The following is a 41,092-nucleotide window of genomic DNA, read 5'->3' as shown; positions in this document are numbered from 1 at the left end:
AGAGTAGGACACCGCCGGACAACCATTCGAAGAGCCCCGACCACAGGTCGGGGCTCTTCACCTTTAACACCCACACAACAAACACCTATCCCACGCAGTCCACCACAGCTTCCACCACATGGCTGCGCTGATTGTCCTTGCGATACACCAGATACTCCGTGATGGGCTGGACTGCGTCGGCGAAGTCGAGGAGGACCAGCCGCGGATCGTCGTTGAATTCATCCTCTGCGATGACGCCGATCCCAAGGCCGGCAATGACGGCAGCATGGACCGCTTCGCGGCTGTCCGTCTCCAGGACCTCGGCCGGCTGCAACTGTGCCTGGGTGAGGGCTTCCTCAATGCTTCTGCGCGTCACTGAACCGATCTCACGAATGACCAGTGGGTGGGTTACCAGCTCCTTGAGGCCGATGACCTTGGCCCGGGCAAGTGCATGGTCATGCCGCACGAATGCCACAAGGTCTTGTGTAGCGAGCTTTCGCGCCGTGAGGTCGGGGTGAGGTGTCTCGTCCGCGATGATTCCCACGTCCACTGTCCCGGCCAGCACCCGATTCCGGATCTCTGCTGAGTTCCCACTGACCAGTTGAATGCTCACTCCTGGATTTCGCCTACGGAACGCGCTGAGGACACCCACAGCGTTGATAGGGGCGTCAGTGCCGAAGCGTAGTTCTCCCTGCATCACGTGGCGTGCTTTGGCGAGGACTGCCTCGGCTTCAAGTTCGGCCGCGAACAGCTTGGACGTCACCGCAAACAGCTTGCGTCCCAACGGCGTGAGTTCGACGGACCGGCCTGAGCGCTGCAGCAGCTTGATCCCGTGGTGTCGCTCCAACTGACGGACCTGTTCCGAAAGGGTTGGTTGGCTGACATGCGCTGCAGCAGCCGCCGACACATAGCTTCCATAGGTGGCCACCTGATGGAAGGCCCGCAGGTGAATGAGATTCATAGGCATGACCTAAGTCTTCTATAGATACGAATGACTGTCCCTATGAGTTGCCAGCCGACCCAAGTACGGTCAACGTTGTGAAGAAATCACCCCACATCCTGATTGTTGGCATCGACGGCGTCCGTTATGACTCGCTGCTGTCCACTCCCACTCGCGCCATGGACAGAGTCGCCGCGACTGGCTTCCTTTTGCCAGTCCGTGTCCACCAAAGGAATGCCACCATCTCTGGTCCGGTGTGGGCCACTGTTGCCACCGGCGTTTATGCCGACCGCCACATGGTGACGGGCAACAGCCATCACCCAGCAGAGCTGGACGCATTGCCGGATTTCACGGAGGTTCTTCGCTCGGCCCACCCGGAGCTGCAGACCATGATCGCGGCCAGCTGGTATCCGCTGGCAACCCCCACACATTGCGGCCCCATCTTCTCCTCCCGCGGTTGGGTGCCAACGCCGGACCCTGAAGAAACGAACGACGCCGCCAGTTGGGTTTGTGCCGACGACGCTGTGGCTGACTACGCGGCCAACCGTTTGGAGAACGAGGATCTCGCTGCTTCTTTTGTGTACTTCGGTGAGGCGGATGTTGAAGCACATAACCACGGAACCGGCTCCGGCTACGTGGCCGCGATCCAGCGCTGTGACGCACGCCTGGGCACCCTGTTGGACGCCATTCAGGCAAGGCCGGACCGGGCTGAAGAAGACTGGACCGTAGTGGTGGTAACGGACCATGGCCACCTGGACGCGGGCGGCCATGGCGGCGAGAGCGACGCTGAGCGTACGGCGTGGATCGCAGCCGGCGGTGCAAGCCTGCCCCGCAGGGTATCAGCGGTGGACCACGCAGATATCTTCGCCCAAGTACTCGCGACCTTTGGCGTCAACACAGCGGATTCCGAGGGAGTCCCGTTCGGCGGTCGGCAGAAAGCCCGGCAAGACCCTCGGCTGGACACGCCCTTGGGCAGGCGGCAAGCGGCGGGGCGGCGTTGACGTTCACTGTCACGGCCGCCGTTCTGTTGGCGGCTGTCCTGCACAGCGCCTGGAATGCCTTGGCCAAGTCCATCCCGGACCGGCTTGCCTCCTCCACCATGATTGCCATCGCTTATCTTGTCTCAGGCGTTGTGGGCGCAGCGGTTTTCGGCCTTCCCCTGCAGCAATCGTGGCCGTTCGTCCTTGCCTCGGCGGCACTCCAGACCTGCTACCTCATCCTGCTCACCACGTCGTACAAACATGGCGACTTCTCGCAGGTCTACCCTCTGGCCCGGGGGCTGGCCGTTCTCCTCGTCACGGCAGTGGCCACGACGTTCCTGGCAGAGAAGCTGAGCCCTTGGCAGTTGACTGGAGTGGCCGTCGTCGCGGGTTCATTGCTCAGCCTGGCCCTCACCGGCAAGGGCGCGGCACGAGCGGGGCCCACCAATCGCAAAGGCACGCTCTTCGCAGTACTGACCGGCGCCTCGATTGCGGCCTACACCCTGGTGGACGGTACAGGGGTACGCGTGTCAGGGGACCCCATGGCGTATATCTCGTGGCTGTTCCTGCTCCAGGGTTTGCTGATTCCTTTGGTCTGCTGGCGCTTGGCCGCAGATCGCCGCTCCTTCGCCAAACGCGTGGCGCGGTATTGGAAGCCGGGGTTCGCTGGGGGACTGGTGTCCATGCTGGCCTACGGGATTGTGGTCTGGGCCCAGAGCCTGGCGCCTCTGGCCTTGGTATCGGCTCTCCGGGAAACGAGCGTGCTGCTGGCAGGGCTCATCGGAGCGCTTTTCTTCAACGAGCGGTTCAGTCGCGTGCGGCTGGCACTCACCGTGACCGCTGTGGCCGGTATCGCCGCCATTCAGCTGGGCTGATTGCCGCGCAACGAGACTAACCCGAGAAGAACTCCGACAACTCAGAGATCAGCTTTTCAGGAGCCTTGATGGGGCCGTCATGGCCGAAGCCGGGCAGGATGGTGTAGCTTGAGCCGGACAGGACGTCGTGGATCTGGCCGCAGGCAACACCAAAGTAGGCTGGGCTCTTTTCGCCCACCACGATTAGGGTCTCCAACGGTAGCTCCAGGAAGGGTTCAGCCGGCATGTCGGCGGCAATCACTGCCTTGATCTCGCGAACACCACAGGTCATCAACTCACGCATTTGCCGACCCATCGGCGTGCCGGCGGTGAGCTTGTTCGCCAATGTCAGCATGGACAGTGGCATGCGAGCGAAGGCGCCACCGGTCTCGACTCCCTTGATCAGAACGGCGAGACCGCGATCGTAGTCTCCCGCCGCCGTCGCGCGTTCATACTCAGGCGCCCATTCGGCCTTGACGCTGTGGTTGACGGAGACTGCGGGGTCGTAGACGGCGAGGCGTTCCACCGGGAGCGTCCGTGCCGCATGCAAGGCCACTGCGCCGCCGAAGCTGTGACCAAACACGTCAGTGCTGGACGTATGCTTCATGACGGCCTCAAGGTCCCGGATATCGGCTTCAAGGGTGTAGTCCTCGGCCTGCGGCGAGGAATCACCACGTCCACGACGGTTGAAGGTGTGGACGGGGCGGCCCAGAGCCTCACTCAGTTTTTGGGCGAAACGCGTGTAATCGGAGGCGGTCACCATGGAGGCAGGAACGACGACGACGCCGGAACCTGCCGCTGCAAGCTCACCACCTGTGGTGAGAACTTCGAGGTGTCCGCCGTCGGTTGAGATGATGATGTCGCGCGTCATGTCTTGAGCCTAACCGAGCCACCTGACAGCAGGCAGCATGCGGCCACGTATGTGGAAAACCAGTCAGCGTTTGAAGTACTCCGAAATGTCGGACACGAGCTCGCTGACGGCCGCGGGAACCGACCCGTGAAATCCCTTCGGAGAGACCTCCAGCGTGCTGCCCGGGACGGCCCTGTTCAGGCGCGCGGCGGCGACCTTATAGAACTGGGGACTCTTCTTTCCCACCATGAAGTGCGTGGTGGGTGGCAGAACAGAGAAGTCACGAGGTGTATCGGAGGTTTCGAACGCTGCCTTCAGCTCACCCACGCCGGACGGCATAAGCTCACGAAATAACTTGTTCACCTTGGTCCGCGACACCACGGCCATGAGCCCCACCAACACCGGCTCCGGGACCCGCGCGAGGGCCGTTCCCGGATGCATTCCCCGCCGCATCCGTGCCATTGCCCGATTGATATGGCCCTTGTTGACCGAGTCCGCGAACCCGGCAAGCCAGTCCGTGTCCATGCTTCCGTCAATATTCACCGCGGCGTCGTACACCGCGAGTTTGTCCGGCTGGTGGTGCGTGCCGGCGAAGGCCTGGGCTGCGTTCAAGGCCACGGATCCGCCCAGGCTGTGGCCCAGGATGTTCCGTGCTCCGGTAGCGTCCAAAATGGTGCGGACGTCGGCAATCTCCGTAGCCATGGAGTAGTCGTGCGGCTGTTCCGTGGATTTGCCCCGGCCGCGGCGGTCATACACGTCCACGGCCCAGCCCTCACCCAGGCCCTTTGACAGGGCGACGGAGAAGGGCCGATATATGAGCGCTGTGAGGAACGCCCCTCCGATGAGCACCACGCGGCGTTCGCCGGGCGCGTCTTCGGTGCCGTAGCTGTACAAGGCGAGCTTGCCGCCGTCGTGCGTCCTTATCTCGCGTTCCCTCACCGGAACATCCTAGGCGGCGTTGGCAGGTTCTCCTGGTAGGTGGCTCCCCGAAAGGAACCGGGCAATGCGTGCCGCGAGGCGCCGGCCGGGGCGCAGCGGACCTTCATGGAACTGCAGCGGCACAATCGCAAATTCGATGGCCGGCACAGCTCCGGCGAGGATCCGGCCAGTCTCTGCGAAATACGACGGACTCCACCCGCCGCTGAGCATCAGGGTGGGGGTAGAGAGTTTCATGAAGTCGTGAAGGTGCGCGTCGGCATCCAGTACCGCCCTCATTTCGGTGACCGCGGTGGGCAGCAGGGAACGCATCTCCAAGCCCAGCCGGGTCCGGGCCGAGAGGACACTCAGCGTCCGCAGCGCACCCATGGGCAGGTAGGAAATGGGCCCAGCGGTCCCCAACCCCTGCACCAGGTGTGCCCATGCGTGGTCCAGCTTGCCCGCAGTGACTGCTTCCTCAAGCTCCGGGCGCCACCTGCTGCTGAGGTTGCCGGACAGCGACACCGCGGCGTCGTAGGTGACAAGTCTGTTGATCTTGGCGCGGCGGGCGGCCTGCAGCGCCACGAATCCGCCATAACTGTGCGCCACAACATCCGTGGAACCGCTTTTTTCCATGACTGCTTGAAGGTCCGCGATCTCCGTGTCCACGGAATAGCCCGGCGGTTGGGGCGCGGAATGCCCACGGCCGCGTCGGTTATAGCTGTGAACCGGTCGGCCCAACATAACGCTGAGGGTCCGTGCGAATGGCCAGTACAGGGAATCGGTCACCAACGTGCCATGGACAAGCACGACGCCGGCCGGTTCAGCAGGTGCCTTCGACCCCGGAATCGACGCACCCGAGGCAGGCCGGAAGGTGTGCACCTCAAGCTGGCCGCCGCCGTCGTCCGTTTCAACCGTCCATGTCTCCACAATCCCGAGTCTAGGCGTTCGCCTGATCTTGGGGCCCGGAAGTAAAGGCCCGTAATCACCGGTAAACTTAAGGACTGTGACTTCCGCAAACACCCCAGCCCCGAACACCTCCGCAGAGCCCGTCGACGCCAGCGAGCAAATGCGCATCCGTATGGAGAAGCGCGCCAAGCTGATCGAACGCGGCACAGAGGCTTATCCGGTGGGTGTTGAGCGGACCCACTCGCTGAGTGAAATCCGCGAGAAATACGCGCACCTGGAAGCTGACGAGACCACGGGCGACACCGTGGGCGTCACGGGCCGTGTGGTGTTCGTGCGCAACACCGGAAAGCTGTGCTTCGCAACCCTCCAGGAGGGCGGCGTGGACGGCAAGGGCGTACGCCTGCAGGCCATGCTGAGCCTGGCCAACGTCGGCGAGGAAGCCCTCGCCGACTGGAAAGCGCTGGTGGACCTCGGCGACCACGTGTTCATCAAGGGCGAGGTCATCTCGTCCCGGCGCGGCGAGCTGTCCGTGATGGCCGACTCCTGGTCCATGGCGTCCAAGGCTCTCCGCCCGCTCCCGGTCCTGCACGCCGAGCTGAACGAGGAAACCCGGGTGCGCCAACGGTACGTGGACCTCATGGTCCGCGACGAAGCCCGCGAGATGGTCTATAAGCGCGCCGCCATCACCCGCTCCGTCCGGGACACCCTGGACCGCCACGGCTACGTCGAAGTGGAAACCCCCATCCTGCAGCTGGTCCACGGCGGCGCTACAGCCCGCCCGTTCGAGACGCACATGAACGCCTTCGACCAGAAGATGACCCTTCGCATCGCCACCGAGCTTTTCCTGAAGCGTGCCGTTGTTGGTGGCATTGACCGTGTTTACGACATGGGCCGGGTGTTCCGCAACGAAGGCGTCGACTCCACACACAGCCCCGAGTTCACCACCTTGGAATGTTACGAAGCGTGGGCGGACCAATTCGTCATGGCCGAACGCATGAAGGAAATTATCCTGAATGTGGCCGACGTTGTTGGAACCCGCACCATCCAAACGGATGCCGGCGAAATCAATCTCGACGGCGAATGGGCTTGGGTTGCGGTGTACCCGGGTCTTTCCGAAGCAGTGGGTGTGGAGATCACTCCGGACACTACTGTTGAGGAACTGTTGGCGCTCGCTGCCAAGCACGAGGTCAAGGTTGACCCCAAGTGGGACGCCGAGAAGATCGTGGTTGAGCTGTTTGGCGAGATCGTGGAGCCCACACTGCTGAACCCCACGTTCGTCTACGACTACCCGCCCTCGGCCCAGCCGCTGGCCCGCCCGCACCGCGAGGACGGCCGCCTGATCGAAGCGTGGGACCTGATCATCGGCGGCATGGAGCGCGGTACTGCATTCTCCGAGCTCATTGACCCTGTGATCCAGCGGGACCGCCTCACGGAGCAGTCACGCCGCTCTGCTGCGGGCGATGAGGAAGCCATGCAGCTGGACGAGGACTTCCTCCGTGCCCTCGAATACGGTGCGCCGCCCATGGGTGGCATCGGACTTGGCATCGACCGCCTGGTGATGCTGTTCACCGGCGCGGGTATCCGCGAAACCATCCTGTTCCCCTTGCTGAAGCCCGAAGGACACTGATCATGGAGTACATCGCAGTCCTGGCGCCATCGGTAGTGGTGGGATTGATCTTCTGGTTTGCCATGAAGTCGATCTTCAATGCTGACAAATCCGAGCGCCAGGCCGAAGCCCGCGCCCAGGCCGAAGCGAATTCGAAAAATTCCGGCCCAGCCACTGATGGTCCAGTCGCTAAATAGGCCCTGCAATTGGGTTGTGGTTACCGTCGAATCCAATTGTGCTTTGACGCGCGTGCTTGCCGTGACAGATAATCAATAAAGAAACCCGGGGAATTTCTGATTATCCATCCCTCCCAATGAGAGGCAACTCATGGCACAGAAAGTAAAAATCATCCTCGTCGATGACCTGGATGAAGGGGCTGCGGACGAAACTGTCCGTTTTGGCCTGGACGGTGTGAGCTACGAGATGGACCTGTCCACGGCCAACGCAGCTTCGCTTCGGAACGCCCTGGAGCCATTCGTCGCTAAGGCCAGGAAGACTTCCTCTGGTCGCGCCACGCGGGGACGTGCAACAGCTGCCCGCAGCCAGGACTCCGCACAGATTCGCCAGTGGGCACGTGACAATGGCTACACGGTTAACAGCCGCGGACGTATTCAGGCCGAAATTCAGGAAGCCTACCAAAAGGCCAATTCCTGATTCACCACTTCAATGCCCCGGCAGTCACTGCCGGGGCATTGGTAGTTTAACCGCCCGGTTTGTTGGGCTCCAGGTTCCTCGAAGGCTAGGAATATTCGGTGAATCGCCTCAGCCTCTGGTGGCCCTGAATAGCGGCGCTATTGGGCGGTCGCAATGCTTCCGGATCTACGATGCCCACTAAGATCTACGATGCCCAGTAATACGCCAGTCGGTCCCTTTGCTGACGGTGGGAGGTAGCGGCCGGCCGTCGAGGACACAGGGTGCCACTACGTGTCTCCACGGTCAAGGGTGCGAACCGGATTTATTCCGTGGCCGCGTCATGTTTCCCCTGTGGCGAACACGCTCCAAAAGTCTTGCTCCGGCACGTAGCATCAAAGTACGTCGTAGCTAGGAGTGTGGCGAAATGTTTGAGAGATTTACGGACCGTGCCCGTCGCGTGGTCGTCCTTGCCCAAGAAGAGGCACGGATGCTCAACCACAATTACATCGGTACCGAGCACATCCTCTTGGGTCTGATCCACGAGGGTGAAGGCGTTGCCGCCAAGGCGCTCGAGTCCCTGAGCATTTCGCTCGATGGCGTTCGCGAGCAGGTGCAGGAGATTATCGGTCAGGGCCAGCAGGCTCCATCCGGTCACATCCCCTTCACGCCGCGCGCCAAGAAGGTGCTTGAGCTTTCGCTCCGCGAGGCACTGCAGCTCGGCCACAACTACATCGGTACTGAGCACATCCTGCTCGGCCTCATTCGCGAGGGCGAAGGCGTGGCCGCCCAGGTACTGGTCAAGCTTGGTGCGGACCTCAACCGGGTCCGCCAGCAGGTCATCCAGCTGCTCTCGGGTTACCAGGGCAAGGAGACCGCAGGCAGCGGCTCTGGCCAGGGCCAGCCGGAAGGTACACCTGCCGGCTCGGTAGTGCTGGACCAGTTCGGCCGCAACCTCACCCAGGCTGCACGCGAAAACAAGCTCGATCCTGTGATCGGCCGCGAGCAGGAGATGGAACGCGTCATGCAGGTCCTCTCCCGCCGCACCAAGAACAATCCCGTGCTGATTGGTGAGCCCGGCGTCGGTAAGACTGCCGTCGTCGAAGGTCTCGCCCAAGCGATCGTCCGCGGCGATGTCCCGGAGACCATCAAGGATAAGCAGCTCTACACGCTTGACCTCGGCTCACTGGTTGCCGGCTCGCGCTACCGCGGTGACTTCGAAGAGCGCCTGAAGAAGGTCCTCAAGGAAATCCGCACCCGCGGGGACATCATCCTCTTCATCGACGAGATCCACACCCTGGTTGGTGCAGGTGCCGCCGAAGGTGCGATCGATGCTGCGTCCATCCTGAAGCCCATGCTGGCCCGTGGTGAACTCCAGACCATTGGTGCCACCACGCTGGACGAGTACCGCAAGCACATCGAAAAGGATGCCGCTCTTGAGCGCCGCTTCCAGCCGATCCAGGTCAAGGAACCCTCTGTTGCGCACGCAATCGAGATCCTGAAGGGCCTTCGCGACCGTTACGAGGCACACCACCGCGTCACGATTACCGACGGCGCCCTCGCCTCCGCAGCGCAGCTGGCCGAACGCTACATCTCGGACCGCTTCCTGCCGGACAAGGCGATCGACCTCATTGACGAAGCCGGCGCACGCCTGCGCATCCGTCGCATGACCGCTCCGCCGGAGCTCAAGGCCATGGATGAGCGGATCGCCGAGGTGAAGATGGAGAAGGAATCCGCCATCGACGCCCAGGACTTTGAGGGTGCTGCCTCGCTGCGCGACAAGGAGCAGAAGCTCATTGCCGAACGCGCGGAGAAGGAACGCAACTGGAAGTCCGGCGGCATGGACGACATCTCCGAGGTAGACGAAGACCTGATTGCTGAAGTTCTGGCGAACTCCACAGGCATTCCGGTCTTCAAGCTCACCGAGGAAGAGTCCTCGCGCCTGCTCAAGATGGAAGACGAACTGCACAAGCGGGTCGTCGGCCAGGACGAGGCCATCAAGGCCCTGTCGCAGGCCATTCGCCGTACCCGTGCAGGCCTGAAGGACCCCAAGCGTCCCGGTGGCTCGTTCATCTTCGCCGGCCCCACCGGCGTCGGCAAGACCGAGCTCGCCAAGGCGCTTGCCGAGTTCCTGTTCGGTGAAGAGGACGCCCTCATCACGCTGGACATGTCCGAATACTCCGAGAAGCACACGGTTTCGCGTCTCTTCGGTGCACCTCCGGGCTACGTCGGCTACGAAGAAGGCGGCCAGCTGACCGAGAAGGTCCGCAGGCGTCCGTTCTCCGTTGTCCTGTTCGACGAAGTTGAGAAGGCCCACGCGGACCTCTTCAACTCCCTGCTGCAGATTCTGGAAGACGGCCGCCTGACCGACTCCCAGGGCCGCGTGGTGGACTTCAAGAACACCGTGATCATCATGACCACCAACCTTGGTACCCGCGATATCTCCAAGAGCGTGGCCACGGGCTTCCAGTCCGGCACGGACACCCAGACCGGCTACAACCGCATGCGGGCCCGGGTCACCGAAGAGCTCAAGCAGCACTTCCGCCCCGAGTTCCTTAACCGTGTTGACGACGTCGTGGTGTTCCCGCAGCTGACGCAGGACGAGATCATCGAGATCGTGGACCTGTTCGTGACCCGTTTGGAGCGTCGCCTCAAGGACAAGGACATGGGCATCGAGCTCACCACGGCTGCCAAGGTTCTCCTGGCCACGCGTGGTTACGATCCCGCGATGGGTGCCCGGCCTCTGCGCCGCACCATTCAGCGCGAGATCGAGGACCAGCTGTCCGAGAAGATCCTGTTCGGCGAGCTGCACTCCGGTGACATCGTTGTGGTGGACGTGGATGGCGAAGGTGACGACGCCAAGTTCACGTTCGAAGGTAACGCCAAGCCGCGCATCCCGGAGATCGCTCCGACCGCGTAAGGCACGTTGCTTGACGGCAGGAAGCCCCGCTCATTCCGCAAGGAGTGGGCGGGGCTTTCGCTTTAATCCGGCGGCTGGGAGGGGATTCCTGCACCGGTCAGGTAATTCGTGACGATGCTGGTGAAATGCTCGTCCGGGTGACCCTCGTCGGAGTGTCCTGTCAGCGCGGCAGTCAGGTGCGGGTAGTCCCCGGCCTTGAGGGCTTCCGCGAGGTACTGCCCGCGGTTTGTTGCGGCACCCTTCGGTCCAGGCGGACGCGCCGTGGCCATCTCGTTTTGCACGAATGCCGAAGTGATGGCTGACAGCATGGCCACGGTCTGCAGCTTGGCGGGGCCGGGAAGGTCCACGGATTCCAAGGTGGTCAGGGCGGCTTCCAGGTAACGGAGTGAGTTGGGCCCCATGGACGGCCGGGTCAACAGCAGCGGAGCCAGCCACGGGTGCCGTTGCATGATGCCCCGGCCCTGGTGTGCCAGATCCAGCAGTTGCTCCAGTGGCCCGCCGGTCCCCGGCTCGAGGTGGTACTCGCCGCTGACTGTGTCCATCATGAGTTCAACAAGTTCATCGTGGGATTTCACATACCGGTACAGGGAGGCTGCGCCCGCTCCCACGCTGGCGGCAACCCGTCGGATGGAGACCGCAGCCAGTCCTTCCTGATCGGCGATCCGGAGTGCCGCCGTCGCGATTCCGCTCCGGGAGTGTTCAGGTTTTGGCCCGACCGCCGAGCGCTCAGGGCGGCGCCAGAGGTCGGTGGGATCCAAAGCAGGCAATCCAGTACCGCCTTTCCCGGGGTAGATGAGGTTTGGTCCTGGTCCCATTTGACTATATTCTTAATTGCGAACGGTGATCGCAATTATGGGCGAGGAGAAGCAATGCGGGTTCTTATGGTGACTCCGGGCACGCGCGGAGACGTTGCGCCCATGGCTGGGCTCGGTTCCCGCCTGCAGGGCATGGGGTACGAGGTGGCCATTGCGGCAAACCCCGCCTACGCACCCTTGGTTGTTGAGTCGGGATGCGAGTTCCGGCCGCTCCCTGGTGACCTGACCGAACTGATTCGGCAGCCTGCGCCCGGCGCGAAGGCTGCGGGAGGAAGTGTGCTCTCCTTCTGGCGAAAGCTCAGCGAATACATGGAGAACGCAGCTACCGGAACCCTGGCGGCAGCCGAGGCGGGCGCCGATGTTATTCTGGCCAATTCGGTGGCACCCTATGCCTTCGACGTTGCTGAGGCTTTCGGCATTCCGGCCATTGGCGCCCACCTGCAGCCCACGGAACCCAGTGCAGCGTATCCTCCTGTGCTGATGAATTCGGCTCGAAGCCTTGGCCCTCTGGGGAACAGAATCATTGGTGAGCGCGCATCCGCTGGCCCGGCACCCTATGACGCTCCCAGTGCACGCCTTCGAAAGGCGCTGGGGCTGAAAAAGGAAACCCGTGCAGCCGGTGAGCGGCGTCGGAGGAGGGCGAAGGCTCCCATCCTTCACGGCATTAGCCCCACAGTGCTGCCCAAACCGACTGATTGGCACTCCGGCCTCGTTATGGCGGGGTATTGGTGGCCGGTGTTGAAGCCGGACTGGCAGCCGTCCGCGGATCTTGTGGATTTCCTTGCCGATGGTCCGCAGCCGGTCTTCGTCGGCTTTGGAAGCAGCGCCCACATCGACCCCGATTTCATTCTTGAGTCCACGCGCCGGGCTGGCGTGAGGGCGGTGGTGCAGGGTGTGGAGGGAGTCCTGGGCGACGACGCAATCGGCATTGGGAGCGTTCCGCACGAGTGGCTGTTCCCGCAGATGGGCGCTGTGGTTCATCACGCCGGGGCGGGGACTACTGCGGCGGGGCTGCGTGCCGGCGTGCCCACTGTGGGTGTCCCGGTGTACACAGACCAGCCGCTCTGGGCTTCCCGGGTTGCCGCCCTTGGTGCTGGGCCCGCGCCGATCCCGTACAAGAAGCTGACTCCGGAGCGCCTCGGTGACGCTGTCAAGCAAGCCGTCAATACGCCGTCGTATGCATTGCGGGCAGCGGAGCTGGGGGGTGCCATCGCGAAAGAAGATGGCACCGTGGCTGTTGTTGAGGCCCTGCGGAGCCTCTGACGCTTCGAAGAATATCTGAAAGTACTGTTTCACTGTGAGTGAACCACTCTGTGATCGGCGGCACATTCCGTGTTGAATCGGATCATGGACTCTGCTGACACTCACAATCAGGGCGAGCAGCCCGAAACTCCTTTTCACGATATCGACCACTATCTCTCCATCCCGCGGGTAGGTGGCCTCACACTGAGCCCGGATGGCAAGCGACTGGTGACCGCCGTGACGACGCTGAACGGCAAGGGAACCGAATTCGCCACGGCCCTGTGGGAACTCGATCCCACCGGTCGGAACCACGCACGCCGGATCACGCGCAGCGCCAAAGGCGAGGCCGGCGCCGTCTTCGCCGCCAATGGCGACCTGTACTTCACTTCCGCACGTCCTGACCCCGACAGCCCCGAGGCCGATCCCGTCAACGCGCTGTGGCTGCTGCCTGCTGATGGGGGAGAAGCGCGCGTAGTGCACTCCCGCGCCGGCGGCATCAGTTCCGTCCTGGCCGCTAAAGATGCCGACGCAACCTTCATCAACGCCGAAGTCCTTGCCGGATCCGCAGATGAGGATAACGACGAAGAGCGCCGCAAGGCACGCAAAGACAACAAGGTCTCAGCCATCCTGCACAGCGGCTATCCTGTCCGATATTGGGATGCGGACCTCGGCCCAGCCGAGCCACGTCTCTTTGCAGTGGAACGGGGCGAAGACAAGGAGCCTGGCAAGCCGTCCACTGTTGACGCCGCACCGCCGCTCAAGCTGCGCAACCTGACGCCCGGCATCGGCAGTTCGCTCCGCGAGGCAAAAACCGTGGTGAGCCCGGACGGTAAAACCATCTACACGAGCATGACCAGGGCCCTGGCAAAGGCCGACAGCCGCGAAGTACTCGCCGCCGTCGATGTCGCCACTGGCAACGTCAAGGTACTGCTGGACCACGAGGGCATGAGCTATTTCCCTGGTCCCGTCAGCCCGGACAACAGCACGTTGGTAGTGGAGAGCGAAAGTGACACCACTCCCACCGAGGCTCCCCAAGTGAAGCTGCACCTGCTCAACGTCTCCGGCGGAGAGACCACGGACCTGGAGCCGCTCGCGCACCAGTGGGACCGATGGGCCAACGCGCTCGCGTGGCTTCCGGATGGCAGCGCCATTCTGGCGAAAGCGGACGACGACGGCGCGTCGCCGGTTTTCCGGATTGACGTCGCCGATGGTGGCGTCACGAGGGTGACGAAGGATGCCGCCGCCTATTCCGACGTCGTGGTTTCCCCTGACGGAACCACGGCGTACGCGCTGCGAAGCTCGTACGAGTACCCCGCCGAGGCCGTACGGATCGACCTCGCTACAGGAGAAACAGTCCGGCTGCAGGCGCCCGCGGAGCGACCCGCCTACAAGGGTCGCCTGGAGCGCGTGGAGACGACGGCGGAGGACGGCTCGCGTGTTCCCGCGTACCTTGCGCTTCCGGACAGCGCGTCTCCCGACAGCCCTGCGCCGCTGCTTTTGTGGATCCATGGCGGACCGCTGAGCTCGTGGAACGCGTGGACGTGGCGCTGGAACCCGTGGCTGCTGGTGGCCAAGGGCTACGCCGTGCTCCTGCCCGATCCCGCCCTCTCTACAGGCTACGGTCAGGAGTTCATCCAGCGCGGATGGGGCGAGTGGGGCAAGAAGCCCTTCACCGACCTCATGGCCATCACGGATGCGGTAGTGGCGCGGCCGGACATTGACGAATCCCGGACCGCGGCCATGGGCGGGTCGTTCGGCGGCTACATGGCCAACTGGGTGGCCGGCCAGACCGATCGCTTCAAGGCGATCGTCACCCACGCCAGCCTGTGGGCGCTGGACCAGTTCGGCCCCACCACGGACGCGGCCCAGTACTGGCTGAAGGAAATGACTGTGGAGATGGCGATGGAGAACTCGCCGCACCGGAACGTCGGCAACATCAAGACGCCCATGCTGGTGATCCACGGCGACAAGGACTATCGCGTCCCCATTGGTGAAGGCCTGCGCCTTTGGTACGAACTCCTGTCCTCCTCACAGCTGCCCGCGGATGAGAATGGCCAGAGCCCGCACCGCTTCCTCTACTTCCCGGACGAGAACCACTGGGTGCTGCAGCCGCAGCATGCCAAGGTCTGGTACGGCGTAGTTGAGCACTTCCTGGCCAAGCAGGTGCTGGGCCAGGAGCAGGACCTCCCGGAGGAGCTGGGGCTGTAAGAGGGCCGGTCAGAGCGCGGACATGCGGCGTATCCCGGCGGCGTAGTCGTCGAGGACTTCGAAGATGCCCCGGTGCTGCCATACGCGATTGCGGCCGCGGCCTGACGTTTCAGTCAGAACGCCGAGGTCCGCCAAGGCATCGAGTGCGCGCAGCGCCGCCATCTCACCAAGTCCAAGTTCGTTCATGAGGTACTTCGTGTTGACCGCGGGCTGGCCGATCAGTGCGGGCAATACCTTCCATGCTGTGGCGTCCGCCCGCAGCCGCGCCATCTTCGCACGGGACTCCTCCAGCTGTGCGATGAGGTCGTCGACCAGCCGCGATCCGGTGGTCGCGGCGATCCGGGCCGCTCTGGCGAACTCGCGGACGATTGGGCCGGCATTGCCTTGGCGAAATGCGCCCAGTGCCGCGAAGTAGCGCGACGTGTCCACGAGGAGGCCTGCTGAGATCGGCGCCGCGGTTGAGCCCACGAGGCCCTTGTTGCGGAGAATCGACTGTGCCAGCGCACGACCGGTCCGGCCGTTCCCGTCGGGGAAGGGGTGGATCGTTTCGAACTGTGCATGGCTGACCGCGACTTGAACGAGTACGGAGACGTCTTGGCGGTCGATGAACTTAACAAGGTCCATGATCGCGCCACGAACACGGTCATGATGGGGAGCGACGAACTCGGCCATCAGCGGTCCGGCCTGGCCAGGGCCGATCCAGACCTGCTCGTCCCGCCACCGGCCGGCGCCGGAAGGATCGAAGCCGGGCTGGTGGAGCATCAGTGCTTTGTGCATCGCGAGGATGGAGTCCTCGCTGATGTCATCGGCCAACTGGATGGCGGCCTCCATGGCCCGGACGTTGCCTAAGACGGTTAGCGCGTTGGCTTTGTCGCCCTCGTTGATCTCGGCGAGGGCGAGCTGCTTGGCCGACGTCGTCAATTGTTCGATCTGCGAACTGGAGGCCGACTCGGTGCGCAGCAGGATGGCCGTCATCGGTCCGAGGGCGGGGTTATCCGTGCCAAGCGCCCGCTGGGCTTGCTTGTCGAACTCCACCAATTGGCGAGTCGCATCCTCGATGTCGGCGGCATCTTCGCCGGAGATCTCGGGAGTCCAGTGTGCGATCGGTGCTGTAACGGCCGCCTGGTAGGAGCCGGTCTGGCGCGCAACCTCTGCACGTGAGTACATCCCTGGCGCGCGGGGCTTCCAGGCGAAGGTCTCGAACGAGACCGGATCGACTGGAAGGTGCGGTTGCGGAGATGTGGGCATGCTCCTAACATACCAACACTTAGGAATATAAATGTTGAAAATGTCCTCATATACCAACACTTAATGCGATAAGTGTTGGTATATGCCAGGGGCGGCCACGCTTGTGGTCACGAAGCCGCCACTCCGCGCACCTCGCTAGGATGGGGGAGTGAATTCGACCTTCAGCCTCCGCCCTGCCCGCACCAGCGACGTGGCGGCTATCAAGAGGCTGGTGGCGCCTTTGGCCGAGGAGCGGATCCTCATGGCCAAGGAGACTGTGGCCTATTACGAGAGCCTCCAGGAGTTCCGGATCGCGGAGTCCGGCGATGGCGAAGTGATCGGCTGCGGTGCCCTGCACGTCATGTGGGAAGACTTGGCGGAGATCCGCACCCTTGCTGCAGCTGACTCCTGGCGTGGCCGGGGTGTGGGGCACGTCCTGGTGGAGAACCTGTTGGAGGAAGCACGGGCACTTGGAGTGAGCCGCGTCTTCTGCTTGACGTTTGAGGTGGACTTCTTCAAGCGCCACGGCTTTGAGGTGATGGCGGACCAGTCGGCCGTGGACCCGCAGGTGTATTCGGAGCTGCTGCGCTCGCATGACGAGGGCGTGGCTGAGTTCCTGGACCTCGCTCGCGTGAAGCCGAATACCCTGGGCAACACCCGGATGATCAAGCAGCTCTAAGGCTGCGCCCAAGGCCTCATTTGCCATGCGCCACGGCGCGTTCTTCAAGCTGCCCGATTATGGGTGATTTAATACCTCTTCTCTTATATCCAGTTGATGGATAAACTGATCAAGGCTTGCTGGGGAAGCTTCCACCACATCGGTCAATTGAGAGAAGATCATGCAGTCCCACGCGTCCTTTTCAGATGTTTCAGAACTCCAACTCAGCGTGCGCGGTCCAGTGTTCACGCCTGCCGATTCCGGCTTCGCCGCCGAAGTAGCGGCCTTCAATTTGTCCACGCAGCACCAGCCCGACCTCGCCTTCGGAGCCCTCGACGCAGAGGACGTTTCGGCGGCCGTTCGTTGGGCCTCTGAACGGGGCATGTCCGTCTCCGTTCAATCCACCGGTCACGGTGCCACCAATGCCATCGAAGGCGGCTTGCTCATCAGCACCCGCCGCATGCTTGAGCTCAGCATCGATCCCCTTGAGAAAACAGCCCGCGTGGGTGCGGGCGTCCGCTGGAAGGCCGTGGTTGAGCTCGCCGCGACGTTCGGTTTGATGGGGCTCTGCGGTTCCACCACTGATGTGGGCGTGGTGGGTTACACGCTCGGCGGCGGCTTACCGATCCTGGGCAGGAAGTACGGCTTCGCTTCGGACCACGTCATTGCCTTCGAGCTTGTCACCGCTGACGGTACGCAGCGCCGGGTGACCAAGGACGAGAATGCTGAACTCTTTTACCTCCTGCGCGGAGGCAAGGGCAACCTTGGCATCGTCACGGCCATGGAATTCCATCTGTTCCCGGCGGCCGATCTCTACGCCGGTGGGGTGTACTTCGACGGCGAGCATGCCCCGGAAGTCCTGGGGGCATTCAGGGAATGGGTGCCATCGCTGCCGGTGGAGGCGTCGGCGTCCTTGGCGTTCCTCCGCCTTCCGGACATGGAGATGATTCCGGAACCGCTGCGGGGAAAGTTCGTCATTCATCTCCGCTACGCCTTCCAGGGTGATCTGGAAACCGCGGCGGAAGTCCTGGAGCCCATGCGTCACTGTGCACCGTTCATGATGGACGCCACAGGTCCCTTGGACTCCACCCAGTTCGACACGATCCACCAGGACCCGGACCAGCCTGTACCGGTGCGGGAGCACGGCTTCCTGCTGGATAGGTTGGACGACCAGGCCGCAGAGACTTTGCTGCGGCACTTTGGCCCCGGCGTCGAAAGCCCAGTGTTGCTGGCAGAACTTCGTCTCTTGGGCGGCGCCTTGGCGCAAAGCGCTGAGGGTGAGGACATAGTGGGCGGGCGTGACGCAGCGTTCAGCTTCTTCATGGGCGCAATTGCTGTCCCGCCGGTTTTGGACATCCTGCCGGCAGTCTTCAACTCTGTTCATGAAGATCTCCGTCCTGCCGCAAACGCGGGGACGTTCGTGAACCTTCATGGCCACTTTGTGGATGCCGAGGACAGGGAGCGGCCCTGGTTGCCCGGTGCGCGGGAGCGGCTCCGTAAGGCGAAGGCCGAGGTGGACCCAAAAAACATGTTCAGCTTCGGGCACGTAGTGGGGCTTCCGGTGATCGATCAGACCGTATTGATCGAAGATGTCGTGACCACTGGCGGCGACGCCGTGCTCAACAACTAAGGGGATGCGGACAATGAATAATCGCGTGACGTTCCCCGATTTCTCCGCCTTCCAGATCGACATCCCGCACGGATCATGGCCGCACGAAGCGTCGTGGACCGGGGACCGCCATTCCGATCCTGACCTGTACTCAGCCTTCTGGCCCGAGTTTCACGCCAGGAGCGAGTCGGAGGAAGAGCCGGCTCATCAGAGGGGATCCGCGTCCGCGCCTTGAGCCGGGGACTAACGCATTTCCGTCCGGGAGTGCAGGCGGAAGGGACAGTCATTGGGGGCTGTCCCTTCCGTTATTTAAGTATCCTTCCACCGCTTCAAGGCCTACCGTGGCCCGGGCCGCCGGTAGTAGGGTCAGAGCACCAGCCACAGCACGCCCAGGAGCATCCCATGAAAAAGCTCATCAATGATCCACGCGCCGTGGTGGACGAGTCCGTCGAAGGCTTCGGCATGGCCCATGCCGATATCGTGGACGTCCATCCCGAGCCCAAGTTCGTCGTCCGGAAGGGCGCGCCAGTAGCGGGCAAAGTCGCCCTGGTATCCGGTGGAGGCAGCGGCCACGAGCCACTGCACGCCGGTTTCGTAGGGCTCGGCATGCTGGACGCCGCCGTCCCCGGGGCAGTGTTCACCTCGCCCACGCCCGACCAGATCATCCCGGCGACCGTCGCCGTGGACTCAGGTGCCGGCGTCGTGCATATCGTGAAGAACTACACCGGCGACGTCCTGAACTTCGAGACCGCAGCCGAGATGGCGCAGGCCGAAGGCGTGCATGTTCGTTCGGTACTGGTGAATGACGACGTCGCGGTGGAGGATTCGCTGTACACGGCGGGCCGCCGCGGGGTTGGCGGAACCGTCCTCGTGGAGAAGATCGCGGGCGCCTCTGCCCAACGAGGCGACGACCTTGATACGGTCACAGCCATTGCAGAGCGGGTGGTGGCCAACGTGCGGACCATGGGCGTAGCTCTGTCCGGTTGCACGGTGCCGCACGCGGGCACGCCGAGCTTCGAGCTCGCAGAGGATGAAATCGAGATCGGGATCGGCATCCACGGCGAACCAGGCCGGCACAAGATTGCGATGGAAAGCGCTGACGCCATCACGGACCGCCTGCTGGAGCCAGTGCTCGAAGACCTCGCCCTGGCATCAGGGGACAAGGTGCTGCTGTTCGTCAACGGCATGGGGGGTACCCCACAGAGTGAGCTGTACATCGTGTACCGGCGGGCGGCGCAGGTCCTGGCCGAGCGCGGTGCCACCGTGGAGCGGTCGCTGGTGGGGAACTACGTCACGTCCCTGGAAATGCAGGGTTGCTCCGTGTCCGTGCTGCGTCTGGACGACGAACTGACCAGGCTCTGGGACGCACCCGTCCACACCGCCGCGTTGCGGTGGGGAGCCTAAGCATGGGGCTGGACGTCGGCTGGGCAGTGGACTGGCTGAAGCTCTCCGCCAAAGCCATGGCCGAACATCGCGTGGAACTCATAGAACTCGACCGACCCATCGGCGACTCGGACCACGGCGAGAACATGGACCGCGGCTTCCAGGCCGTACTCCAAAAGCTCGACGAGTCCCCACCGGAAACTCCCGGGGCAGCGCTGAAGGCCGCAGCGATGGCGCTTATGTCCAAAGTGGGTGGAGCAGCCGGGCCGTTGTATGGCACCGCCTATCTCCGCGCAGCTACGTCATGGGGCGCTGCTACGGACGTGGATGCGGAGGCGCTGGTAGCTGCCTTGGAGGCCGCCCGTGATGGTGTGGTGGCCCGAGGCAAAGCCGAACTCGGCGACAAGACCATGGTTGATGCGTGGACCCCTGCCGTGGAAGCTGCACGGAAAGCTGCCGAGAGCGGTGCGGATCCTGTGGGTGTCCTTGAAGCGGCCGCTGAGGCCGCAGAGACTGGCGCCGCGGCCACAGACCCGCTGGTGGCACGCAAGGGAAGGGCCAGTTACGTGGGAGAGCGCAGCGCCGGGCACCGTGATCCCGGAGCGGCATCCACGGCCCTGCTCCTTCGTGCGGCCGCGGCTGCCGCTGTGGGCTCCACCGGTGACCAGGGAGCCGACGCCGTATGACAGTGGGGATCGTGGTGGTTTCGCACAGCAGCAAGATCGCTGAGGGCGCGGTGGAACTCGCCGCGCAGATGGCGCCCGACGTCGACCTCGTCGCCGCCGGGGGCACGGACGACGACCGGATCGGGACAAGCCTCGAAAAGGTGCTGGCCGCCGTCGAGCAGTCATTGGTTGATTCCGGCGGCGACGGCGTTGTGGTGCTGACGGACCTGGGATCGGCGGTGATGACGGCTGAGTCCGCCATGGAGTTCGCCAGTGAGCCTGATGCCATCCTGCTGGCCGATGCTCCCTTGGTGGAGGGCCTCGTGGCCGCAGCCGTCGCTGCCCAGGGAGGCGCCGGCGTCGAGGACGTTCGCAGCGCGGCTGAGGCCGTGGGTTCCAAGGCCGTGGAAGCGACTGAGTCGCCTGGCGTGGCCGAACCTGACGCAAGTGCTGAGTTTGAGCTGATCAACCCCCTGGGCATGCATGCGCGTCCTGCTGCAAAGATCGCCGGAGGCCTGTCCGGTCTGGACGCGGAGGTGACCGTTAACGGCGTCGACGGCATGTCGATCATGGCGCTGATGGCGCTCGCCGCAGGCAAGGGTTCCACGCTCCGCGTCGAAGCTCGGGGCAAGGATTCGCTGAAGGCCGTTGAATATGTGGGGCGGCTGGTGGAGGAAGGGTTCGGCGAGCTCTAGTTTCAGCGGATCTGCTCCAAGATATTGCTAAGTATGCTGATTAGTGATGTTGTAGAGGTACAAGGTTCCTACGACGAAAGAGGTGCGACATGGGTGCTGACGACAAGATGGAGAATGCCGGCGAGAAGCTTGGTGGCAAGGCCAAGGAAGCCGCCGGCAAGCTGACCGACGACAAGGGCCTCGAAGCTGAAGGCAAAGGCGACCAGGTCAAGGCAGACCTCAAGGGCGCCGGCGAGAAGCTGAAGGACGCCTTCAAGAAGGACTAGGAATGTGGACAGGGCCGCTGCGGTTGCAGCGGCCCTGTCTTGTTGTGCAGCGCTTGTTGAGTGCAGCGCCGTTCGTGGCGCGCGCTAACTGATGGAGGATGAAATCGTGAACATATTGGTAAAGCTCTTTGGCCTGGCCGTAAGCCTCGGCGCCGGTGCTCTGGCAAATAAGACGCTGGAGGGCCTGTGGCAGAAGAAGACCGGCAAGCCCGCTCCCAAGGACGGCACTGATCTCAATGACTCCTTGCCCGGCGTCCTGGTCTTCGCGGTAGTTTCCGCGGGTGTTGGCGCAGTGGTTCACGTTCTCACGCAAAGGGGCACCAAGAGCGCCCTTGCCCGCATGAAAAAGACGGCTGACGAGGTTTAGAACATGGCTATCGCTAAATTCCCGAGTGTTGTCATCGATTGTCCCGACGCGGCTGCATTAGCCGCCTTCTACGGCGAGCTGTTCGGTTGGGAAGTTGAGGACAAGGGCGACTGGTTCGATATCCGCCCCAGTGACGGCAGCAACTGCATCTCCTTCCAGCAGGTGGAGGTGTATCAGGCGCCGGTGTGGCCTGGACAGACGATCCCGCAGCAAATGCACCTGGACATGGTGGTGGAGGATTTGGACAAGGGCGAGGAAGTCGCCCTCGCCCTCGGTGCGAGCAAGGCCGACCACCAGCCGGGCGAAACATTCAGGGTGTTCCTGGATCCGGCCGGGCACCCGTTCTGCCTTTGCCTTAGCTAGGGCTAGGGCTAAGGCTTGGCCACGGGCTAGGGCTGGCCCTGCTGCGCCGGGTCCTGCTGAGCGGCCCATTCCTCCACGCGGCGGTTGCTCTCTTCTTCCGACAGGTCCTCGACACGCGTCATGATGGACCAGCGAACTCCGAAGGGATCGCGGATACTCGCGTAGCGGTCACCTGAAACGAACGTGGACAGTGGTTCCCGGATGGTGGCGCCAGCTTGCTCCGCGCGTTGAACCAGCCCGTCGGCGTCGGCGCAGTACAGGCCCATCGAGTAGCAGTCGTTTTCTCCCTCCGTTGCCGGGACCAGGTGGTACTCGGGATTGGGCTCGCCCAGCTGGAGGTGGCCGTTTCCGAAGTCCAGTTCCGCGTGGACCACCATCCCGCCCATCTCGGTCTCACCCACTACCCGGGCTCCGAACACCTCCCTATAGAAGGCGATGGCCTCCTTGGCATTGGGAACGGCGAGGAACGGCGTGAGGCTGGTCAGGCCTTTCGGGATGCCGTGCGTCGTGTGTTCGCCGTGGGCGGCAGTGGTTGATGCTGTGCTTGTAGTATCGGTCATGCGTATGACGCTACGTGCCCGGTCCAGGCCGGCGCTTGGAAATTCGCGACAGGTTCAACGCCGAACGGAGGTCCTATGGAAAGCTCCTTCAAAGGCATCCTCTATCCGGCGCGGCTGCCCACCTTCCATCGTTTTCCTGCCCCTGCCGCCGTCGCTGACTTGGTGCAGTGGTTCTGGATCCCGGAATGGGACATAGAGCCGGGCCGCACCTCCCGGCAACACGTCATTGCCTACCCTGCCTCCAACCTGGTGGTTCAAGGTGATGGGGTGGAAGTCTCCGGTCCCACAACCCGCGCCGCGTACCGGGATCTGACAGGCAAGGGATGGGCGGTTGGTGCCCTCCTCCGCCCGGCGGCAGTGCCCCTGTTCGCCGATGACCCAGGAGCCTTGCGCGACAAAGAAGTTGCTCTGGCCTTGGAGGCTCTGCGCCGTCCGGTCGAGGCCGCCATGACGATGCCTTCCGGCGAAACAGCGTCCGACGGCGGCGCTCGCCGTGAGCTGGCAGTGGCCGCCTTTGTGGCGTGGCTGGTGTCGTTGGAGTGTGTTCCGTCTGAGGAGGCGTTGCTCGCGAACAGCATGGTGGACCTCATCGCCTCCGACCCCGCAGTGGTCCTGATTGAGGACGCGGCATCACGTCTTGCGGTGTCGCCGAGGACCCTGCAGAGAATCGCGAAGAAGTACGTTGGCCTCAGTCCGTCCGCACTGATTCGCCGCCGAAGATTGCAGGACGCCGCAGAGCGTGCCCGGTCCAGTCCAACAGCGGACCTTGCGGCGATCGCCGTCGAACTTGGTTACGCAGACCACGCGCACCTCACGAACGACTTCCGGAAGTACCTGGGCTTTACCCCGAGTACGTATCGGAGGTCAGCTGGGGAGACTTGAGTGCCGGGGCCGACGGTTCGGCTGCTTCCTCGACGTCCGGCGTCCTGGGCTCCCCGCGGAAGGCGGCCAGCATTGCGTCGCGATCAAACTGTCCCTCCCATTTGGACACCACAAACGTAGCGACGCAGTTGCCCAACAGATTGACCACAACGCGCATGGAATCCATCAGGCGGTCCGCTCCCAGCAGGAGTGCCACACCCGCCACCGGGAAGATTCCCAAGGCTCCAGCTGTCGCGGAGAGGGCAAGGAAGGCCGAGCCTGGAACCCCTGCCATACCCTTGGACGTCAGCATCAGGATGCCCAAAGCGGCCAGTTGCTGGCCCAGATCCAGGTTGTGACCGAAGGCCTGGGCCAGGAAAAGGAGGGAGATGGAAAGGTAGAGCGCGGCCCCGTCCAGATTGAAGGAATACCCGGTGGGGATCACCAGGCCTGTGGTTGCCCGCGAGCACCCGGCGTTGGTCAGTTTGGTCATGATGCGGGGGAGTACTGATTCCGTAGAGGCTGTTCCCAGGGCCAGCATGAACTCCTCGCGGGAGTACTTGATGAACTGCCACAGTGGGACGCGCGGATAGACCCAGGCCACGATGAACAGCAAGCCGATGAACACCAGGGCGGAGCCGTAGCAGGCGGCCACCAAGAGCGCGTACGTGCTGAGTGAGCTGAGGCCGTACTGGCCGATGATGAACGCCATGGCTCCGAAAGCGCCAACCGGTGCCACCCGCATGACCCAGGCCATGATCTTGAAGAAGAGTTCCAGCGTGGTCTCCATGAGATCAATGACGGGCTTGCACTTCTCGCGGCCCACCACCACGATGGCGGCGCCGAAGAAGATGGCGAAGCAGAGGACCTGAAGCAAAGAGTTGGAGGCGAACGCCCCCACGACACTGGTGGGTATGACACCGAGCAGGAACTGGCCGATGTCCTTGGGCGGAGCTGTGGTGGTCTTGGCGTTTACCGCGTCCTCAGACAACGATGCGGGGTCAATATTGAGGCCGACTCCGGGCTGGACAACGTTGGCCACGACCAGTCCAAAGGCCAGCGCGAAAAGTGTGGCGGCGGTGAAGTAGATGAGGGCCTTGACGCCCACCCTTCCGACGGACTTCACGTCGCCCACGGCCGAGATTCCCGTGACAATGACCAGGAAGATCAGCGGGGCGATGATCATTTTGATGAGCTGGATGAAGCCGTCGCCCAGTGGGCGGAGGGCGGACCCGACCTGCGGCCAGAAGTACCCAATGGCGATCCCCAGCACCACGGCCATGAGGATCTGGAAGAACAAGGATTTGTACAGGGGCTTCTTTGCCGCCGGGCTCACTTCGGGTACGGGTGCGGGGATCTTCAAGAGGGCGCCTATCTGTGCTGGGGCCGTGCAGGGTCACGGCCTGGGATCACACAAGACGCTATGAGGGGCTTGTTTCGGAATTGCTAATTCCAGAGTCCCCTTGTGTTTAATATCGGAATGAAGATTTCATAATGCGGAAATTCGGCTACGGTTGTAGCGGCAGGCAGGCGTCTGCCAGTACTTCTTCGGGCTTGCGGATCGGCTTGCGTGCAGCATCGAGATACAGCCTGTAGGACACCACATTCTCACTTGCGGCACCAGTGGCACACCCGCATCGGTAGGCGTGCAGCATCCACTGGCCGCCCAGGAGTGCCTGCAGCCAGGCATCGCATTCCGTCAGCGGGAGGGACGTTTGGATCCCTGTGTCCTTCTGGTGCGCTGCGATGGACACGGTGAGGCACATTCCAGCCGGGGCTGGGCCAACGGTGAACCACCCCAGCTCCACCGACTCAGCCACCATAGTGAGTTGGACGCTTGCGTCCTCGAAGGACTGCAGGGGCCCCAGCCGGTGTTGGCGACGGCCGAGGTGACGTGGCTCCCCACGCCGTGGAGCTTCGGTCATGGCCGTGCGGAGCTCGTTGAGTTCCGCCGCATGCTTGTTGTGGATCCTCGCGCTGAAGTCCACGGCCCATGACCGTTCAGCTGCGGTAACTCCTTGATTGTCAGCGCTCACTGCATCTCCAAAGATCCACCATCCGGGCATGGTGGCAAGAGAATACCCGGCGAAAAATCAAATCGCCAGAGAGATCAGCTGAAAAACCCACACTGCCATTATTGAGTCAGCTTCGCCTGCCGATTGCTGGTGTCCGAGGTGGGCGTGAGTCCCGGCGCCCCGGCTTCCCCTGCCCTAAGCGCAGCTACCGCTGCTTCAGCCCCTCAGCGTCCAGCACCACACCGGCCGAGACGACGCGGCCGCACTGTTCGCCGTACGGGTACTCGCCCGTCGGCGTGAAGGTCAACGCCCGGGCCTGCAAGGCCGTTCCGGCCGGGCTGGTACCCGTCACCGTCGCATCTAGCGGAGTCTCCGAGAGCGCCGGCATTTCCAGGAAACCTTGCAGGGTCCCGTCGGGCGACGACGTCGCCGAACAGACGCCATCCGGCGAGCACCCTTGGTCCACAGCCACTGACCCCGGATGCAGCACCAGCTCTTTGTCCGTGCACGTACCGTCTTGGCACGCCTTCAGTCGAAGCGATCCAACGTCATCTGCGTAGTTGGCCGACACCGTCACGGAGACTCCCGCAACATGTCCGATAGCCGGGCAAGCCACCGCTTCAGGAAAGCATCCCGGAAGCAACGCTGCAGTTCCCACGAGCGTCAAAGCCAGTCCGATTCTGCCCATGGCTTCAGGGTAGGACTACACGCCGGTGGAAGCTACGCCGGAAGCCGCAACCCGCCGTCGTGCATCTCCGCCAAGCCGTCACTCAACAAACCGTCCAATGCGCGCTCAAGCTGCTCAGGTGCCGAATTCAGCCTGTGCAGTGCGGCGAGCGGAATGCCAACTCCGGAGGGAGCGAAGCCAAGGTCGGCCGGTGAACGCTCGAACATTTCCCGCGGGACAGGGTAGGCGGCTTCGCGGAGGACGGCCATCACGGCGCCGCGGACCTGACGGTCGGTGCCGTGCCATGACTGGCCCTTGGGGGTGTACGACGGCGGCGGCTCACCGGCCGCAAGCCAAGCGCAACTCGAGCGGACGGGACAGTCAGCGCACTTGGGACTGCGGGCTGTGCAGACCATGGCGCCGAGCTCCATGACGGAAGCATTCCAACGCACGGACAACGCCTGCTCGACTGGGAGGAGTGCTTGGGCAAGGCGCATTTCCCCGGCGGTCAAGGCCGGAGCGGGCAGGGCAGTTCCGGACACCAGCCGTGCGTGGACGCGCCGGATGTTCGTATCCACCACGGTCTCGCGCCGACCGAAGGCAAACGCGGCGACGGCGGCTGCCGTGTAGCTGCCGACACCCGGCAGTTCCAGGAGCTCGGGATACGTGTCGGGAACCTTGCCGTCGTTCTGCTCGCAGATGGCGACAGCGGCCGCATGCAACCGCAGGGCCCGCCGTGGATAGCCCAAGCGGCCCCAGTGGCGAACGGCTTCGCCCGAGGGCTGGTTGGCAAGATGGGCGGGCGTGGGCCAGCGGTCCATCCAGTCGCGCCACACCGGGAGCACCCGTACCACCGGGGTCTGCTGGAGCATGATTTCGCTGACCAGGATGCCCCATGGGCTGCAGTCGGGCTCGCGCCAGGGAAGGTCCCTTGCGGCCTCGGCGAACCACTGATCCAGGGCGCCATGGAGCTCGGTGAGCTTGTTGGAATCGGGAAGTGTCATACTGCCATCCACTGTAGTGGAACCCCGATCATCCGAGGCCCCGGGCAGTCCCATGGCCGACGTCACACACGTCCGGATTGGGGCCCTGCGGCGTGTAGGTTAGGTGCCCTGATACGCGCGAGCCTAGCCTAGAAGCATGGCCAACAAGGGTAAGCAGCAGTCGACCGCGCGCTCATCAGCGCCGGCGAAGGGTGCTGCCCGTGGCTCATCCCGTGCCGGTGCGCCGGGCAAAAGCAGCCCGACGAAGAGGCGACAGCCGAGCCCTGCCGTGTACCGCCGTCGTCGACAGGTTGTTTTTGGTGGCCTGCTGCTGGTGATCGTTCTGTTGGTAATTGGCGCGGTGGCCATCACGGGTGCCTTCACCGGGCAGCCGGAGCCGCAGGCCGTCACTACCCCGGACACCTCGCAGGCACCGACGCAGGGGAGCGCGCCCACCGGAACATCGTCGCCGTCCGCCTCGCCGACACCTGTGTGCGACTTCAACCTCATGACAGTCACCGCCAAGACGGACAAGCCTGCCTACGGTGCGGAGGAGAAGCCACTGCTCACCATGACCATCACCAACGGGAATGCGGCCCCTTGCGAGGTCAACGTGGGCACATCCCAAATGGAGTACCTGGTGATGAGCGGTGCGGACCGCATCTTCTCGTCCAAGGACTGCCAGACCGGCGGCGTGGACCTGATCAAGACCATCCAGCCCGGGAAGAGCGAGACGGCCAATTTTCCGTGGCAACGCAACCGCACACTTGAGGGCTGCGGCGCGATCAACGCCAAACCCGGGGGCGGCGGCGCTTACTACACGTTCGAGGCCCGGCTGGGAAACAAGGCCAGCCCCAAAGCCGTTTTCCAACTGAACTAACGCTGGACCGCGGCGGTTGACGGTATTGGTCGACGGCGGCGGGCGGCTTAGAGGAAGCGGTCCAGCAAACTGGCCTCGGCCATGCGGCTCAAACCCTCGCGGACCGTGCGGGCGCGCTGATCGCCGATGCCATCGACGGTCATGAGGTCGTCGATGGTGGCGGCCATGAGGTTCTGGAGCCCACCGAAGTAGTCCACCAGGCGATCAGCCACGGCCTTGGGCACGGACTTCAGCCCGGACAGCAAGCGGTAGCCACGGGGCTGGACCACGGCGTCCAACTGCTCCACCCCGCCGGCGAAGCCGATGATGTGGGCAATGCGGCTAAGGTCGATCAGTTCCGTCGGGCCGAGGTTGAGGAGGGCTTGGACGGCCTCCTCGATTTCCTCCGGTGTTGCGTCCGGATCCGAGTAGTCACGAATGATGACGTCGCTGCCCGGGCCGCGGCCCATGGTGAGTTCCTCCACCTGCAGCGACAGCAAGCGGCCGTCCTCGCCAAGTTCCAGGACGTACTGTGCGATCTCCTCCGAGATGCGGCGGACCATTTCCTGGCGCTGGAGAGTCACGGCGACGTCCCTGACCGTGACGAGGGCTTCGATCTCCAAGGCAGACAGTGAACTGGTGACCTGGTCCAACCTGGCGCTGTACCGTTCCAGCGTTGCCAAGGCCTGGTTGGCGCGGGCAAGGACCTTCTCCGAGCCTTCCAGGACGTGACGCAGCCCGTTCACGTAAAGCGCGATGATCTGCATGGACTGGCTGACGGAAATGACGGGGACGCCGGTCTGGATGGCGACGCGTTCAGCCGTACGGTGCCTGGTGCCGGATTCCTGGGTTTCGATGCTCGAATCGGGAACCAGTTGGACAGCGGCGCGGACGATGTTGCTGGCGTCCTTGTCGCAGATGATGGCACCGTCCATCTTGGCCAGCTCACGCAAACGTGTGGGAGAGAAATCGATACCGATATCGAATCCGCCGGAACAGATGGAGTCGATGGTGCGGTCATAGCCCAGCACGATCAAGGCACCGGTGCGTCCACGGAGGATGCGTTCAAGGCCATCCCGCAACGGAGTTCCGGGTGCGACTCTGGCCAGAGTCGCTTTGAGCGATTCTTCCGGGCTCCGGGCCATAGGGTTTCCCTTCGAAGGTGCAAGCCTCGGCTCACAGACAAGCTGAATCCGGCATCAGTGGGCACTCATGAAAAATGCCCCAATGACGACAAGCACAATGATAGGGCTTCCGGGCACCGTTAACCGCACCAGCAAGCCCCAAAATGGGTCATTTCGTTATGTTCGGCTGCCTCTGGAAGAGGGGTTTTCCCGCCTGTCTGACAGGTCCACTTTGGGGAACGGTGCCCGCTGACATGGGCGGATATAACAAATTGGTGTAGTTATTTCCGTGTGGATTCAGCGGTTTAGTAATCCACCTGCCGCTTCAGCTTGTTCCCAAGCCACAGCATTGCCAAGCTCACCACGAGGAACCCCACCGAGATGGCCAACGCGAAGATCACCACGCCGCCCCAGCCACCGGCGCGTGCGGGATCGATGAACCAGTACGGGTACCAGTCCACGAAGGCCCCGCGGACCAGGCTGTAGACCAGATAGCCGATGGGATAGAGCAGCCAGTACCAAATGTGCTTGGGCCTAAGGGTGGCGCGCGGCGGTTGGAAGAGCCAGTCCGCCACCATCACCACGGGCATCAGGTAGTGGACCACGAAGTTGACCCAAGGCAGCAGCGAGCCCAGGTCCTCACCAGCCAGCAGCGCCCCGAACACCAGCCCCACCACGGCCATGGCGATGGTGGCCGTTCCGCGGGTGACGTCGTCAATCTCGCTGGGGCGCTTGCGGATCAGCACCCTGTAGCCACTGATGAGCAACACCAGCGCCGCGAAGATATTGGACAGATTGGTGAAATAACTGAAGAAATTCCAGAAGTCGTAGCCCATGCCCAAGTGAACGGTCAGCTGTGTCCCCACAGCCACCAAGGTCAAAAGGCCAAAGAAAAAGCGTCCCCCGATAAGCACAGTTCTCTTGGTCATGAGCCAATCCTTGCCGAACCCGCAGCTCAGGAGGCACTCGACACCCCGGAAGGGCTAAGTGATCAACAGTTCCAGTGCCTCTGCGAGGTGGCCCACTTCGCGCACGGAGAAGCCGTCTGGGATGACGCCCGCACCTGCCGGACTGGCCGGCACTATCGCGTGCGTGAAGCCAAGCCGGTGCGCTTCCTGGATGCGTTGGTTGATGCCGGGAACCGGGCGGACCTCGCCTGCGAGCCCCACCTCACCGAACGCGATGAGCCGCTGGGGGAGTGCCTTCCGCGATTTTGCCGACGCAACAGCCAGGGCCACCGCCAGGTCCGTGGCGGGTTCCGTGAGCTTCACGCCGCCGACGGTCGCTACGTAGGAGTCGTCCTTGTGGAGCATGCAACCGGCGCGCTGCTGGAGGACCGCCAGCAGCATGGCCACCCGTGAACTCTCGAGCCCGCTGGTGGCCCGGCGGGGTTGGGAGTTGGGGCTTTCAGCAAGGAGTGACTGGACCTCGGCAAGCAATGGCCGCCGTCCCTCCATGGTCACCGTGATGCAGGTGCCGGAGACGGGCTCGCGGGTACGGGACACAAACAGTCCGCTGGGGTCCGCGAGACCCTCAATGCCGGCCTCGTTCAGGTCGAAGCATCCGACGTCGTCCGTGGCGCCGTAGCGGTTCTTGACCGCGCGCAGCAGGCGCAGGCGGGAGTGGCGCTCGCCTTCGAACTGGCACACGACGTCCACCAGGTGTTCCAGCAGCCGCGGGCCGGCGATGGTGCCTTCCTTGGTCACATGGCCCACCAACAGCGTGGTCATGTTGCGTCGCTTGGCTGCGGCGATGATCGATGCTGCCACCTCACGGACCTGCGAGACGCCACCGGCGCTGCCCTCCACGTCCGCGCTGCTCAGCGTTTGCACCGAGTCAACAATCAGCAGCTTGGGTTCCAGCTTCTCCACCTGCCCAAGTGCCTGCCCCAGGTCGGTCTCGGCGGACAGATAAAGGGTATGGGCCACGGCGTCGATCCGCTCAGCGCGCAGCTTCACCTGCGCCGCGGACTCCTCGCCGGTGATGTAGAGGACGTCCTGTCCGGTGCGCGCGAACTTCGCCGCTACGTCCAAGAGGAGCGTGGACTTCCCGACGCCGGGTTCCCCAGCGAGCAGGATGACGGCACCTGGCACGAGGCCTCCGCCCAGGACGCGGTCGAGTTCGTCCACCCCGGTGGGAAGGAAAGCTGCCGTAGTGCCATCCACCTCAGCGATACGGCGGGCCGGCTCCAGAACGGTAGCGGCCGCCGTCGTACGCGCTACCGTGGCGCCGTACTCCTCAACGGTTCCCCAGGCCTGGCACTCGCCGCAGCGCCCCACCCACTTGATGGCTGTCCAGCCGCATTCGGCGCATTTGTAGGCGGGTGTCTTGGATGCGCGGGAGGTCTTGGAAGCCATGGGTTCAAGGTTAGTCGCGGGGACTGACACTATTAGCCGCCGAGTTGGCACTTAATGACAATGTCAGTCCCTGGGATTGGCATTAAATGCCATCTCGGCGCGGCCCGGCGCGCAATCAAAGCGCCGGGAGTACGGCCCGCGCCTCTTCGGGCTCCATGCCGCTCGCCTCCAGCAGGTCAACCATGAGTGGGCGGAACAGCATCACCACGGTTTCGCCCTCCAGCCTCTGGACGTCGAGCATCTTGGGGTGCAGCCGGGCAGCGATGTCCGAGAGGTCGTTCCTGGCTCGGCGGAGATGAACCCGGCGGGTACCTTCGCTCTGCTCGGACAACCCGATGGTCATCTCGTCGATCGCCGCGGCGGTTTCCTGCAGGACTTCGGAGATGCTCTCGATCGCTTCATCGGACAATGCCGCATGGTTGATGGCACTGGTGAGCCGCCGCGCAAAGACGCGTGAGTTACGCAGCGCGAGGTCGATGTACTCCAGGGAGTGCTCCAGGCCAGCGAGTTCGTCCCGGTGCCTCCGGTGCGCGGGAGCGAGCGTTGCGACCTCACCCGAGGCCCGCAGGGTCTGCCGCATCCGGTCCACCAAAGGCTGGCAGTTCCGGCCGCGGATCAGCGCGTGCCAGGCCGTTGTTGAGTCGCTGTCGATCATGGCTTTGGCGCACTCGCGCAGTACCTCCGCGAGCTCATGCAGGATCTTCTGCACGTCCTTCCTCGGCTCCCGTCGCGGATCCTTCGGCACCAGGATGGTCACCAGCAACGCGAACACGCCACCCACCACGGCATCCAGGCTGCGCGTAAACGGGCCGCCCGCCGGCGCCGGCAGCAGCACCACCAGCAACGACTGCAGTCCCAGCTGGGTGGTGAAGATCGTGCCGCTGTCCAGGAACCTGGCCAGCAGGATAGAGAAAAGAAGCACGACGGCGGCCTGCCAGATCCCAGCGCCCAGCCAGTGGAGCAGCAAATCACCCACCACGATGCCCAGTGTGCAGCCCAGGCCCACCTCTATGACCCGACGCAGCCTTGGGTCGCGGGAGAAGCCCAAGGCAATCAAGGAAGACGTGGCAGCAAACAACGGCCCTTGGTGGCCCAGTACATATTCAGCGAAGGCGTAGGCTCCCACCGCGCACACAGTCATTTGGATGGCGGGAGTCAACGAGTTCCGGCTCCGCACCAAACCCGTTCGGACTCTGGCACGCAGGAACCTCTTGCTTGCAGAAAATCCCTTCGCGGCAGCCATGCCTCCCAGTCTATTTGCCCAGCCCGTCGCAACGACCGCAACCCGGGCGGCGCTCAAGGTGGCGCGCGCCACATAACCCAATGGTCCGCCGTCGTTCACCTTCTGTTCACCTTCCACCGCAGGTCCCGTTACCTGCGCTCCTTACCTTCAGTAAAGGAACAAAAGGTCCTCAGCTCGCGCACGCCGAAATCTCCGTTCGGCCCGCATCGAAGAATCCCTGGAAGGGGCACATCCAAGTGAAGGCAACTCACTTCGGCCGCAACGCGGCAATCGCGGTCATCGCAGCCGGCGCTCTCGCGCTCACTGCTTGCGGTTCAGACAACGCAACGGGCACCACCGCCGGCACCCAGTCGGCCGCATCCGGCCCTAAGGTTACCGGCACCCTGACCGGCATCGGCGCCTCCTCCACCGGCGCGGCCATGGACGCTTGGAAGGCCGGTTTCTCCACCGCCAACTCGGGCGCCACTGTTCAGTACTCCCCGGACGGTTCCGGCGCAGGCCGCAAGGCCATCATCGACGGCTCGGCACAGTTCGCCGGCTCCGACGCCTACCTGAAGGACGAAGAGCTGGAGAGCTCCAAGGCCAAGTGCGGCCCCGACGGCGCCATCAACATCCCGGTGTACATCTCCCCGATCGCCGTCGCCTTCAACGTTCCCGGCGTCACCGAACTGAAGCTCGACGCCGCCACCGTCGCCAAGATCTTCCGCGGCGAAATCGCCAACTGGAACGACCCCGCCATCGCCGCCCTCAACGAAGGCGTCACCCTGCCGGACCTCAAGGTCACCCCGGTGAACCGCTCTGACGACTCCGGCACCACCACCAACTTCACCGACTACCTCGCATCTGCTGCTCCCGAGGTGTGGACGGACAAGGCTGCCGGCATCTGGCCCGCAAGCCTCGCGGGCGAAAACGCCAAGGGCACCTCCGGCGTCGTCAAGACCGTCACCGACACCCCAGGCGCCGTGACCTACGCCGACGACTCCGCTGTCTCCGGCAAGCTGGGCACCGCCTCCATCAAGGTGGGCGAAGAGTTCGTCAAGATCTCCGCCGACGCTGCAGCCAAGGCCGTCGAAGCCGGCAAGGCCGTTGACGGCCGCGCCGCCAACGACGTCGCCATCAAGCTGGACCGCAAGACCACCGAATCGGGCGCCTACCCGGTAGTCCTCGTTTCGTACCACGTAGTGTGCACCACCTACGAAACCAAGGAAGTTGCTGACCTGGTCAAGGCCTTCGAAACCTACGTCGTCTCCGACGAAGGACAGCAGACCGCAGCCGACGCCGCAAAGTCCGCACCGCTCTCCAACACGCTGCAGGACAAGGCCAAGGCCGCTATCGAAACCATCAAGGCCAAGGCCTAAGGGTTTCCCGCGGGTTTGCTGAACCCGGCTGAACACTGAAGTTCCCTGTCCCGCGCGGAGTGGCCGCCAAGCCGCTGGCTGTAAGGTCCGCCGCGCGGGATAGGGAACTTAGCCATGTAAGACCAGTTCACTGAGACTGAAGGATCGTGAAGTGACCACCAACTCCCTGACAACCTCCCAAGGCGCAGGACGCGCCGGGGACAAGGTTTTCTCCGGGGCCGCAATGGCCGCAGGGTGCCTGATTCTCGCGGTTCTCTTCGGAGTCGCGTTGTTCCTTGTGGTGCAGGCGATCCCCGCCCTCACCGCCCCGCCTGAAGACATCCAGGGCGGCAACGGCTTCTTCGCCTACATCGCACCGATCGTGGTGGGCACGCTCATCGCCGCCGTGATCGCCCTCGTCATCGCCACCCCCGTGGCCATTGGCGTGGCCCTTTTCATCTCCCACTACGCACCGCGCCGGCTCGCTTCGGGCCTCGGCTACGTGGTTGACCTCCTGGCCGCCATCCCATCCGTTGTCTACGGCGCCTGGGGTGCAGCCTTCCTGGCCAAGGAAATCTCCCCGGCCTACGACTGGCTGGCCAATAACCTCGGCTGGATCCCGATCTTCGAAGGCCCGGCATCCGCCACCGGCAAGACCATCCTGACCGCCGGCATCGTCCTGTCCGTCATGGTCCTGCCCATCATCACCTCCCTGTCCCGCGAAATCTTCCTGCAGACCCCCAAGCTGCACGAGGAAGCAGCGCTCGCCCTGGGAGCCACCCGCTGGGAAATGATCAAGATGGCCGTGCTGCCGTTTGGCCGCCCGGGCATCATCAGCGCCATCATGCTGGGCCTGGGCCGCGCACTCGGCGAGACCATGGCTGTTGCCTTGGTCCTCTCCTCCGGCGTCCTGACCGCCAGCCTCATCCAGTCCGGCAACCAGACCATCGCTGCCGAAATTGCCCTGAACTTCCCCGAAGCCAGCGGTATCAAGGTCAATACGTTGATCGCCGCAGGCCTGGTGCTGTTCGTCATCACCCTGGGCGTGAACATGATCGCCCGCTGGATCATCACCAGGCACAAAGAATTCTCGGGAGCCAACTAAATGACCGCCACAGTAGTCCGGAAGCGCTCCGCGCTCACCAAGGGCCAGCTGCCCAAGTTCGCGCCCTACATTGTCCTGGCCGTCGCGCTGATCGTCGGCGCGGCCATCCTGGCGCTCATCGGCTTCAACGCCTTCGGCTGGGGCATTGTCTCGGCCATTTTGTTCGCCGTAGGCCTGGTCTCCTGGAGCGGCGTAGTTGAAGGCGCACGCAAAGCCAAGGACAAGCTCGCTACCTGCCTGGTTGTTGGCGCCTTCCTGATTGCGCTCCTGCCGCTGATCTCGGTCATCTTTACCGTGCTGGTCAACGGCATTCCGGGCCTTATCACGCCCGGTTTCCTCGGCACATCAATGAACGGCGTCACGGGCGCGTTCGACAACAAAGCAGTGGAGGAAGGCGCTCCCGTCCTCGGTGGCATCTACCACGCGCTGATGGGCACGCTTCAGATCACGCTCTTGGCAACCGTCATCTCCGTCCCTGTGGGCCTGCTCACCGCGATCTACCTGGTGGAATACGGCAATGACCGACCGCTGGCCCGCGCCATCACGTTCTTCGTTGATGTCATGACCGGCATTCCTTCCATCGTGGCCGGCCTTTTCGCGGCAGCGTTCTTCTTCGCAGTTGTGGGCCCCGGCACCAAGACCGGCGCGGTAGCCGCCGTCGCGCTTTCCGTCCTGATGATCCCGGTGGTGGTCCGCTCCAGCGAGGAAATGCTGAAGATCGTCCCGAACGAGCTCCGCGAGGCTTCCTACGCGCTGGGTGTGCGTAAGTGGCGCACCATCACCAAGGTGGTTATTCCGACGGCGATCTCCGGCATCGCGTCCGGCGTCACCTTGGCGATCGCCCGCGTTATTGGCGAAACTGCGCCGATCCTGGTGACCGCGGGCTTCGCCACCACCATCAACAACAACGTGTTCGGTGGCTGGATGGCTTCGCTGCCGACGTTCATCTATACGCAGATCCTCAACCCGACGTCGCCGTCCAACCCTGGTCCCTCCGACCAGCGTGCTTGGGGCGCCGCGCTGGTGCTGATCATCCTGGTGATGCTCCTGAACCTGGGAGCCCGCCTCATCGCCCGTCTGTTCGCACCCAAAACGGGACGCTAAACGGGTCTGCCGGGCCGCCCGGCACTCAAAACTTCCAGAACCCCCAAGGAACAAAGGAACACCATGTCCAAGCGCATCGACGTCAAAGACCTGAATGTCTACTACGGCAATTTCCTGGCCGTCGAGGACGTCAACATCAACATCCAAGCCAAGTCCGTCACCGCCTTCATCGGCCCGTCCGGCTGCGGCAAGTCCACCTTCCTCCGCACGCTGAACCGCATGCACGAGGTCCTTCCCGGAGCCCGCGTGGAGGGCGAAGTCCTCCTGGACGGCGACAACCTCTACGGCCCCGGCGTGGACCCCGTCACCGTTCGCACGCAGGTAGGCATGGTCTTCCAGCGCCCCAACCCGTTCCCCACCATGTCCATTCGCGACAATGTGCTGGCCGGTGTGAAGCTGAACAACAAGAAGATCTCCAAGGGCGCAGCCGATGCCCTGGTGGAAAAGTCCCTGGTGGGCGCCAACCTGTGGAACGAGGTAAAGGACCGCCTGGACAAGCCGGGGTCCGGTCTTTCCGGTGGCCAGCAGCAGCGTTTGTGCATCGCCCGCGCCATCGCCGTTGAGCCGCAGGTGATCCTCATGGACGAGCCCTGCTCCGCCTTGGACCCCATCTCCACGCTGGCCGTCGAGGACCTCATCAACGAGCTCAAGGACCAGTACACCGTGGTGATCGTGACCCACAACATGCAGCAGGCCGCACGCGTGTCCGACAAGACCGCGTTCTTCAACATCGCAGGCACCGGTAAGCCCGGCAAGCTGATCGAGTTCGCTGACACCACCAGCATCTTCAACAACCCTGGCCAGAAGGCAACGGAAGACTACGTCTCCGGCCGCTTCGGATAAGGGTTCTACGGGTTCCGGCTTCTATGGGGGGAGTCGGCACATAACGACGGCGGCCGTCGCCTTGGGGGTACGGCCGCCGTCGTTTTTTGTTGCCCAACTGACTGGCATTAGTGGTTATTCTGAGCCCTCAAAACAACCACTAATGCCAGTCAGTTGGGTCTACAGGTCCGCGAGGGGCGAGAACGCCAGCTCCAGGATGAAGGCCGCCGCAGCGGTAACCAGGGGAGTCGCCACCCAGAACAGCAGGATCCGCCGGACCAGCCGCCGGTTGACCGTGTGGAACCGCTGGTTGATGCCCGCTCCCAGCACGGACGCCGTCAGTGTATGGGTGGTGGAGAGGGGAAGATGGAAGCCGATGGCGCCGATAAAGAGCATCACGGAAGTCAGGGTCTGCGCCACGAAACCGCGCTGTGGATCCACCCGGATGAGCTTGTGGCTCAGCGTGTGTGAAATCCTCCAGCCGCCGAACATTGTTCCCGCCGTGAGCATGACCGCTGTGAGCAGCAGGATCCAAAGGGGAACCGTGCTTCCACTGGACAACCCGGCGGCCACCATGGCCAGCACAACCACCGCCGCGGTTCGTTGGCCGTCCTGTAGGCCATGGCCGAACGCGACGGCCGCGGTGGACACGGCCTGAGCCCTTCGGAACCGCCTATTCACCACGTTGGGCTGCGTGTAGCGGGCAGCCCATGTCACTGGCCATACCAGCAAGTACGCCGCCACAAAGGCGATGACGGGCGATAAAACCAGCGGGAGCACCACTTGCGTCAGCAGGACGTTGTCCATGCCACCCACCGCGTTGCCGCCCACCAGGACGCTTGCGGCGCCCGCACCAATCAGGCCACCCACCAGGGAGTTGGTGGAGGACAACGGAATTCCCCGCCACCACGCATACACGCCCCACAGGATGGCTGCAGTGAGCGCCGAAGCGAGAATGGTCAACCCGCTGGTGCCTGTGGGCAGAGTGATCCACGACTGCGTAAACGCAAGGACGAAGGTGCCACTGAGCATGGCACCCACAAAGTTGAAGAGTGCCGCCAGAAGCACCGCGATGGACGGAGTGAGGGCGCGGGTCCGGGTGGATAGGGCGACGGCGTTGGAGACATCGCGGAAGCCGTTGAGGAACGCGAATCCAGAGGCTAAGCCAACTACCAAGACCAGGATGGCAATGGTCACGTCATGATTCCTTGACGATGATGCTGCCTACCTGCGTGGCGACCTTCCGCATGTCCTTGGTAACTTCCACCAACTGGTTGGCGATGTCCCTGTGCCGCGCGTATTGCGTGGACTTCATGTCCTTGAGCATCTCGGCCACCCAGATCCGGTGCGTCCGCTCTGCGCGTTTGGCGAGCCTCAGGATTTCGATCCAGTAGTCCTCCAGCTCGTCCAAGTCCTCGAGCTTCCGCATGGCATCCACGGTGAGCTCGGCTTGGCGGCTGATGATTTCCAGTTGGTCCGCTGCACGTTTGGGCAGCCGGTCCAGTTTGTAGAGGGCCACCAGATCGCCGGCGGCATCCAGCTTCTCCATGGCTTCGTTAAGGTGGCGGGAGAGCGTGTACATGTCCTCGCGGGGAAGCGGGTTCACAAAGCTGGTGCGCATGTGCGTCAGCAACGCGAAGTGCAGGTCCAAGGATTTGGACTCGTGCTCATGGAGTTCTTCGGCGAGGCGGTCGTGCTCGCTGGCAGGAGCGCCGAGGATCTCGGAGAGCGTTCCGGTGCCAGCCACGATCACGCCGGCCATCTGCGCGAGCAGTACGAGCCCGGCGGGTTCCTGGGGGAAAAGGCGCAGCTTCATTTCGCTTCCGGGCTGGGGACGGATGGGGCGCGGGCTGCTTGACTTGACGCTGCCCGTTTCGGTCATAACTTTACCGTTCCGCTGGCGCGGTCTGGGAAGTGCCCGGAACGTTGCGGGCAGTTGTCCCCATCGCTGGCGCCGCCCATCCGTGCAAGACTTAGCAAGTCTTCGAGTTAATCCAATCAATGGGGGAATTATGCGCATCAACAATGTAGTGAAGATCACCAGCCTCGCGGCGGCCGGACTGCTGGCCCTGACAGCTTGCGGCGCAACCATGGCGGGTTCGACGACGGGTGGTACCGAATCGCCGTCGCCCGCCTCTTCGTCCGCAGCACCATCTTCCGCCTCTTCGTCGTCGGCGGCTGCGTCGTCATCCGCTGCCGAAGGGGCGTCCACGGGCGTCTACACGGCAGCTGCCTGGGCGCTCCCCATCACGGATAAGGGCGACAAGCTCGGCGCCATCAAGGGCGACAGCTTCAGCGTGGACATTTACCAGGTGGCCACGGACGTAGCGTCCAAGGACAGCATGTTCGTGGATAAGGAGACCAAGGAAAACCTCCTGAAGAAGGGCGATCCGATCGTGTACCTGAACTATGTGGTCACCAACACCTCATCAGCAGACATCCCGCTGAGTCATTCGCTGGTCACGCCCAAGGCAAAGTACCTGGACTGGAAGTACATGGGCGGCATGCCGTCCGATTCCAGCAGCGACGGGTACAAGAAGCACGGGCTGAGCAGCTCCGGTGTGAAGCTGAAGGAAAAGGATCCGTTCGTGCTGAAGCCCGGTGAGTCCTTCAACCTTGCCGAGAACTTTGCCTACACCGCGGGAAAGGAAACCGGAATCGAAGCGACTTTGACGCCTCAGGACGCTGCCGGCGACCTCGACCACGACAAGAAGGAAAAGGCCGAAACCACGGTCACGCTGAAGTAATCCTGCCGGTTTGCCCGGGTCCGCCTCAGTGCCGACCCGGGCAAACTGCGTTCGGGCATAAAAATGGTGCCGAACCGGATACGCCTCTCGGCGGTAGGCCGCTCGAAGCGGCTATAAGTTGAAGCCCGGGGGTTTCGCGGTTCGACACCAGTTTTAGTTTTCACCGTCAGGCTGGGTAAGTCAACATTGACAGTCCGGGGCCGACGTGGGTACGTTTCGCCCCTTTTGTTGCTTAGTCGAGCTCCCCTAGGCGCCACGCATTGGCGGCGTGCTCAAGGTCTTCGGCGGTCTTCACCAGTTGGTGCGAGTTGCGCGTGAGCTTGCTCGCGTGGCCCTCGTTGCTGTGCTCCGCGCCATCGGCGAGAGTAGCTTGGCCGAGCGCCACCACGCGGCAGAAAGCAGCGGAGCGTTCCAGCGCGACGTCGAACTCGCCGTCGAAAGCGCCGGACAAAATGGCGTCAGCCATGGTCTTCATTTCATCGGCTCCCGGTGGCTCGGCAGCGCCCGCCACTACGTTGGAAACCTGCGCGGTGTCGCGCCCAGCCCGGAAGTAGACGGAGATCTTCTCGGGGTTTTGGATGGTGGCGGCGCGGAGGGCGTAAAGCCTCCAGAGCGCGCCGGGAAGGCTTCGTGCGGGGCTTTCCGCCCACATCTCGGCGATGGCTTCCAAGCCTTGTTCGTCGGCCAGTTTTACCAAGCGGCGCGTGACCTTGGGATCGTCGCTGTCGCGGCCTCGTCTGACAAGAGCTTGGGCAGCAAGGTGGGCGGCCTCGGAGACGCGCGCGGGGTCGGCGCCACCAGCGAACGGTTCGAAATCGATGGGCGCGAAGGGCTTGGGCTTGTGGTGCCTGTTTGCTCCGCCGTACGCAGGTGGTCCTGGCTGTTCGCTCATGACTTCACCGTACTCCTGTGCTCTGGTGGGGTCGAGTAACGGTTGCCGTTGTTGCTGGCGGGCCGCCACCACCTACTTTGCCGCCGCCTTGGGCCCGACACGCCGCTGCCGCCGCGCGCCGCCGTCGAACGTTCGCCCAAGCAAGGTGACGACGGCGCACGTCACGTTGAGTTCCTTGCTGGCCTTGACCTTGGGGTACAGTATTCATGGCTGTTTCTACAGCTGGAGGGGCCTTTAGCTCAGTTGGTAGAGCATCGGACTTTTAATCCGTGGGTCGTGGGTTCGATCCCCACAGGGCCCACCCTCCAAGACAGGCCGGAGACGCTAAGTCTCCG

Annotated in this window: 41 protein-coding genes and 1 tRNA gene; 24 read left to right on the top strand and 18 right to left on the bottom strand. The window is 63.4% G+C overall.

From position 1 onward, the window contains the following. Window positions 1-85: 85 nt before the first annotated feature. Window positions 86-946 (bottom strand): LysR substrate-binding domain-containing protein, encoded by an 861-nt coding sequence (locus FQP90_RS22255; protein ID WP_244296942.1) that lies wholly within the window; start codon window positions 944-946, stop codon window positions 86-88. 71 nt (window positions 947-1,017) lie between these two features. On the opposite strand from FQP90_RS22255, the gene FQP90_RS22250 reads away from it, so the two are divergent. Then, the gene (locus tag FQP90_RS22250; RefSeq protein ID WP_244296940.1) at window positions 1,018-1,920 is read left to right on the top strand and encodes an alkaline phosphatase family protein; all 903 of its coding nucleotides are present in this window, start codon (window positions 1,018-1,020) and stop codon (window positions 1,918-1,920) included. Further along, entirely contained in the window at window positions 1,917-2,774 is an 858-nt protein-coding gene (locus tag FQP90_RS22245; RefSeq protein ID WP_244296938.1) for an EamA family transporter, read from the top strand. The genes FQP90_RS22250 and FQP90_RS22245 overlap by 4 nt, the downstream gene beginning before the upstream one ends. 16 nt (window positions 2,775-2,790) lie before the next feature. Here the strand turns inward: FQP90_RS22245 and FQP90_RS22240 are convergent, their stop codons facing one another. The 3 genes from FQP90_RS22240 to FQP90_RS22230 all read right to left on the bottom strand — a co-directional run bounded on the left by FQP90_RS22240 (window position 2,791) and on the right by FQP90_RS22230 (window position 5,448). Then, on the bottom strand, window positions 2,791-3,624 hold the full coding sequence (locus FQP90_RS22240; RefSeq protein WP_144653242.1) for an alpha/beta fold hydrolase: 834 nt from the start codon (window positions 3,622-3,624) through the stop codon (window positions 2,791-2,793). A gap of 63 nt (window positions 3,625-3,687) precedes the next feature. Then, the gene (locus FQP90_RS22235; protein WP_144653241.1) at window positions 3,688-4,542 is read right to left on the bottom strand and encodes an alpha/beta fold hydrolase; all 855 of its coding nucleotides are present in this window, start codon (window positions 4,540-4,542) and stop codon (window positions 3,688-3,690) included. A gap of 9 nt (window positions 4,543-4,551) precedes the next feature. Continuing rightward, window positions 4,552-5,448: an alpha/beta fold hydrolase gene (locus FQP90_RS22230; RefSeq protein ID WP_144653240.1), complete on the bottom strand. Its 897-nt coding sequence runs from the start codon at window positions 5,446-5,448 to the stop codon at window positions 4,552-4,554. Window positions 5,449-5,524: 76 nt separating this feature from the next. Between FQP90_RS22230 and lysS the strand changes: the two genes are divergently transcribed. The 4 genes from lysS to FQP90_RS22215 all read left to right on the top strand — a co-directional run bounded on the left by lysS (window position 5,525) and on the right by FQP90_RS22215 (window position 10,583). Then, a complete protein-coding gene (gene lysS, locus FQP90_RS22225) occupies window positions 5,525-7,054 on the top strand; it encodes a lysine--tRNA ligase (RefSeq protein WP_144653239.1) in 1,530 nt (509 codons plus the stop codon). 2 nt (window positions 7,055-7,056) lie between these two features. Further along, window positions 7,057-7,230: a hypothetical protein gene (locus FQP90_RS23415; protein WP_167510548.1), complete on the top strand. Its 174-nt coding sequence runs from the start codon at window positions 7,057-7,059 to the stop codon at window positions 7,228-7,230. Window positions 7,231-7,360: 130 nt separating this feature from the next. Beyond that, entirely contained in the window at window positions 7,361-7,687 is a 327-nt protein-coding gene (locus tag FQP90_RS22220; protein ID WP_144653238.1) for a histone-like nucleoid-structuring protein Lsr2, read from the top strand. A gap of 403 nt (window positions 7,688-8,090) precedes the next feature. Next, window positions 8,091-10,583, top strand: coding sequence for an ATP-dependent Clp protease ATP-binding subunit (locus FQP90_RS22215; RefSeq protein ID WP_144653237.1), 2,493 nt, complete (start codon window positions 8,091-8,093; stop codon window positions 10,581-10,583). A gap of 62 nt (window positions 10,584-10,645) precedes the next feature. Here the strand turns inward: FQP90_RS22215 and FQP90_RS22210 are convergent, their stop codons facing one another. Next, window positions 10,646-11,398: a TetR/AcrR family transcriptional regulator gene (locus FQP90_RS22210; RefSeq protein WP_144653236.1), complete on the bottom strand. Its 753-nt coding sequence runs from the start codon at window positions 11,396-11,398 to the stop codon at window positions 10,646-10,648. Window positions 11,399-11,452: 54 nt separating this feature from the next. Here FQP90_RS22210 and FQP90_RS22205 point away from each other — a divergent pair, with 54 nt between their 5' ends. Both FQP90_RS22205 and FQP90_RS22200 read left to right on the top strand, forming a co-directional pair. Then, entirely contained in the window at window positions 11,453-12,661 is a 1,209-nt protein-coding gene (locus tag FQP90_RS22205) for a glycosyltransferase (protein ID WP_144653235.1), read from the top strand. 84 nt (window positions 12,662-12,745) lie between these two features. Next, a complete protein-coding gene (locus FQP90_RS22200; protein ID WP_208760060.1) occupies window positions 12,746-14,848 on the top strand; it encodes a S9 family peptidase in 2,103 nt (700 codons plus the stop codon). A 9-nt stretch (window positions 14,849-14,857) separates the two neighbouring features. Here FQP90_RS22200 and FQP90_RS22195 read toward each other — a convergent pair whose 3' ends face one another. Continuing rightward, window positions 14,858-16,096 (bottom strand): Fic family protein, encoded by a 1,239-nt coding sequence (locus tag FQP90_RS22195; protein WP_144653233.1) that lies wholly within the window; start codon window positions 16,094-16,096, stop codon window positions 14,858-14,860. A 148-nt stretch (window positions 16,097-16,244) separates the two neighbouring features. Between FQP90_RS22195 and FQP90_RS22190 the strand changes: the two genes are divergently transcribed. The 8 genes from FQP90_RS22190 (at window position 16,245) to FQP90_RS22150 (ending at window position 22,081) form a co-directional block, all read left to right on the top strand. Continuing rightward, a complete protein-coding gene (locus FQP90_RS22190; RefSeq protein WP_144653232.1) occupies window positions 16,245-16,754 on the top strand; it encodes an amino-acid N-acetyltransferase in 510 nt (169 codons plus the stop codon). Between the two features lie 160 nt (window positions 16,755-16,914). Beyond that, window positions 16,915-18,363 carry an FAD-binding oxidoreductase gene (locus FQP90_RS22185; RefSeq protein ID WP_144653231.1) on the top strand — a complete coding sequence of 483 codons (1,449 nt, stop codon included), beginning with the start codon at window positions 16,915-16,917 and terminating at the stop codon, window positions 18,361-18,363. A 381-nt stretch (window positions 18,364-18,744) separates the two neighbouring features. Further along, window positions 18,745-19,746, top strand: a complete 1,002-nt coding sequence (gene dhaK / locus FQP90_RS22175; RefSeq protein WP_144653229.1) for a dihydroxyacetone kinase subunit DhaK — start codon at window positions 18,745-18,747, stop codon at window positions 19,744-19,746. A gap of 2 nt (window positions 19,747-19,748) precedes the next feature. Beyond that, window positions 19,749-20,411: a dihydroxyacetone kinase subunit DhaL gene (gene dhaL / locus FQP90_RS22170; RefSeq protein ID WP_144653228.1), complete on the top strand. Its 663-nt coding sequence runs from the start codon at window positions 19,749-19,751 to the stop codon at window positions 20,409-20,411. Beyond that, window positions 20,408-21,085, top strand: a complete 678-nt coding sequence (gene dhaM, locus FQP90_RS22165) for a dihydroxyacetone kinase phosphoryl donor subunit DhaM (protein ID WP_144653227.1) — start codon at window positions 20,408-20,410, stop codon at window positions 21,083-21,085. The genes dhaL and dhaM overlap by 4 nt, the downstream gene beginning before the upstream one ends. 89 nt (window positions 21,086-21,174) lie before the next feature. Then, window positions 21,175-21,351, top strand: coding sequence for a CsbD family protein (locus FQP90_RS22160; RefSeq protein ID WP_144653226.1), 177 nt, complete (start codon window positions 21,175-21,177; stop codon window positions 21,349-21,351). Between the two features lie 106 nt (window positions 21,352-21,457). Then, on the top strand, window positions 21,458-21,718 hold the full coding sequence (locus FQP90_RS22155) for a DUF4235 domain-containing protein (protein ID WP_144653225.1): 261 nt from the start codon (window positions 21,458-21,460) through the stop codon (window positions 21,716-21,718). Window positions 21,719-21,721: 3 nt separating this feature from the next. Then, a complete protein-coding gene (locus tag FQP90_RS22150; RefSeq protein ID WP_144653224.1) occupies window positions 21,722-22,081 on the top strand; it encodes a VOC family protein in 360 nt (119 codons plus the stop codon). 26 nt (window positions 22,082-22,107) lie between these two features. On the opposite strand, the gene FQP90_RS22145 is transcribed toward FQP90_RS22150, so the two are convergent. After that, window positions 22,108-22,641, bottom strand: a complete 534-nt coding sequence (locus FQP90_RS22145; RefSeq protein WP_144653223.1) for a VOC family protein — start codon at window positions 22,639-22,641, stop codon at window positions 22,108-22,110. A gap of 75 nt (window positions 22,642-22,716) precedes the next feature. Here FQP90_RS22145 and FQP90_RS22140 point away from each other — a divergent pair, with 75 nt between their 5' ends. Beyond that, complete coding sequence (locus FQP90_RS22140) at window positions 22,717-23,523, top strand: AraC family transcriptional regulator (RefSeq protein ID WP_144653222.1); 807 nt, start codon at window positions 22,717-22,719, stop codon at window positions 23,521-23,523. Here FQP90_RS22140 and FQP90_RS22135 read toward each other — a convergent pair. From FQP90_RS22135 to FQP90_RS22120, 4 genes are all read right to left on the bottom strand, one after another. Continuing rightward, window positions 23,483-24,865 carry a cation:dicarboxylate symporter family transporter gene (locus FQP90_RS22135; protein WP_244296936.1) on the bottom strand — a complete coding sequence of 461 codons (1,383 nt, stop codon included), beginning with the start codon at window positions 24,863-24,865 and terminating at the stop codon, window positions 23,483-23,485. The genes FQP90_RS22140 and FQP90_RS22135 overlap by 41 nt on opposite strands. Window positions 24,866-25,010: 145 nt before the next feature. Further along, the gene (locus FQP90_RS22130; protein ID WP_144653221.1) at window positions 25,011-25,538 is read right to left on the bottom strand and encodes a hypothetical protein; all 528 of its coding nucleotides are present in this window, start codon (window positions 25,536-25,538) and stop codon (window positions 25,011-25,013) included. Window positions 25,539-25,722: 184 nt separating this feature from the next. Then, on the bottom strand, window positions 25,723-26,205 hold the full coding sequence (locus FQP90_RS22125; RefSeq protein ID WP_144653220.1) for a hypothetical protein: 483 nt from the start codon (window positions 26,203-26,205) through the stop codon (window positions 25,723-25,725). Window positions 26,206-26,237: 32 nt separating this feature from the next. Next, on the bottom strand, window positions 26,238-27,188 hold the full coding sequence (locus tag FQP90_RS22120) for an A/G-specific adenine glycosylase (RefSeq protein ID WP_144653219.1): 951 nt from the start codon (window positions 27,186-27,188) through the stop codon (window positions 26,238-26,240). Window positions 27,189-27,324: 136 nt separating this feature from the next. Here FQP90_RS22120 and FQP90_RS22115 point away from each other — a divergent pair, with 136 nt between their 5' ends. Then, entirely contained in the window at window positions 27,325-28,047 is a 723-nt protein-coding gene (locus FQP90_RS22115; protein WP_144653218.1) for a hypothetical protein, read from the top strand. Between the two features lie 47 nt (window positions 28,048-28,094). Here FQP90_RS22115 and disA read toward each other — a convergent pair whose 3' ends face one another. From disA to FQP90_RS22095, 4 genes are all read right to left on the bottom strand, one after another. Then, window positions 28,095-29,171 (bottom strand): DNA integrity scanning diadenylate cyclase DisA, encoded by a 1,077-nt coding sequence (gene disA / locus FQP90_RS22110; protein ID WP_024819020.1) that lies wholly within the window; start codon window positions 29,169-29,171, stop codon window positions 28,095-28,097. A 284-nt stretch (window positions 29,172-29,455) separates the two neighbouring features. Then, window positions 29,456-30,079 carry a Pr6Pr family membrane protein gene (locus tag FQP90_RS22105; RefSeq protein ID WP_144653217.1) on the bottom strand — a complete coding sequence of 208 codons (624 nt, stop codon included), beginning with the start codon at window positions 30,077-30,079 and terminating at the stop codon, window positions 29,456-29,458. A gap of 54 nt (window positions 30,080-30,133) precedes the next feature. After that, window positions 30,134-31,507, bottom strand: a complete 1,374-nt coding sequence (radA, locus tag FQP90_RS22100) for a DNA repair protein RadA (RefSeq protein ID WP_144653216.1) — start codon at window positions 31,505-31,507, stop codon at window positions 30,134-30,136. Between the two features lie 115 nt (window positions 31,508-31,622). Continuing rightward, window positions 31,623-32,750 (bottom strand): FUSC family protein, encoded by a 1,128-nt coding sequence (locus FQP90_RS22095; RefSeq protein ID WP_144653215.1) that lies wholly within the window; start codon window positions 32,748-32,750, stop codon window positions 31,623-31,625. A gap of 236 nt (window positions 32,751-32,986) precedes the next feature. Between FQP90_RS22095 and pstS the strand changes: the two genes are divergently transcribed. From pstS to pstB, 4 genes are all read left to right on the top strand, one after another. After that, window positions 32,987-34,108 (top strand): phosphate ABC transporter substrate-binding protein PstS, encoded by a 1,122-nt coding sequence (pstS, locus tag FQP90_RS22090; RefSeq protein ID WP_144653214.1) that lies wholly within the window; start codon window positions 32,987-32,989, stop codon window positions 34,106-34,108. Between the two features lie 151 nt (window positions 34,109-34,259). Further along, window positions 34,260-35,192 (top strand): phosphate ABC transporter permease subunit PstC, encoded by a 933-nt coding sequence (gene pstC, locus FQP90_RS22085; protein WP_144653213.1) that lies wholly within the window; start codon window positions 34,260-34,262, stop codon window positions 35,190-35,192. Then, complete coding sequence (gene pstA / locus FQP90_RS22080) at window positions 35,193-36,296, top strand: phosphate ABC transporter permease PstA (protein WP_144653212.1); 1,104 nt, start codon at window positions 35,193-35,195, stop codon at window positions 36,294-36,296. 63 nt (window positions 36,297-36,359) lie between these two features. Further along, the gene (gene pstB / locus FQP90_RS22075) at window positions 36,360-37,139 is read left to right on the top strand and encodes a phosphate ABC transporter ATP-binding protein PstB (RefSeq protein ID WP_011772968.1); all 780 of its coding nucleotides are present in this window, start codon (window positions 36,360-36,362) and stop codon (window positions 37,137-37,139) included. 159 nt (window positions 37,140-37,298) lie between these two features. Here the strand turns inward: pstB and FQP90_RS22070 are convergent, their stop codons facing one another. Both FQP90_RS22070 and FQP90_RS22065 read right to left on the bottom strand, forming a co-directional pair. Beyond that, the gene (locus tag FQP90_RS22070) at window positions 37,299-38,315 is read right to left on the bottom strand and encodes an inorganic phosphate transporter (protein WP_144653211.1); all 1,017 of its coding nucleotides are present in this window, start codon (window positions 38,313-38,315) and stop codon (window positions 37,299-37,301) included. A 1-nt stretch (window position 38,316) separates the two neighbouring features. After that, on the bottom strand, window positions 38,317-38,934 hold the full coding sequence (locus FQP90_RS22065) for a DUF47 domain-containing protein (RefSeq protein ID WP_144653244.1): 618 nt from the start codon (window positions 38,932-38,934) through the stop codon (window positions 38,317-38,319). 196 nt (window positions 38,935-39,130) lie between these two features. On the opposite strand from FQP90_RS22065, the gene FQP90_RS22060 reads away from it, so the two are divergent. Further along, window positions 39,131-39,865 carry a hypothetical protein gene (locus tag FQP90_RS22060; protein WP_144653210.1) on the top strand — a complete coding sequence of 245 codons (735 nt, stop codon included), beginning with the start codon at window positions 39,131-39,133 and terminating at the stop codon, window positions 39,863-39,865. 232 nt (window positions 39,866-40,097) lie between these two features. Here the strand turns inward: FQP90_RS22060 and FQP90_RS22055 are convergent, their stop codons facing one another. After that, window positions 40,098-40,757: a hypothetical protein gene (locus FQP90_RS22055; RefSeq protein ID WP_144653209.1), complete on the bottom strand. Its 660-nt coding sequence runs from the start codon at window positions 40,755-40,757 to the stop codon at window positions 40,098-40,100. A 228-nt stretch (window positions 40,758-40,985) separates the two neighbouring features. On the opposite strand from FQP90_RS22055, the gene FQP90_RS22050 reads away from it, so the two are divergent. Then, window positions 40,986-41,058 (top strand) — tRNA-Lys (locus FQP90_RS22050). Window positions 41,059-41,092: the final 34 nt, after the last annotated feature.

Source organism: Paenarthrobacter nitroguajacolicus (assembly GCF_007786235.1).
Classification (GTDB): Bacteria; Actinomycetota; Actinomycetes; order Actinomycetales; family Micrococcaceae; genus Arthrobacter; species Arthrobacter nitroguajacolicus_A.
The sequence above is the reverse complement of the archived record's forward strand: the minus strand, read 5'-3'. Positions and strand labels throughout refer to the sequence as shown.

What these genes read in the sequence shown, in the direction of transcription:
- FQP90_RS22255 (WP_244296942.1), bottom strand. Translation starts at nt 946, where the DNA reads ATGCCTATGAATCTCATTCACCTGCGGGCCTTCCATCAGGTGGCCACC.
- FQP90_RS22240 (WP_144653242.1), bottom strand. Translation starts at nt 3,624, where the DNA reads ATGACGCGCGACATCATCATCTCAACCGACGGCGGACACCTCGAAGTT.
- FQP90_RS23415 (WP_167510548.1), top strand. Translation starts at nt 7,057, where the DNA reads ATGGAGTACATCGCAGTCCTGGCGCCATCGGTAGTGGTGGGATTGATC.
- FQP90_RS22220 (WP_144653238.1), top strand. Translation starts at nt 7,361, where the DNA reads ATGGCACAGAAAGTAAAAATCATCCTCGTCGATGACCTGGATGAAGGG.
- FQP90_RS22215 (WP_144653237.1), top strand. Translation starts at nt 8,091, where the DNA reads ATGTTTGAGAGATTTACGGACCGTGCCCGTCGCGTGGTCGTCCTTGCC.
- FQP90_RS22210 (WP_144653236.1), bottom strand. Translation starts at nt 11,398, where the DNA reads ATGGGACCAGGACCAAACCTCATCTACCCCGGGAAAGGCGGTACTGGA.
- FQP90_RS22205 (WP_144653235.1), top strand. Translation starts at nt 11,453, where the DNA reads ATGCGGGTTCTTATGGTGACTCCGGGCACGCGCGGAGACGTTGCGCCC.
- FQP90_RS22200 (WP_208760060.1), top strand. Translation starts at nt 12,746, where the DNA reads ATGGACTCTGCTGACACTCACAATCAGGGCGAGCAGCCCGAAACTCCT.
- FQP90_RS22195 (WP_144653233.1), bottom strand. Translation starts at nt 16,096, where the DNA reads ATGCCCACATCTCCGCAACCGCACCTTCCAGTCGATCCGGTCTCGTTC.
- FQP90_RS22185 (WP_144653231.1), top strand. Translation starts at nt 16,915, where the DNA reads ATGCAGTCCCACGCGTCCTTTTCAGATGTTTCAGAACTCCAACTCAGC.
- dhaK (WP_144653229.1), top strand. Translation starts at nt 18,745, where the DNA reads ATGAAAAAGCTCATCAATGATCCACGCGCCGTGGTGGACGAGTCCGTC.
- dhaL (WP_144653228.1), top strand. Translation starts at nt 19,749, where the DNA reads ATGGGGCTGGACGTCGGCTGGGCAGTGGACTGGCTGAAGCTCTCCGCC.
- dhaM (WP_144653227.1), top strand. Translation starts at nt 20,408, where the DNA reads ATGACAGTGGGGATCGTGGTGGTTTCGCACAGCAGCAAGATCGCTGAG.
- FQP90_RS22160 (WP_144653226.1), top strand. Translation starts at nt 21,175, where the DNA reads ATGGGTGCTGACGACAAGATGGAGAATGCCGGCGAGAAGCTTGGTGGC.
- FQP90_RS22150 (WP_144653224.1), top strand. Translation starts at nt 21,722, where the DNA reads ATGGCTATCGCTAAATTCCCGAGTGTTGTCATCGATTGTCCCGACGCG.
- FQP90_RS22145 (WP_144653223.1), bottom strand. Translation starts at nt 22,641, where the DNA reads ATGACCGATACTACAAGCACAGCATCAACCACTGCCGCCCACGGCGAA.
- FQP90_RS22140 (WP_144653222.1), top strand. Translation starts at nt 22,717, where the DNA reads ATGGAAAGCTCCTTCAAAGGCATCCTCTATCCGGCGCGGCTGCCCACC.
- FQP90_RS22125 (WP_144653220.1), bottom strand. Translation starts at nt 26,205, where the DNA reads ATGGGCAGAATCGGACTGGCTTTGACGCTCGTGGGAACTGCAGCGTTG.
- FQP90_RS22120 (WP_144653219.1), bottom strand. Translation starts at nt 27,188, where the DNA reads ATGACACTTCCCGATTCCAACAAGCTCACCGAGCTCCATGGCGCCCTG.
- FQP90_RS22115 (WP_144653218.1), top strand. Translation starts at nt 27,325, where the DNA reads ATGGCCAACAAGGGTAAGCAGCAGTCGACCGCGCGCTCATCAGCGCCG.
- disA (WP_024819020.1), bottom strand. Translation starts at nt 29,171, where the DNA reads ATGGCCCGGAGCCCGGAAGAATCGCTCAAAGCGACTCTGGCCAGAGTC.
- FQP90_RS22105 (WP_144653217.1), bottom strand. Translation starts at nt 30,079, where the DNA reads ATGACCAAGAGAACTGTGCTTATCGGGGGACGCTTTTTCTTTGGCCTT.
- radA (WP_144653216.1), bottom strand. Translation starts at nt 31,507, where the DNA reads ATGGCTTCCAAGACCTCCCGCGCATCCAAGACACCCGCCTACAAATGC.
- FQP90_RS22095 (WP_144653215.1), bottom strand. Translation starts at nt 32,750, where the DNA reads ATGGCTGCCGCGAAGGGATTTTCTGCAAGCAAGAGGTTCCTGCGTGCC.
- pstA (WP_144653212.1), top strand. Translation starts at nt 35,193, where the DNA reads ATGACCGCCACAGTAGTCCGGAAGCGCTCCGCGCTCACCAAGGGCCAG.
- pstB (WP_011772968.1), top strand. Translation starts at nt 36,360, where the DNA reads ATGTCCAAGCGCATCGACGTCAAAGACCTGAATGTCTACTACGGCAAT.
- FQP90_RS22065 (WP_144653244.1), bottom strand. Translation starts at nt 38,934, where the DNA reads ATGAAGCTGCGCCTTTTCCCCCAGGAACCCGCCGGGCTCGTACTGCTC.
- FQP90_RS22060 (WP_144653210.1), top strand. Translation starts at nt 39,131, where the DNA reads ATGCGCATCAACAATGTAGTGAAGATCACCAGCCTCGCGGCGGCCGGA.
- FQP90_RS22055 (WP_144653209.1), bottom strand. Translation starts at nt 40,757, where the DNA reads ATGAGCGAACAGCCAGGACCACCTGCGTACGGCGGAGCAAACAGGCAC.